Raw genomic sequence first — 57,671 nt, 5'->3', positions numbered from 1 at the left:
GAAACGGTCACGACCACACCGATTGGCTGACCGGAACTATCATAAAGAGCAGCCCCTACATAACCGGCAACCATGATTTCAGTGACAGGGGGAACATCGGGCATGACTTCCCTGAAGTTATCTTCGCAGACAAAAACGCCGTCTTTGATCACCCTCTCGCAGGCGGATCCCTCGAATTCGAAATCAAGTCCGCCAATGTTCCGGTCGGGGGAATAATAGGCGACTGATTTGACCCGTCCACCGGTGACTTCCGCGACATGGCAATAGGCCATGCCGAGCGTCTCACACAGTACTTTGGTCAGATTATCGAAGAAACCCGATCCGATCTGATAACGTACACCGCGATAAATGGATTCCAGCGTTTCCTGATAGCGTTCGCGTTCAGTGACATCGAGTGCGAAGCTCGCAATGCAATCAAGCTGACCGTTTGAATCAAAGATCGGGCTTTCATACCATTCGCAAATGATCCTGCCGCCATCCCGCCGAAGGTTGGTGAACCGGTTGTTCACGCTGCTTCTTGTCTGCATGAGTTTGTCGACCAGCGCCCCTAGCCGATGGCGTTCGTTTGCCGGCACCAGCATTTCAAGCCGCCGCCCGACCAGCTCACCTGCGGCATAGCCGAACATCTGGCATGCCGTTTCATTGACTTCGATAATGGTTCGGTCAGGTTTCCAGTAAAACACACCGATCTTTCCATTATCAAAATGCGCACGCAATCTGCGCTGATTGGCTTCAAGGTCACTTTTGGCCCGTTCAAGATCGGATCTGTACCGAATGCGTTCGGTCACATCCCGGCCACTGATACGGATCCCCATATTCGATCCGTCAATATCGACAATCGGTTGCCATGACAGGGCAATACCAACTCTTTGACCGTTTTTGTGCAATCCGGTGAATTCCTGGTCACTGCCAGAGAGTCCCGAAAGCCCTTCTTCGATATAATGGTGCACCCGATCACGATCTTCCGGCGCGACAAAGGGCAGCGGATAATCTTCAATATTCATGCACTCGGCAACGCTATAACCCAGAACACGTTCAATTGCCGGATTGACCCAAAGGAGCTTGCCGTCAGACGAGATCCAGCTTTCCCAGTCATATGTGTAATTCGCCACAGCCTCGAAGCGACGACGCGAGAAGTTCAGTTCTTCATCGGCTTCCATTAACGACTTGATCCCGGTCGCAGCAGCAAGCAACCCACCCGCCATATGAGCAAAAACAATCTCGTCAGAGCGCCATGGACGTGGCCGCCCGATCGTTTCAAAGCACAAAACACCCATCCGCCCGGAAACCGACATCAGTGGCACATCCAGCATCGCGCCGATGTTCAACGGACGCAGATACTGCTCGGAGAATTCGGATGTTCTGGGATCTTCCATCGCGTTTTCAGCATCTATCGCCTGCCCGGTTTCGAGGGCAGCGAAATAACGCGGCAAATCCTTGCGACGCAGTTCAAGACCATCATGTGTCGCCCCGGGATTGGTAACGTCATACAAGCCGACACAGGCAACATCACCATCATCGTTCTGCAACCAAAGACTTGCCCGTTCACAATTCAGAAGTTCGGCAAAACGTTGCAAGGTCGGTCGGAAAGAAACATCCTCGATCCGGTCCAGTGACGAGAAATAGCTTGCGACTTCGCCCGCGCTGACCCGAATTTGTTCGAGAAACTTTTTCCCCGACACCACTTCATTCTGCGATCGCAGCTGATCAACACTGAGCTGCAGCAATGCCTGACGCATCCAGATCACGCCAACGACAATCGAGGAACTCATCCAGGCATACCCAAACAGCGCCGACACCCAGACCGGCAATGTATGGGGAACAGTACCAGCATCGGGAACCAGAAACGCATCGAGCCCGTAAACACGCATGGTCCCGATCGCCATGATGGTGGCAAAACAGAAAAGCGCATATCGCAACGTCGCGCCAAACGGATGGAACACAGCCACCGTCGTAGTCGAGACAATCATCAATGCCATGCCGCTGGCTGGCGAAAACATAACGATATAAAGCAAAGAAAGTGCCGTCATCGTCGTGATGATGACAAGGGCCTTTGTCCTGACTTCAAGCCTGCGCCGTACGACCAGACACGCAACGACCGCCAGAAATACTACAATCTGGATCAGCTCGACCGCCCAGAACTGCTGGCTTGCCTCACGCAGGGAGGAGGCAAGCAGAGCAGGAAAACCGCCAATTGCCATCACCAGAAGCATGAAGTCGGCAATGCGATTGCGGGTTCGGTGCAAAATAACGTCTACGCTCTGGCGCATGGTCTGGACGTCTCCTGGTTTACACCAACTGATCTGGCATGCTGTTAAAAATGCTTTCAAAACGGCTGTGATGCTCGAAAAACAGTCCAAGCAGCGTAGGATCAAACATTTCCGGTACTGTGCGACCATCACCCCTTGTGATGATGTCGACAGCTTCAAGATGACTAAAGGGTGGCTTGTACCGTCGAGAACTGCGCAGCGCATCATAGACATCGGCAAGCGACACAATGCGGGCAACAACCGGAATTTCCTTGCCCGACAATCCGGTGCAATACCCCGTGCCTTCCCATTTTTCATGATGGTGGCGGGCAATGATCGCGGCCTGTTCCAAAATCGGATTGTCTGATGAACTCAGCATCGCATAACCGATTTCCGTGTGACGTTTCATCACGGCAAATTCGCTGTCGGTTAACGGGCCTTCCTTAAGCAACACCTCGTCTGGCACCCCGACCTTGCCGATATCATGCAGAATACCCGCCAGCCGAATGATCCGCTGGGTCTGCTGATCAAGTCCGGACATCTCGGCCAGCAGTTGTGAATAAAGACCGACGCGAACGCAATGTTCTGCTGTTTCGATATCTCGATATTGCGAAATCAGGCTCAGACGATCGACCATTTCCTGTTCGGCACCACCGAGCTTGCGGGTGATGTCATCAAGCGTCTTTGACTGGCTGACATTTTCAAGTTCAAGTTTGCGGATACGTTCACGTTCCCGATCCCGCTCGGACAAACGGTTCTGTGCAGCCTCAATCGCCTCTTCCAGATCGGCCCGTTCAACAGGTTTATCAAGGAACTCGCGTACGCCCATACGCATCGCGCTTACCGCATCGGCCTTTTCACCGTCACCCGTCAAAAGAATGAACTCGAAATCGCGTTTGAACTCACCTGTCGCGCGCCGGATCAATTCGAGTCCGCCACATTCCGGCATCCTCAGATCCGAGATCACAAGTCGGAGTGATGCATCGTGACGAAGCTGATCAAGCGCTTCAATTCCGTTTGCCGCAACCACAACGGAAAAGCCTGCGCGCTCGAGGATGCGGGCAAGAAGTTTACGGATGACCGGTTCATCATCGACAATCAGAACACGATGTTCAGTTTCCGGCATGCACACCCCCTGATTGATTTCGGTATTTTCTAACAGCTCACAAATGAATTTACTATACTTCGGTATGGCATTTCTTCGATTAAAACACTCCCCATACGAGGAGTGTCTCTATACGAACCGCTCAAAACGCACCTAACCTGTTAGAAAATCAGAACATATAAATACAAAGATATAGATGGGACATTTGGGGGACCGATAGCACTTATCCTTTTTGCGGACGGGACAACAGTCACCGGAACGAATCCTGTGAACAGGTACCGGTCATAAACAAAGTGATCGCAAAAACAAAAAAATGGCCGCCCACAAGGGCAGCCATTTCGATGTTCGAATATCCTGTGAACCCGCGGCAAGCACAATGCCGGGATGTTCAGCCTAGCCGACCAGAAGTGTCGTCCAGTTTTCAACCTTGAACCGCTTGATCAGCGACAAGCCGACTTCACGATAGGCAGACAGAACAAACTGTTCCTGATGCGACAGAAGCCCCGAAAGAACGACAACGCCGTCTTCAGACAGGGTATGGGCCAGATCATGGGCCATCGCACGCAGCGGCCGGGCAAGAATATTGGCGCAGATGATGTCGTAGTAACCCGCATCACGCACACGCGTATCCTGAAAACCGTTGGAATGGATTGCCGTCACCAGATCGGCAATCTTGTTGAGCTTGGCATTTTCCTGTGCCACGCGGACCGACGCGGCATCAATATCGGCCATCATGACCGTGCTACGCCACGTTTTGGCACAGGCCATCCCGAGAATGCCCGAACCGCAACCCATATCAAGCGCATTATAGCGCGGACCAAGCTTGGCCACCCAGTCAATCGCAGCAAGGCACCCTTTGGTCGTCTGATGCTCACCGGATCCGAATGCCAGACCGGCATCAACCTGAAGACCGAGCTTCGCCACCGGAAGGTCTTCTTCCCAGTGCGAACCATGAACAAAGAAACGCCCGACCGAGATGGGCTTGAAGCTGCGCAGATTTTCGCTAACCCAGTCCTTGGGCTCATATCTTCCGAAAGTGACAACCGGCGCTTCAATGCCAACCGCAGATGCAATGATCGACACCGCCGTTTCAATACCGGCCTTGTCAAACTGCTCGCCAGCAAAGCCTTCAACTTTCCAGGGCGCGCTCGGATCACCGGGACGTTCAAAATGCGAAAGCGCATCGCAATATTCATAAAGCGCTTCGGCAAAGGCTTCGGCATATGCGCCATCAACTTCAAACTGGAAGTTATAGCAAAGAACGGGTTCGGTCATATCGCTTCTCGCTTGTCGGGGCTGCTTGCGGTTGCCGCCCGGTTAGTTCGGTATTCTGTGAATATTTGCACCGGGGCTTACCCCGGCAGAATGAAGCTGTCGACCACTTTCTTTGTGCCAACACCCTCAAAATGAATTTCCAGCTTGTTGCCATCCACCGCACGAACCGTTCCCGGTCCGAACTTCCGGTGACGCACTGCATCACCAACCTTGTATTTCGATGACTTAGAATTGGTCGAATAGCTTGTTTCACCATCCGGCTTAACATCTATCACGTTCTTGCGCACGCGATCCTGCCATCCACTCGATGCAAATTTTCGCTCCGAAGCACCCGAGACCGGATTGCGGTTGGCAGAATTGTCGCTTGCCCAGCTTGGCATCTTCATCCAGTCGTCAGCACCCCACGCACCGGGCGAATGATTGCCACCATGCCCGCCAAGACCGGTATCACTGATCCGTTCGATATGCTCGTCAGGCAATTCATCGACAAAACGCGATGGCAGGGCCGATTGCCACTGATTGTAAATGCGCCGATTGGCGGCATAGGAAACGGTTGCACGTTTACGTGCACGCGTGATCCCCACATAGGCCAGCCGGCGTTCTTCCTCGAGCCCCTTGACCCCGCTTTCGTCCATCGCACGCTGATGGGGGAAAACGCCCTCTTCCCAGCCGGGCAGGAAAACATAATCGAACTCAAGCCCCTTGGCGGCATGCAGGGTCATGATCGTGACTTTTTCCTGCGCGTCATTCTGTTCGTTTTCCATGACCAGCGAGACATGCTCAAGGAAACTGGTCAGGTTTTCGAATTCGCCAACTGCTGAAACAAGTTCCTTGAGGTTTTCCAGACGGCCGGGCGCATCAATCTCCTTGGATGTGCGCCACATATCGGTATAGCCGCTTTCATCAAGGACAGTTTCAATCACCTCGACATGTGAACTTCCTGCCAGCATTTCACGCCAGCGTTTGAAATCGCCCAGAAGCCCGCCGATTGCCTGACGCATCTTGGGTTTGAGTTCTTCGGTATCAATCAGATCACGCGCCGCCGCAGGCAGCGATATTGCCTGATCACGGGAATATTGATGCAGGGTCTGAAGCGTTGCCTTGCCAACACCGCGCTTGGGCACATTCACAATGCGCTCAAAGGCAAGGCTGTCATCGGGTTGGGCAACAATCCGGATATAAGCCAGTGCGTCACGGATTTCCTGACGCTCGTAAAAACGCGGACCGCCAATAACGCGATAGGGAATGCCAAGCGTGATCAGACGTTCTTCAAATTCGCGGGTCTGGAAACCGGCACGAACCAGAATGGCCATCTGCGATGCCCCGATGCCCTTTGCTTGCAGGGCTTCAATATCTTCCCCCACAAGACGAGCTTCGGCTTCGCCATCCCACACACCTTTGACAAAGACCTTTTCGCCGGTGTCGATTTCAGTCCAAAGCTGTTTACCAAGACGACCATCGTTAAAGGTAATCAGTTTGGAAGCGGCGGCCAGAATATGCGGGGTCGAGCGATAATTCTGCTCAAGACGCACCACCTTGGCACCGGGGAAATCGGATTCAAAACGCAGGATGTTGCCAACCTCGGCCCCGCGCCAGCTATAGATCGCCTGATCATCATCACCGACACAGCAGATGTTGCGATGAACCATCGCCATCGCGCGCAGCCAAAGGTACTGGGCAACGTTGGTATCCTGATATTCATCAACCAGAATATAGCGGAACGTATTCTGATACTGTTTCAGAACTTCGGGATGTTGCTGGAACAGCGTCAGGCAATGCAGCAGCAAGTCACCAAAGTCACAGGCATTCAGGACCTTGAGACGTTCCTGATAAAGCCTGTAAAGATGCTTTGCGCCGCCATTGGCAAATTCAACGCTTTCATTGACCCGTTCCGGTGTAAGGCCCTTGTCCTTCCAGCGCTGAATGATCCCCATCAGCTGCTTGGCCGGCCATTTTTTCGGATCTATCTGTTCGGCATCCATGATCTGCTTAAGCAGACGGACCTGATCGTCGCTATCAAGGATCGTGAAGTTTGATTGCAGCCCGATCAGCTCGGCATGACGGCGTAACAAACGTGCCGACAATGAATGGAAAGTCCCCAGCCACCATCCCTCGACCGGACGACCAAGGGCCTGGGCCACACGTTCCTGCATTTCCTTTGCCGCGCGATTGGTAAAGGTCACGGCAAGGATTTGCTGGGGATGCAGACGTTCAGTCTGGGCCTTGGTTTCAAGCAAGTGCGCCAGTCGCGTAGTCAGAACCCGGGTTTTCCCGGTTCCGGCACCGGCCAATACCAGCAACGGCCCATCCAGCGTTTCCACTGCATCGCGCTGCTCGACATTCAGATTGTCGAGATATGCCGGAGCCGGTGCATCACCAAGACGCATTTCCGGGCTGGCAGCGAATTCATCAATTTCGAAGGGATCATCCATCATGGCGGCATATATATCACGCTGTGTTCCAAGGACCAGCCTTGCATCCGATGCGGCCGGTATTTTTTATATTCTGCAACAAAACAGGAACATCGACCAACTGTTTCCCGAACATTGAAAACTTTTTGCGCCAGTTTTCCCGTTCTTCCCCGTGTGTCCAGACAACAACGCAATTCTGAACGAAAGCAGGAAAATGAGCGGTATCAGCGGTATGAGCGGCAGCATCGCCCAAATACTTGGTCAGAACAGCCAAGCTGCGAACTCTTCGAAAAACAGTGAGGGTTCATCAGATATCGAGGCCTTTGGCGGCTTCACACTTTTTGACCTGCAAAGCAGTGCATCAAGCAGTTCCAATGCAATGTCGGAGTTTACATCCCAAAGCGAAGCCGTCACGGGACAATTATCTGACTCGATCATGTCGATGCTTCTTGAATTGCAAGAAACCAGCACGACAACCGATGGCAATAGCAGCTTTGACGCCCAGCGCCTTTTCTCTGACATGGACTCAGATGGCGACGGTACGCTGACCAAGGATGAATTCATGGCAGCCCGCCCCGATGATGTAAGCGAAGACATGTCGGAGAACCTCTGGAATGTCATGGCAGGATCGGATGCCGAAAGCATCTCCGAGGAAGATTATCTTGCATCCATGGCGCCCCCATCCGGTTCGGTGACGGCAAACGATGATGACACCGAAACCACGGCCGATAGCATGATCAACGGGATGTTTGCGGCAATGGGCGAAGATGGCACATTTGATCCACTTGATACCAACGAGGATGGCACCGTCAGCCTGTCTGAAATCATGGCCGCCGCCCCGCAGGACCCCACCCCGTCACAAAGCAGCCTGCCAGATAATAGCAGCGAAACAGAAAGCGAAACCGGCAACATTGAACAGGATGAGACCTCAGACGAGACCATATCAACCATCGACGGCTTTGATCTTCGCAACGAAACATTTGGCAGCAAACTGATGGCGCAGGTTATTTCGTAACCTGCGCAGCAAGACAGAACCGTTCCAGTTCGATGATAACGCGGGCTGTTGTTGCTCCGTCCCATAACGGGATTTGGCAACTTTGATGCTTTGTGTCCCGATGATCACGAACAAGATCGATTACAGCTGCCGTCAAGTCATCAGGACAGACAAGACGGTTTGTTCCATGGGTTACTGTCATCGGCCTCTCTGTTGACGGCCTGAGGGTCAGACAGGGAATTCCGAGCCAGCTGGTTTCTTCCTGAACGCCACCAGAGTCCGTTATCACCAATCGCGCATCCTGAACGAGACTTCCGAAGCGCACATATCCCATCGGCGGCAAACACTTTACCCCTGCCTGCTCAAGCTTCGTGATGCCGCCAAGCCGGATCAATTGCTGTTCCGTTCTTGGATGCAAGGGCAGACAGACCGGCAATATCGATGCAATTTCGCAAAGGGCTTTAACGATACGGCTCAGGGTGCCGGAGTTGTCGACATTACTTGGACGATGAAATGTCGCAACGACATAGGGTCCGCTATCAAGGCCAAACTTATTGGCGATCTGTTCCCTGTTGACCGCCTCTTTCATCATAACAACCGTATCGATCATGATGTTACCCACACGCGTGATCCGGTCAGGCGAAATGCCCTCGTTCAAAAGGTTCGTATCTGCATCCGGCGAAGGTGTCAGAAGCAAATTCGCAATATGGTCGATCCTGATCCTGTTCGCTTCTTCGGGAACCTTCTGATCAAAACAGCGCAAACCGGCTTCAAGATGGATCAGGGGAATATGCATTTCAGATGCAATCATGGCCGCCGCCAGCGATGCATTCACGTCCCCCACAACCAGAACAGCATCGGGACGATCTATACGGCACAAGCTTTCATAGCCCGCCATCATCGCAGCAACCGGATCTTGCCCGGCTGCCGCGCCCCATTCAAGAATGTGATCAGGGTCTGGCAAGCCCAAATCCCGCCAGATGTCCGATGACATACCCTGATCGCGATGCTGTGCCATATGAATGAAAGACGTATGGATCATGTGATGCCCCCGCAATCCATGCCACAGGGGTGCGATCTTCATGAAATTCGGGCGCGCACCCGCAATCAGGTGAAGTTTCATCGCCATCCCACCATCACCATGGGAAATTCAGGTCATCTGACATACCCTAACGGATATGGAGAATTGCACATAACCTTCTTTGGTATCGGTATTTTTTGCCTGAGGCCACGTCAAACAGTGCCCGTAAAGCCGATCAATCCGCAATCTTTAATTTATGCTTTTCTCATGAAAATTGAGAATGCTTGGATGGTCTGAAAATTGCTTTGTTTTCTGATGGTAAGCATCCGTTGATGGTCACTCATACGTGGTTTGGGTCCTGTCAGCGGTGCTTTGTGCATCCCACAAGAAGGGTTCTCGACATGAGTACAATTTTTGGATTGGGCAACGGGTTGCCAATGTCTTCCCGGGTCAGTTCATCTGACCGTTCAGGTGCACACGAAGGTATCGAAGGTTTTAGCGCAGGTAGCGCTGCACCTGTTCTGACGACGGGCAAAACAAATTCGGAAACCGGCACATCGAAAAGCCAGCTTTCCGATGCGATGCAGTCCGTCATGCTCGAATTTCAGAATATCGGGTCCGGATCATCAAGTTTTGCTGCTGCCATGGCAGACGCGCAAGGCAATGATAACAGGTCCGGGCAAAATTCGGTTGGTGATGGCGTTTCATCATCGCAATCTGACTCAACCGACGCTGACTCGCTGAATGCAGAAAAGGACGCTGAGGAAGAGTTCAGAACCGCACTGCGCGATGCCAATTCCATTCCTGTCAAAGACGATGAAAATGCCAAGAAGGCCGAGCTCGAAAAACAAAAGCAACGTCAGGAATATGAACAGGTGCAACAGACCGCAACTGACATCCCCGAGGATATTTCAGGGGTGGACAGTCGCGTTACAGCCCAAGTGCTTGGCGGACAGTTTACAATAAAGCCCGCAACTCCTGACACTCTGGCCGCATGATCTGATCACGGCAACAACATTACAAAAGAGCAGCACCATCTGGTGCTGCTCTTTTGCTTATGTCCCAAGTTCTCGAAACATCAGAACAGTTTTGGCGGCGCATCACCGCGCTCTTCGCTTTGCAGTTCAAGAAGTGCGTTGTTATAGGCCATCATCGCGTCCTTTTCATGGACAAAGCCGATCATTTCTCGGTCTTCATCATTGTTAAGCACCGGCAGATGTTCCTCGCCGGTTTGCTCCATCAAACGAATGGCCTTTTCGATACTGTCGGTTCTAAACAGCACAGGCGGCTTTGATCGTGCAACGTCACCCGCCGTCGCATTCTCGGCAGATGCAGGATCAAACGTCGCATTGCGCAAGTCGGTCAATGTGATCGTGCCATGCAGTTTTCCGTTTTCATCCACCACAAACAACTCGGAATAGGGTGCGTTGAAAAGTGCGGTACGCACCGCTGGCAAGTCTTCTGACAGTGGAACCGTGACATATTCGCGCTTCATGATATCTGCGACCTTGATCATCCGCAGCAGATTGACCTCGCGCCCCCAGCGGGTTGAAAGCCCACGCATCTTTAGCTGCAACTGGAAGAACGACCCGCCATTGGACTGATCCATGATCACCGACGCCAGAACGGATGCCAGCATCACTGCAATGGTCAGCTGATAGTCACCCGTAAGCTCAAACACGATCAGGGTTGTTGAAATCGGTGCGCCCAAAACGGCCGCTGCCACCGCCCCCATCCCGACAAGGGTGTAGGCACCATGGCCCGAAGAAAAACTCGGCAAGGCATGGGTTGCGATAATCCCGAATGCACCGCCCAGCATCGCACCAAGGAACAGAGCCGGACTGAACATGCCACCGGCAAAACCAAGTCCCATGCAAATCGCCACAACGAACGCCTTGGCAAACAGCAACCCGATCAGAAAGGCCAGACTGTAAGCTTCATAAAGTGCATCATTCATCGCACCATAACCCACACCGATCACCTGCGGGAAGCCCAGCCCGACCAGACCGACCACCAGCCCGGCAATTGCCGGTCGCCCCCAAAGCGGGGCCTTTGCGATGTCTGCAACCTTCTGGACAATCGGGATCGCACGTACGGTCAACATCGCCGTTACCCCGGCCAAGATGCCAAGCAGCGCAAATGCCGGGAACTCCCAGAATGACTGGATGTTGTGCAGCGGGATCAAAAAAGCGACATCCGAGCCATAATAAAGCCGCGTAATCACCGTGCCCATTACAGAGGACATGACAATTGGCGCAAATGCCGTCCGCGCATAATGCCCCAGCACGACTTCGTGGGCGAAAAACATGCCAGCCAGCGGTGCGTTGAATGATGCAGCAACCGCCGATGCGACACCGCATCCCAAAAGAGTTCGGGCAGCACTCCGGCGCAAATGCAATATCCGCGCAAGCCACGCGCCGAAAGATGCCCCCATATGAACGACCGGACCTTCCCGGCCAAGGGACGCACCACTTCCAAGCGACACGGCACTGGCGATTGCACTTTTGATGCCACAACGTGTCGACATCCGCGCATCATTAAAGGATGCCGAGTCAATCACATCAGCAACCCCGTGCGGGCGCTGTCCGGGCAAGAATTTGTAGATGAAAATACCGACCACAAGCCCGCCGACAGTCGGACCAAGGACAAGATGCAGGCTCGACAAGCCTTTTAGATGTTCATGCAGGGATTCTTCGCCCCAGCCATAGACCAGTGACTGCACCAACAGAATGCCATCGCGAAACAGGATCGTACCACCACCGGCCATGGCTCCCACAACCAGTGCCAGCAAAGAAAGAACCAGTTGCTCGCTTTTGACCAAGCGGCGCATACGGTTTAGCAAGATATTGGATTTGATCAGTTTTTCGGCCATTACCGCAACACCGCAGGGCAAATATTTCTGAATTAGAGATCATAGGATCGGTGATTGCTGCGAATAAAGGGTAAAGACCCGAAACACCAAGGATAATTTCGCAAAACCACACCTTTCATCGACACATCCTAATAATATGGACAAACCACCCTTTCGGAACTGTTGCCATAAGTGATTGTCCGGTCGAACCCAGCATTCAAAAAACGATCATTGCCAATCACCGGAAAAATGCAGCATTCTGCGCGGTCTGTTCAAAAATATAACGCCACCCGAACCGTGTTGATACGGAACCCGAAAAAATGAATGATCCCCGCCCTACGGGTAGTGCTGCGGCAAGACCGCTACCCGGCTTTGCTGAATTTGTCTGTCTGATGGCAATCACCATCGGACTTGTCGCCCTTTCAATTGACAACCTGTTGCCTGCTTTCGGGCCGATTGCCGAAGATTTCGGTATCCAGGACGGCAATCGCATGCAGATGCTGATTTACGTCTTCATGATCGCCTTTGGACTGATGCAGATCGTCTATGGTCCGCTTGCTGACAGTTTTGGTCGTCGTCCCGTCCTGATTGGCGGTCTTGGCATTTATGCAATCGGGACCATCATGGCAATCTTTGCTGATAGCTATGAGCATCTGCTTGTTGCGCGTTTTGTGCAGGGATTGGGAGCCGCCGCTCCACGCGTTCTGACCATGGCCATAACGCGCGACTGCTTTGAAGGCCGCGAGATGGCACGCGTGATGTCCTTTGTCATGATGGTCTTTATTATCCTGCCGGTCTTTGCACCCGCATCGGGTAGCCTGATCCTGGCACTGGCAAACTGGCATATGATCTTTGTCAGCACGCTTGTTCTCGCGATTGCAATTGTCTGCTGGTATTTGCTTCGGATGCCCGAAACCCTGCATCCCGAATACCGGCACAAATTGTCTGTTCGCCGGATCGCACGCGATATCAAAACCACGGTGACCAACCGTCAGACCCTTGGCTATTCCACCGTAATGGGCATGATGTTTGGCTGCCTGATGGCCTATATCGGGTCTGCCCAGCAAATCTTTGAAACCGAAGTCTACGGCCTTGGTGCCTGGTTCCCGCTGGTATTCGGGATGATCGCCGCTTGTATGAGTTTCTCGTCCTTCATCAATGCGCGTCTCGTACGAAAATTGGGAATGCACAAGATTTCCCATGTGGCCCTGTTCATCATGACCATCAGCAGCCTGATCAACGTTCTGATCGCACTTGGCTTTGATGGTCATCCGCCGCTTCCTGTCTTTGGTATCGGGCTGACAGCAACATTATTCTGTTTCTCGCTGACCATGCCAAATTTCAACTCGCTGGCCATGGAGCCTGTGGGGGCAATCGCAGGTACAGCCTCTTCGATGATTGGCGTTTACAGCACGCTTATCGGCGTGATCGCCGGAGGCATCATCGGGCTGCAATTCAACGGCACCGTCACCCCGCTTCTGGTCGGCTACTTCTTCCTTGGCCTGATCGGTATCGTCATTGTCGGCATTACCGAACGTGGTAAATTCTGTCGAGCCACACATTAATCGCCGAACAGAATAGCCAACGAAAAAAGCCCCGCAGAGTGCAGTCTGCGGGGCTTTTCATTGCGACCAGCCAGATCAGGATGCCTGACGTGGATCGTAATTCAGGTTTGGCGCCAACCAGCGTTCCGCCTCGGCCATGGTCATGCCCTTGCGCTCGGCATAACTTTCGACCTGATCACGCTCGATCTTGCCAAGGCCGAAATATTTGGCTTCGGGATGAGCAAAATAGAAACCACTGACCGACGATGCCGGGGTCATTGCGCAGCTTTCAGTCAAAGACACGCCGACATTCTTTTCCGCATCAAGCAGCGACCAGAGAGTACGTTTTTCAGTATGTTCCGGGCAGGCCGGATAACCCGGTGCCGGACGAATCCCGCGATAACCCTCTGCGATCAGTTCGTCATTGCCAAGGCTTTCATCCTTGGCATAGGCCCAAAGTTCCTTGCGGACTTTTTCATGCATACGCTCGGCAAAGGCTTCGGCGAACCGGTCGCCAAGCGCCTTGACGAGGATCGCGTTATAATCGTCATGCTCGGCTTCAAGCTTGGATGCAATTTCTTCAACCTGCGGACCGGCTGTAACGACAAAGCCGCCAATATAGTCGGTCTTGCCACTTTCTTTTGGCGCGATGTAATCGGCCAATGCACGGTTCGGACGTTTGTTGTTTTCACGATACATCTGCTGACGCAGGGTCCGCAGCATCACAGGTTCGTTCTGATCCGGGGCCGGGGTGACTTCGATATCGTCGCCAACCGAGTTTGCCGGCCAGATACCAACGACTGCCCTTGGCTTGAACCATTTTTCGGCCACGATGCGCTTGAGCATTGCCTGCGCATCTTCATAAAGGCTGCGCGCCGTTTCTCCGACCTTTTCGTCCTTCAGAATATCGGGGAAACGACCATGCAATTCCCAGGTCTCAAAGAACGGTTTCCAGTCAAAACGTGACACCAGTTCTTCAAGATCGAATTCCTCAAACACCGTGACACCCGGCTTGGCCGGTGCCGGAACATCGTAGGCATCCCAATCAAGCTGAACCTTGTTGGCGCGCGCATCCGCAAGCGCAAACCGCTTTTTCTGCAGTTGCTGTGCTGCGTGCTTTTCGGCCATCGCGATATATTCGCTGCGAATTTCCGCAGCAAAGCGTTCGCGATGGGTCTCGGACACCAGCTGACTTGCAACACCAACTGCGCGCGACGCATCAATCACATAGACAACCGACCTGTTATAGTTCGGTGCGATCTTGACCGCTGTATGAACTTTCGAGGTGGTCGCCCCACCGATCAGAAGCGGGATATCAAGCCCCTCGCGTTCCATCTCGGCGGCAACATAGGTCATTTCTTCAAGCGATGGCGTGATCAGACCGGAAAGACCGATCATGTCGACATTTTCGGCCTTGGCAGTTTCGATGATTTTCTGTGTTGGCACCATCACGCCAAGATCAAGGACCTCGAAATTGTTACATTGCAGAACCACACCCACGATGTTTTTGCCGATGTCATGAACATCGCCCTTAACTGTCGCAAGCAGTATCTTGCCGTTGGTTTCACGCACACCGTCCTTTTCTTCTTCGATGAACGGAATGAGGTAAGCGACGGCCTTTTTCATCACGCGGGCAGATTTGACCACCTGCGGCAGGAACATCTTACCGGCACCAAACAGGTCACCGACAATGTTCATGCCATCCATCAGCGGACCTTCAATCACATGAAGGGGCTTGTCTGCCTGCTGACGGGCTTCCTCGGTGTCTTCTTCGACAAACTCTGCAATGCCGTTAACCAGTGCGTGGGCCAGACGTTCATTGACCGGCTTTTTACGCCATTCAAGATCGATTTTCTTTTCCGGCCCGCCGGTCCCTTTGTACTTCTCGGCCACTTCAAGCAAACGGTCCGTCGCATCTGAACGACGGTTCAGGATGACGTCCTCGACACGTTCGCGCAATTCAGCCGGAATTTCTTCATAGACAACAAGCTGACCGGCATTAACGATCCCCATATCCAGACCGGCCTTGACCGCGTGATACAGGAACACCGAATGCATGGCTTCGCGGACCGGGTTATTGCCCCGGAACGAGAAGGACACGTTCGAAACACCGCCGGAAATCTTTGCATAAGGCAGGTTGGCCTTGATCAGCTTGCAGGCCTCGATGAAATCGACAGCATAGTTGTCATGGTCTTCGATACCGGTCGCGACGGCAAAGATGTTTGGATCGAAGATGATGTCTTCTGGCGGGAAGCCGACCTTCTGAACCAGAACATCGTAGCTGCGTTTGCAAATCTCGAACTTGCGATCGACCGTATCGGCCTGACCTTTTTCGTCAAAGGCCATGACGACGACGGCCGCACCATAGCGGCGCAGTTTCTTGGCCTGTGCGATAAAGGGCTCGTCGCCCTCTTTCAGACTGATCGAGTTGACGATGCCTTTGCCCTGAAGACATTTAAGGCCAGCTTCGATCACATTCCATTTGGAACTGTCGACCATGATCGGTACGCGGGCAATGTCGGGTTCGGCTGCGATCAGGTTGATGAATTTCACCATCGCCGTTTCGGCATCAAGCATCGCATCATCCATATTGATGTCGATGATCTGTGCGCCGTTTTCGACCTGCTGGCGGGCAATTTCAACGGCTGCATCGTAATCTTCGTCAACGATCAGCTTCTTGAATTTGATCGAGCCTGCAACGTTGGTACGTTCACCAATATTGATAAATCTGGAAATGTCGGTCATGGGTCTGTTCGATCTCTTTTCAGCAATCAATATCGGGTTCAGGCAGCGTCAAACGGCTCAAGGCCGGACAACCGCATTCTTGGTTCAATCTTCGGAAGCGTACGCGGCTTGGCATTGGCAACTGCATCGGCAATGGCCTTGATATGCGGCGGCGTCGTGCCACAGCATCCACCAAGCAGGTTAACCATACCGGTTTCCGCCCATTCCTTAACCAGCGCTGCCATTTCGGCATCGGTCTGATCATATTCACCAAATTCGTTCGGCAAACCGGCATTGGGATAAACCGACACACGGCATTCGGCAATACGCGAGAGTTCCTGTACATAGGGGCGCAACTGCGCGGCACCAAGTGCACAGTTCAGACCGATCGAGAACGGCTTGGCATGACGGACCGAGTTATAGAACGCTTCGGTCGTTTGCCCCGAAAGGGTACGACCCGACGCATCCGTGATGGTGCCTGAAATCAGGACCGGCACGTCTTCGCCGCGTTCTTCAAGCACCTCGTCAATCGCATAAAGTGCCGCCTTGGCGTTCAGCGTATCAAAAATGGTTTCGACCAGAAGCGCATCTGCCCCGCCATCAAGCAAACCCTTGGCGGCTTCCTTGTAGGCGTCTTTGAGCTGATCAAAGGTAATTGCACGGAAGCCGGGATTGTTCACATCCGGTGAGATCGAAGCGGTACGGTTGGTCGGGCCGATGGCACCATTTACAAAGCGCACATCGCCGGGATGGGCGGCTTCCCACTCATCGCACGCCTGTCGCGCAATCTTGGCACTTTCGAAATTGATCTCGTAAGCCAGATGTTCCATGCCGTAATCGGCCTGGGCAATCGTCGTCGCACTAAAGGTATTGGTCCCCTGAAGGTCCGCTCCGGCTGCGATATATTGCAGATGGATGTCCTTGATGATGTCCGGCCGGGTCAGTGACAACAAATCATTGTTACCTTTGACATCCTGCTTCCAGTCGGCAAACCGTTCCCCGCGGTAATCTTCCTCGGTCAGTTTGTGTTTCTGGATCATGGTTCCCATGGCGCCATCAAGGATCAGTATCTTTTCCTCGGCCCGTTTGCGTAACAGGGCGACGCGTTCCTTGCGATCATTCATCTTTTTCATCCAGTCTTTCAGTCATGCATTGCAAAGTGGGTGTTCGGAGCTCAGGCAGCAGCCTTGTCCGTCCCGCGAATACCCAGCGCATGACAGATGGCATAGGTCAGTTCGGCGCGGTTGAGGGTATAGAAATGGAAGTCGCTAACGCCTTCCTTCATCAAACCTTCAACCTGCGAGATGGCTTCGTGGAATGCAACCATGCGGCGCGTTTCCGGGTCTTCATCCAGACCATCAAAACGCCAATGCAACCGTTCGGGAACAGAAGCACCACACATATCGGCGAATTTCAACAAAGATGCGAAATTTGTAACCGGCAAGATACCCGGAACAATCGGCGCATTGATGCCAGCCGCATCACATTTATCACGAAACCGAAGATAGGTTTCGTTATCAAAGAAAAACTGCGTAATGGCGCGATTGGCACCGGCATCAATCTTGCGTTTCAGATAATCAATCTCGAAATCGGCACTTGGTGCATCGGGATGCATTTCCGGATAGGCCGAAACCGAAATATCAAAATCGGCAATTGCCTTAAGCCCCGCAACCAGATCAACCGCATATGGATAACCGCCCGGGGTAGGCGTATAGACACCACCGGCATCGGGCAAGTCACCGCGAAGCGCCACAATCGAACGAATGCCTTCGTCCCAGTATTTGCGAGCGATTTCTTCGATCTCTTCTTTGGTATGACCAACACAGGTCAGATGGGCGGCCGCCGGAATACCGGTTTCGCCCTGAATGCGGGTGACGCTGCCATGGGTGCGATCACGTGTCGTGCCACCAGCCCCATAGGTTACAGATACGAATGACGGGTTCAGCGGCGCGAGCCGATGGATCGAGCGCCACATGGTTTCTTCCATCTTCTCCGTTTTAGGGGGGAAGAATTCGAACGAAACCCGCAGATCGTTGTGTGCTGCCTGTTTTTCTTGAACCGTCATCATATCAATCCTGTCTTCACTTTCCCGTGTATCGGGATGTTCTTATTTAGGTCGGGTAACGCGGACTATTCCGCCGCCTTGTCTGTGCTATTCTTTGGTACCTGTTCGGTCACACGTGCCGCAGCATGTGCAACCCAGATTCTGACAGTCAGTGGTTTGCCGGGCAGGTTTATGACATCGTCAAAGACAAGTTCACATGCGCGAAACCACGTACTGATCGACGAATCCTCAAAACCAAGGCGACGATGGGCATGTTCCTCGCGCAGCTCGTCACGGTCATGAGGCGCAAAGTCGACCACTACAAGCTTTCCATTTGGCGCAAGAACGCGCGCAGCCTCGGCAATTGCCGCATCCGGCTTTTCTGCGAAATGCAGAACCTGATGCAGGGTCACGACATCAAACATGCCGCCCGGATAGGGCAGTTGATACATATCAGCCTGCCGCACCAGACAATTTGAAAGATCGGCCCGTTGCAAACGCGCACGCGCAACGGCCAGCATCTCGCGCGACATATCAACGCCAACACCTTCTTCGGCATTCTTGCCAAGAAGTTCAAGGATACGTCCGGTACCGGTACCTATATCAAGTATCCGCCCGCCACCCAGATCACCGACGGCATCAAGCAATGCCTGTTCGACAACTGCCTCGTCGATATGCAGGGAACGGATTTGATCCCAATCTTCGGCATTGGCGCGGAAATATTCAGTGGCGATTTTTTCGCGCTGGGCTTTGACCTGTTCAAGGCGAGCACGATCAAGCGACAGAATCTCGTCATCAACTGGCAACAACGCCAGAACCGGCTGCACCAGATCGGCCCCAGGACCGGAATGTGGCGTCCGATAGAAAACCCAAGTCCCTTCGCGAAAACGGACCAGAAGGCCTGCTTCGCACAATAACTTCAGATGGCGGGAAACGCGGGGCTGGCTTTGACCAATGATCTGGGTGATCTCGCTGACGGTCAGTTCGCACTCGGCACAAATGGCAAGCAGGCGAAGCCGTGTCGCTTCAGCCGCCGCGCGCAATCTTGCCAGAACCTGTTCCATGTCGATATCTCCCGTCCGATAAAAACAGACATAAAGATATGTTTATATTTAATCAATATCTATTTTCCTACCCAAAGGGGGTATGGTAAAAACATCACACGACAAAACAGCTTGATCCCTTTCAACTTTTTGTATGCTGGCGTTTAATTTCACCCTATGCTAACCACATAAATATTCGAGACGTACACGATACATGATCGGACTTCGCGAGCAGGAAGTTGATCGGTAACGTTTTTTGGTGTTCCCGCACGAGAAACGTCTTGGGTCAAGGAAGTCTATGTATCGAACATCGGTTGGCTGAAAATAATGAAGTTTCGAGCTCTACTTTCACTCTGTGCTGCTGGTTCGCTGTCCTTGTTGACGGCTTGTGCATCAACAGAACCTGCACAGGACATGAGTGATTTTGACCCGATTGAACCGGTAAACCGTGTTGTTCACGGCGTGAACGGCGCAGTCGATTTCATGGTTCTTTACCCTGCTGCCATGTGGTACCGGGACATTGCACCGGAACCTGTAAAAACCTCGGTCGCAAGCTTTGTGCGCAACATCAATGAGCCGTTGAACTCTCTCAACGCGTTGCTGCAGGGCGACCCGGATCAGGCAGCTGCCTCTTTCCAGCGTTTCATCATGAATACGACGCTGGGCTTCCTCGGATTTAACGACGTCGCTGCCGATTTCGGCATTCCGTATCGTCGTGAAGATTTCGGTCAGACTCTGGCGCATTATGGCGTTGGCGCCGGTCCGTATATCGTGCTTCCGCTGTTGGGCCCGTCCAACCTGCGTGATGGCATCGGTCTTGGTGTAGATTATGTTGCCAACCCGCTGACCTGGGGTTCGCAAAACAGTGACACAGCCGAGGCACTTTACCTTGGCTCGATCGGTCTGAGTGCACTTCACTATCGCTATTCAACGGTCAATCAGCTGAACGAATTGCAGAAGTCGTCCATCGACTACTATGCCGCACTGCGCAGCCTCTATCGTCAGCAGCGTAACACCCTGATCCGCAACGGCGCCCCGGCACCAGCATCCGAGATCGAGGGTGAAAGCGCCGAGTTCAGCTTTGACGATGCCGTTGAAGCTGCCAGCCAGTAAGAGTACGTCATGACCAAGCGTAAGATCATCATCCCCGCAGCAGCCGCTTTCATTGCCGTTGCTGCGGCGTGGTCGGGTCCGGCCGTTGCGACAGGTGCTTCTGCGCCTGTGCTGGCGGAAGTTGCCGTTGATCAAAGTGCCGCAAACGTCATTCAGGCCCTTGCCGATCAGGCGATGACCGAATTGACGGACCAGACTCTTGCAGACGATGTCCGTCGTCAGAAATTCGTTGCCCTGATGGATCGCTATTTCGAGATGGACGTTGTGTCGCGTTTTGTGCTCGGCCGCTACTGGCGCTCCATCTCCAAGGAGGAGATCGGGGAGTTTTCCAAACTTCTCCAGAATTACCTGGCTCTGAACTATGCCAACCAGTTCAAGGCCTTTAACGGTGAACAGTTCGTCGTCGGTAACGAAACCGAGAAGAACAAGGACACATTCGTCAATTCGCAGTTTGTTCGCCCGGATGGCCCGCCTGTGAATATTGTCTGGCGGATGCGCGTCTTTGACGGCCATTACAAGATCATTGATGTCTCCATCGAAGGTCTGAGCATGGGCATCACACAGCGTGACGAATTCACCGCCGTGATCCAGCAGAACAATGATGATGTCGGCGCACTGACCGCTGCCCTTAAGGCAAAAACCGGTCTCTGATCATTCGATCATCGCAATCGCCTTCAAAAGCCACCACCCCAAGGGCCGGTGGCTTTTTCTTTGTTCGAACACACCCCATCCAAAACAAAAAGGCCACCCGAAGGTGGCCTTTTGCATTTCAAAGCAACGAATCCCCGGATTAACGGGTAAGCGGCTTGTACTTGATGCGATGCGGACGGCTGGCTTCTTCGCCATAGCGACGCTTATAATCCGCTTCATATTCCTGATAGTTACCTTCGAACCATTCGACGTGCGAATTGCCTTCGTAAGCCAGAATATGGGTCGCAATACGGTCAAGGAAGAAGCGATCGTGCGAGATAACCACAGCACAACCGGCAAATTCCAGAAGACCTTCTTCCAGTGCGCGAAGCGTATCAACGTCAAGATCGTTGGTCGGTTCGTCAAGCAGCAGGACGTTCGCGCCGGATTTCAGCATCTTTGCAAGGTGAACGCGGTTACGTTCACCACCTGACAGCTGACCGACTTTCTTCTGTTGATCAGCACCTTTGAAAGCAAATTGCGATACATAGGCACGCGAGCTCATCGGGCGTTTGCCCAGCAGGATTTCGTCAAGGCCGTCGGAAACTTCCTGCCAGACAGTCTTGTTCGGATCAAGCGAGTCACGCGACTGATCGACATAGCCCATCTTGACCGTTTCACCGATCTTGAGCGTTCCGGAATCCGGAGTGTCGCTACCGGTCAGCATTTTAAACAGCGTGGTTTTACCTGCGCCGTTCGGGCCGATAACACCAACGATACCACCCGGCGGCAGACGGAAGTGCAGATCATCAAACAGAAGTTTGTCACCAAATGCCTTGGTCAAACCTTCAGCGGTGATGACTTCGTTCCCGAGACGCTCGGCAATCGGAATAACGATCTTGGTCGAATCCGGTACGGCCTTTGCTGCTTCGGCAACGAGATCGTCATAGGCACGAACACGGGCCTTGGATTTTGCCTGACGACCTTTCGGGTTCTGACGAATCCATTCCAGTTCGGATGCCAGCTGTTTCTGACGGCTACCTTCCTGACGGGCTTCCTGATCCAGACGCTTCTGCTTCTGTTCAAGCCAGGACGAGTAGTTACCTTCATACGGGATGCCCTGACCACGGTCGAGTTCAAGGATCCAGCCCGTAACGTTATCGAGGAAGTAACGATCGTGGGTAACCAGAATAACGGTACCCTGATAATCTTCGAGGTGACGTTCAAGCCAGGCAACCGATTCAGCGTCAAGATGGTTGGTCGGTTCGTCAAGCAGCAGAATGTCGGGCTTCGCCAGAAGCAGACGGCAAAGTGCGACACGGCGGCGCTCACCACCCGAAAGCTTGGTGACGTCCGAATCTTTCGGCGGGCAACGCAGCGCATCCATGGCGATTTCAAGCGTGCGCTCAAGATCCCAGCCATTGGCGGCATCGATTGCTTCCTGAAGTTCACCCTGCTCGGCAAGGAGATCATTCATTTCGTCATCGGTCATCGGTTCGGCAAACTTGGCGCTGATTTCATTGAAGCGCGCCAGATCGTCCACAACCTTGCCACACCCTTCCATGACGTTGCCAAGAACATCCTTTTCCGGGTTCAGCTGTGGTTCCTGTTCAAGGTAACCGACACGAACGCCTTCTGCGGGCCATGCTTCACCGGCGAAATCCTTTTCAATGCCGGCCATGATTTTCAGCAGGGTCGATTTACCTGCGCCGTTGTTCCCGAGAACACCGATCTTCACACCCGGCAGGAAGGACAAGGTGATGCCCTTGAAAAGTTCGCGACCGCCCGGAAGGATCTTGGTCAGGTCCTTCATGACGTAAATATACTGGTAGGATGCCATTAAATTCCCCATCCAAAAATGTCGTTGGGTCCGCCCTGCTTGAGGACGGATCACTACGGCATGCAAGAAACCATGCCTGAAATACTGTGCCCGTTTGTAACCGACGTGCTTACGGTTAACAACTTCAAACCGCACATGGCGCCATGCAGAGCTGTTACTTGCCTCAGACCGTCGAAAACAACTGCAATATCAATCCGTATCCTGCCAGCTGTTTTGGACAGCTTTGATTTTTCCGCCCCGGAGTTAATGCGTGGATCTCATGACTGCAAAAGCTTTATTCTTACGTATAAAATCGATTCAAATCACAACAGAGACATCAAAAACAGAAACTTTGACGATTTTATTGATATCAATCTTCAACTCAAAATACCGCAGCGCACACATGAAAAAGTGGCGGAAATCTTCGATATTTCATGCCTTAAGTTCAAACAAGCCTCTCCTAAGGCCCTGTTTCATACGACTAATGATTAGCTTCTGGGGAATCTCGAAAACTGGTATCGAGCTTAGAAGACAAAAAGTGTGTCATCGCACTCTGTTGTCTTTCATACATGCGGCCGACTGACAAAAACACAACAAGTGGTCGGCAGGGGAAGTTATCAATTCTAGGAAGGAGACGCGCGATGGATGAACAAAGCGCAGCCTACTGGAAGAGAAACGTGAAACTGGTCGCAAGTCTGATTGTGATCTGGTTCATCGTTTCCTACGGTTTCGGCATTTTGTTTGTCGATGCCCTCAACAGTATCGAAATAGCGGGCTTCCAGCTTGGTTTCTGGTTTGCTCAACAAGGGTCCATCTATGTCTTTGTCGCACTGATTTTCGTCTATGTGTCAAAGATGAACAAACTGGACCGCGAGTTCGACGTTCACGAAGACGACGATTGACGCAGGATCTGGGGAGACAGACAAAATGGATCTTACTACCCTTACATATATCGTCGTTGGCTTGAGCTTCGCGCTGTATATCGGCATCGCGATCTGGGCCAAGGCGAGCACCACCGGCGAATTCTATGTCGCTGGCAAAGGTGTTAACCCGGTCGTCAACGGTATGGCGACCGCAGCAGACTGGATGTCTGCTGCTTCCTTCATCTCTATGGCTGGCCTCATTGCCTTCCTTGGCTATGGCGGCTCGGTTTACCTGATGGGCTGGACCGGCGGCTACTGCCTGCTGGCAATGCTTCTGGCACCTTACCTGCGCAAATACGGTAAGTTCACCGTGCCGGAATTCATCGGTGACCGCTATTATTCCAAAGCAGCCCGTATCGTTGCTGTTATCTGCCTGATCTTTATCTCGTTCACTTATGTGGCAGGCCAGATGCGCGGCGTTGGTATCGTGTTCTCGCGCTTCCTTGAAGTCGAAATCCTCACCGGCCTTATCGTTGGCATGGGCATCGTCTTCATCTACGCCGTTCTTGGCGGCATGAAGGGCATTACCTATACCCAGGTTGCTCAGTACTGCGTTCTGATTGTTGCCTATACCATTCCGGCGATCTTCATTGCCTTCCAGCTGACCGGCAATCCGCTGCCGCAGCTGGCATTCGGCTCGACCGTCAATGGTACCGGCGAATATATGCTTGAACGCCTCAATACCGTGGTTACGGAACTCGGCTTCCTCGAATATACCACCACCAACAAATCCACGATTGATGTCTTTGCTATCACCGCGGCTCTGATGGTTGGTACTGCCGGTCTTCCGCACGTTATCGTTCGCTTCTTCACCGTGCCGAAAGTGCGTGACGCACGTTCCTCGGCTGGTTGGGCTCTGGTCTTCATCGCGCTTCTTTACACCACTGCTCCGGCAGTTGGTGCAATGGCACGTCTGAACCTGACCGAAACCATCCAGACCGGCGAAGTTGGTGCCGAAGATGGCAACCTGTCCTTTGAAGAACGTCCAGACTGGATGAAGCGCTGGGAAGCTACCGGCCTTCTGAAGTTCGAAGACAAGAACGGTGATGGTCGCATCCAGTACTATAACGATGCGAACAAGGACTTTGCTGCCAAGGCCACTGAATATGGCTGGGCTGGTAACGAACTGACCGTTGACCGTGACATCATGGTTTTGGCCAACCCGGAAATTGCACAGCTTCCGAACTGGGTCATTGCACTGGTTGCAGCAGGCGGCATTGCTGCTGCGCTGTCGACCGCTGCCGGCCTGTTGCTTGTGATTTCCTCTGGTGTGTCGCATGACCTTCTCAAAGGTACTTTCACACCGGACATGACAGAAGGTCAGGAACTTATGGCCGGTCGTATCGCAGCAGCTGTTGCGATCCTGATCGCAGGCTATCTGGGGTACAACCCGCCAGGCTTTGTGGCACAGGTTGTGGCCTTTGCGTTCGGCCTTGCTGCGTCGTCTCTGTTCCCGGTAATCATCATGGGGATCTTCTCCAAGAAGGTTAACCGCGAAGGTGCGATTGCTGGCATGTTGACCGGCCTGATCTTCACCATGGGCTATATCCTTGCCTATAAAGGTGTGTTCTTTGATCCGATCATTGCCAATACGCCCGACAACTGGCTGTTCGGCATTTCGCCGGAAGGTATTGGTACCGTTGGTATGGTTCTGAACTTCATCGTTGCTTTCGCCGTGTCGAAAGTCACCGCTGAACCGCCAGAGCATATCCAGCACATGGTCGAAGATATCCGCGTTCCGAAAGGGGCCAGCGGCGCGGTTGACCACTAATCGGTCAATCGGTTTACCAAATCTGTTGCAGGCCCCCGGATCATTGATCCGGGGGCTTTTCTTTTTGCGCATTGTCAGGCAACAATGGCCGAGCGGAGGAAATAGGAATGAGCATCGAACTCGAAGAAATTGCTGAATTTTTAAAACAGCATCACCCTTTTGACCTGTTACCCGACGATGAAATCAATACCCTGCCCAAACGGCTGACGGCGCGTTATTTCCGGGCCGGCACCAAGGTCCTTTCCCCCGAACAGCAATGCCTTCACCTGTATATTATCCGAACGGGCGGCACAGAAACCCGCGATCCGGATGGACTGCTGCTTGCCCGCCTGTCCGAGGGCGAATGCTTTGGCGTGCGTGCGATGTTCCGTAACGGCAAGGCCGCCAACAATATCACGACGCTTGAAGACAGCCTGTGTTACCTGCTACCCGAGAAGGATTTTCACGATCTGGCCGGGAAATATCCCCAGTTTAACTACTTCTTTGCCCAGATGGGTGGGGAGCGGCTGCGCAGTGGTATGCAGCTGATTGAAAGCCGTGATGACGACCAGCTCAAACTGATGAGTGTCAGGGTTGCTGATCTGATTGCACGCAATCTGGTCAGTATCGACAAATCTGCGACCATTCTGGATGCAGGCAAACTGATGAGCAAGGAACGGGTTTCCTGCCTTCTGATCACCGAGGGTGACGCCGAAGTCGTCGGCATCATGACCGATCGCGACTTGCGAAACCGTGTCGTTGCACAAGGTCGAAGCTATGACGATCCGGTTACCGAAATCATGACCGCAAACCCGATATCCATTCACCCCGACGAATATGCATTTGATGCGCTTTTGACCATGACGCGCCACAATGTACGTCATCTGCCGGTGATGAAGGATGGCAAGGCTGTCGGCGTAATCACCACCAACAACCTGCTTGCCCGTCAGTCATTGTCGGCTGTCTATATGGCCGGGCGGATTGGCAAGCTGACCGATCCGGCGGATATGGCCAAGGTCATCAAACAGGTTCCTGAACTGCTCAGTCATCTGATCGAAGCCGGAGCAACATCACAAAATGCCGGACATATCGTAACCACCCTTTCGGATGCCGCGACGGTCCGTCTGTTGCAACTGGCCGAAGAAAAGCTTGGCCCGCCACCGGTTCCCTATGTCTGGATGGCAGGAGGATCACAAGGCCGTCAGGAACAAACAGCCCTGTCTGATCAGGATAACTGCCTGATCATTGATGACGCCTATGATCCGGAACAACACGGAGAATGGTTCAGGGCGCTGGCAGATTTTGTCTGTGATGGTCTCAACACGGTTGGTTATGTTTATTGCCCCGGCGATATGATGGCAAAAACCGACCAGTGGCGCCAACCAGTGCGTGTCTGGCAGCAATATTTCAACAAATGGATCGAACAGCCCGAACCCAAATCTCTGATGCTCTGTTCTGTGTGGTTCGACTTGCGCCCCATCCACGGCACCAAAAGCCTGTTTGACAATCTCCATCGCCTGATTGTCTCCAAGGCGCGCGACAACCGCATTTTCCAGGCCTATATGGTTGGCAATGCCCTGAGCCATCATGTGCCGCTTGGCTTCTTCAAGAACTTTGTGATGATCCGGGGCGGCGAACATGACAGCACCCTTGATCTGAAACATAACGGGGTTGTGCCGATTGTTGATCTGGCCCGTATTCACGCCTTGGCCAACGGGGTTGACGCGGTCAATACATTTGAACGACTTCATGCCGTCAAATCACTGCCCTCGATCAGCAAACAGGGGGCGTCGGATCTTCTTGATGCCTTTGAATTTATTAGCATCACGCGCCTGAAACATCAGGTTCGGCAAATCCGGCGCGGGGATGCCCCGGACAACTTCCTGCATCCCGAAAGCCTGTCTGCCTTTGAACGCAGCCATCTGAAAGACGCCTTTTCAGTGATCAAGAACCTTCAAAATGCGCTCGAAAATGCCTTTGGCAAAAGCGGGACCTGATCAGTATGGGATTGCGTCAAAAAATCGTCGACAGTCGCCTTTACCGGGATTTCATCCAGCGCAAGGCAACGGGTCCCTTGCGGGCCTATTATGATATCCCGCCAGCGGATCCACATCGCCCGGTCGGTGAAACCGAGTTCATCGCCCTTGATCTGGAAACCACCGGTCTTGATCCCAAGCGCGACGAGATCGTCAGTCTGGGCTGGGTGATCATCCGGCAGCTAGGCGTTGATTTCTCAAGCTGTGAACATATTCTGGTCCGCCCGACGCAGGAACTTAGTGAAAGCTCGGTCGTGGTCCATCGCATATTTGATAGCGACGTCGCCAATGCACCCGATATCAAAACCGCACTTGAACATCTGTTACCCCAGATGGCAGGTCGGGTTCTGATATCCCATCACGCCCCGATTGAACTGGGTTTTCTGGGGCAGGCATGCAAACAGTGTTTTGGTGCCCCTTTGCAAATTCCGACGGTCGACACCCTGGTTCTTGCCCTTCGCGATCTGCATCGCAGTGGACAGCCGATGAAATCTGGGGCACTGAAACTTGATAGCTTGCGGCGCAGCCACAACCTGCCGCCGTTCCGCGCACATAACGCATTATCGGATGCGATTGCCGCATCGGGGCTGTTTCTGGCCCAGATTGCCAAGCGTGATCCAAAAGGTGAACTTGAGCTCAACCGGATACTGCGCTAATCGGATTACAGGGTATCAGAAGCCCAAACAAATATAACAGGGAACCGGGGGTCACGGCCGCATGTATGTCTTTATTTTCACAACGGTAGTTGTCGGCTTTGCTGCGGCCGGGGTAGTGATGCTGCTGTTCCGTCTTTGGGGCCGCAAAGCACCGAAATATGTCGTTCCCTTTGTCGCCGCCGTTGCGATGTTTGGCTATATGATCTGGGATGAATATAGCTGGTTTGATCGCTATGATGCGCGGCTTCCGCAAAATATCGACGTGATCCAGATCTTTACCGACGAAAACCCGTTTGCGCCCTGGACCCTGATTTCAGCGCCAATCAACCGGTTTACAGCCATTGATCGTGACAAGCTCGTACCCAATCCGGCAAATCCGGATGAAAGGCGCGTTACAACGCTGCTTCTGAAAAAGGGGGCTGAAACATTGGCGCTGACCCATCTGGTTGATTGCACCACTGGCAAGCGTGGCTACATCACACCCGACAACAATCTTGATGATAACGGTTTTCCGACCGACATGAAGGAATGGTTCGACATGGATGCGGACGATCCGCTGCGCGCTGCTGTGTGCCGGTAAGTATACACACCCTGTCACCAGTCTTGCTCTCTCCACAGCCCGCCATTGGCGGGCTGTTGTTGTTTGAGCTTGGCCAATGTTACGACCCGAAATTCCCTTCGTCTCGAAATTGCATGGCATCAATTACTTGACCTATCGTTATATCCATTAGAATATAGCGATAGGTCAACGCCACAAGGATCCCACCATGCGCCGCCTTGCCAGATATCTTGCCCTGTCTGTTTTCCTGTTCACCGCCATCAATGCTCATGCCGAAGACATCACTGTTTTTGCCGCTGCCAGCCTGACCAACGCCGTTACTGCCGCCGCAAAGGCCTATGAACAGCAATCCGGTGATCGCATCGAGATATCATTTGCCAGTTCATCAACCCTTGCCCGCCAGATTGCGGCCGGTGCACCAGCAGACATGTTCATCTCCGCCAATCAGAAATGGATGGACTGGTTATCTGAGCAGGACATGATCGAAGCTGACACCCGCAACAATATGGTCGCCAACGGACTTGTCGTGATTGCCCCCAACGACAGTGCCATTAACGCCATTTCATTGACCAAAGATACCGACATCACAGCACTTCTGGGTAATGATGATCGCATCGCAGTCGGCGATCCGGACCACGTTCCAGCCGGTATCTATGCCCAACAGGCACTGAGTTATCTCGGCCAATGGGAAACGCTTGCTCCCCGTCTTGCCCGTGCCGACAATGTGCGCGCAGCACTTGCACTGGTCGAACGCGGTGAGGCCCCGCTTGGCATCGTCTATCGTACGGATGCCGCGATTACACAGGGTGTCAAAATCATTGGCACGTTCCCTGATGACAGCCATCCGCCAATCACCTATCCAGTCGCCCTGATCAAGGATGCCGGTAACGACAGCAATGCCAATTTCCTCGCCTGGCTTTTGGGGGATGACGCAGGCAAGATTTTTACCGATTATGGATTTGATCAGATACAGGCAACCAATACAGGCACATCAAAGTAATGATCAGTTTGACGCCAGCAGAGATCGAAGCCCTGTTGCTGAGTTTGCGCATTTCAGGCGTCGCTGTTGCCTGTGCCCTGCCCTTTGCCATTCTGGTCGCAACCGCATTGGCACTTGGGCAGTTTCCCGGACGCTTCATTCTTGATGCCATCGTGCATCTGCCGCTGATCTTGCCGCCGGTCGTGATGGGCTATTTGCTACTGATCGGCTTTGGCACCCGCGCCCCGCTTGGCGCTTGGCTTTATGAAACCTTTGACGTTCGCTTTGTCTTTAGCTGGACGGGGGCGGCACTGGCGTCAGCCATTGTCAGCTTCCCGTTTCAGGTCCGCGCCATCCGGCTCAGCCTTGAAAACGTCAATAGCGGCTTGTATCAGGCAGCTGAAACGCTTGGCGCCGGGCCGATTGACCGGTTCTTTTCGCTAACCTTGCCCTTGGCTTTGCCCGGTATCATTGCCGGTGCGATTACTGCCTTTGCTGCAAGTCTCGGGGAATTCGGGGCCATCATTACCTTTGTTTCAAACATTCCGGGTGAAACGCGGACATTACCCCTTGCGATCTATACCGCAATCCAGACCCCCGGTGGCGAACTTGCCGCAGCACGACTTGCCGCACTCTCCATCGGGCTTGCCTTTGGCGGACTGCTCCTGTCCGAGATTGCCATGCGCCATATCCGCAAAAGGGCCACGGCATGAGCATCCATCTTTCGATCCGACACAAGATTGGCAAGCTTGATCTTGATGCGGATTTCCACATCAAGGAACCCGGTATCACGGCCCTGTTCGGCCCGTCAGGAAGTGGCAAAACCAGTCTGATCAATATCATCGCCGGACTGGAACGCCCCGACACGGGGCGCATCGAGATAAGCGAACATGTTGTTTTCGATCATGCCCGGCAAATCAACCTGCCTGCACGACACCGGCGCGTTGGTTATGTATTTCAGGATGCCCGCCTGTTTCCCCACAAGACCGTCAGCGAAAACCTTTATTTCGGGGCACGTCGGAATGCCGACAAACTGAACCGCGAAGAACAGACTGCCATTCTCGAGATGCTCGGCATTTCTCCCTTGATGGGGCGCCGTCCCGCGGCCCTTTCCGGTGGTGAAAAGCAGCGTGTGGCACTTGGCCGCGCCTTGCTTGCAAACCCCGATATCCTGCTTCTGGATGAGCCGTTATCGGCCCTTGATCACGCCCGCAAACAGGAAATCCTTCCCTATTTCGAGTGGCTGCGTGACCACCGCAGAATCCCGATCCTGTATGTCACCCATGCGATCGACGAAGTCGCCCGCCTTGCCGACCATTTGGTGGTGATTGATCAAGGGAAAACACTGGCCAGCGGTTCGGTGTTTGACATGCTGGGCCGTAGCGACCTGCCCCCGCTTGCCGGACAGTTCGACGCCGGAACGGTTCTGCCTGCCCGGATTGTCAGTCGCGATCCCAAGGCCGAGGTAAGCTTCCTTGAATGCGCCGGACAGCGCATTGTCGTCCCGTATCTTGGACGCCCGGCCAGCCATCAGGTCCGCCTGCATATCCGCGCCCGTGATGTCATGATTGCGCGGACGGCACCATCGGGAATCAGTGCCAATAACATTATCCCGGTGACCATTACCGACATCAGCGATCTGGACGGGGATACGGTCGATATCAGCCTGTGCTTTGGCCATGATGCCGATGCATCACTTTTCGCCGCCACCAGCGGACGACCGACCTTGCATGCGCGTATCACGCGATGGTCTGCCGGGCGGCTCAATCTTGAACGTCATCAAAAGGTCTTTGCGGTGATAAAATCTGTGACAGTGGATGGTCAGCTGTCTGACCATTCGCTTTGACAGAATTCCGACCACAATCCCCGATCCGTCAGTCAGCTTGGGGGTTCTCTGCCAATGACGCAGCCAATTGATCCAGTTCGTCCTTGATGGCGTCCTGCACCTTGTCACGGGCTGTTTGATAAATCTCGATGATCCGCATGCCGGTTGGCGTCAGGGTCGCGCCACCATGCGCACGTCCGCCGATACTGGTTTCGATTACAGGCTCGCTGAAACACTTGTTTAGGTCGTCAATCAGCAGCCATGCCCGGCGATAGGACATCCCCATCGACCGTGCTGCGGCCGAAATCGAACGATGCTCTTCGACCGCACGCAACAGATCGACCTTGCCATAGCCAAGGCGGACTGCGCCGGGCAGTTCAATTTTCAGTCGGACTTTAAGATCATCACCAGTCATTGCGACACAATATCCCGACCGGCATTTGACCGCCAAGATCAAAGATCGCCTTGGACCGCACCAAATGGTGAAAGTATGTCGTCAGGCAACCGGTGTGATCAGTTCACCGCGATCATCCCAGGCGTTGAGATTATCGACAACAAGCTGCGCCATTGCGTCGCGTGTTTCAACCGTGCCGCTGGCGTGATGCGGATAGAGGACAACATTATCAAGGGTGGCAAAGGCGCGGTCCATATGCGGTTCGTTGTAAAACACATCCAAACCCGCCCCTGCGATCACTTTATTCTGCAAGGCATCTATCAGTGCCGGCTCATCGACAACCGAACCGCGTGCAATATTAATTACAAAGCCATCTGCCCCCAATGCAGACAAAACATCGGCATTGATGATGCCCTGTGTCGCAGCCCCGCCCGGGCAGGACAACATCAGAATATCTGCCCAACGCGCCAGTTCGACAAGATCGTCGAAGAATTGGTAATCGACCGGCTTGGGGTTGCGGCCAAAATAACCGATCTCAAGCCCGCTTGGTTCAGCCCGCGATGCAATCGCTTGCCCGATCCGGCCAAGCCCGACGATGCCGAGCTTCTTACCCCGCACAGACCGGGTTAGTGCCATCGGCCCGTTGGCAGACCATTTGCCACTGCGTGCCCAATCGTCACCGGCCACCAGATTGCGCAAAGCCGCGTGCATCAGCATGATTGCGGTATCGGCCACATCATCGGTCAGGATATCGGGGGTGGTTGAAACCCGAATACCGCGCGCACGGCAGGCTTCAAGATCAATCAGATCATGTCCAACACCGAAACTTGTGATGACTTCGAGATTGGGAAGCCGGTCCATCAATTCGACAGACAATCCAAACCGCGCCGAAGTCACCACCGCCGTGATCTTGTCCCCCGTCTCATTCAGAAAAGCCTCGGTATCTTTGATCAGATCAAAACGATGCAGATCATACCGCCCGGCAAGCAGGGCGGTATAGGCCGGACGAATGTCGGTGATAGCAAGCACGGATCGGATCATGGTCAGGCTTTCGTTGGGGCAACCAGAGTTCGAAGCTATCCAAATCAGCCTTCTGAAACAAGTTGATAAGGAAAACAACAGCACCCCGAAAATGCGTTTAACAATTCTCTCTTAACAAGAAAGTTAACGCCATCTGATATTCGCCATGACGCGACAGGTTTCTGGCATCCTGATGAAAAGAAGGTTTTCACCTATGGCCATCCTGCACCTTTACGAGTTTGCGAAAGCCCCGACGACCATAGATCAAACATAAAGAAGCCCGACCACCGGACGAAACGGGTGATCGGGCGAGGAATAAGGGAAACTTTTATTGTGGTTTCTTGGGGAGGTTAACCTTGCTGGCGCACGGCATCGGCGATTGCCTTGCCGCAGGTTACGGTATTTGCCGTACCGCCAAGGTCGCCGGTGCGCAGTTCCTTGGACAACAGAACCTGTTCAATTGCCCGCATGATCCCGTCATGGGCATCGGTATGACCAAGATGATCAAGCATCATTGCCCCGGACCAGATCTGGCCAATCGGGTTGGCAATGCCTTTGCCCGCAATATCCGGTGCCGAACCATGGACCGGCTCGAACAGGGACGGGAATTTGCGTTCCGGGTTGATATTGCCCGACGGGGCGATACCAATCGTTCCGGTACAAGCCGGACCAAGGTCAGACAGGATATCGCCAAACAGGTTGGACGCGACAACAACGTCAAAGCGATCCGGATTCATGACAAACTGTGCGGTCAGAATATCGATATGATATTTGTCCCAGCTTACATCCGGATAGGACTTTGCCATTTTGATAACGCGCTCGTCCCAATATGGCATGGTGATCGAGATGCCATTGGACTTGGTCGCCGATGTCAAATGCTTGCGCGGGCGTTTCTGGGCCAGTTCGAACGCGTATTTCAGGATGCGATCAACACCGACACGCGACATGACGGTTTCCTGAATGACAATCTCGCGATCTGTCCCCGGATACATTTTCCCGCCGACCGAAGAATATTCACCTTCGGTGTTTTCGCGAACCACATAGAAATCAATATCACCCGGCTTGCGACCGGCAAGTGGTGAAGGCACACCGGGCATCAATTTGGCCGGACGCAAATTGACATACTGATCAAAATCACGCCGGAACTGGATTAGCGACCCCCACAGTGAAATGTGATCGGGAACCGTATCAGGCCAGCCCACTGCACCAAAGAAGATGGCGTCATGATTGCCAATCTGACTTTTCCAGTCATCAGGCATCATCTGGCCATGTTTAAGATAGTAGTCACAGGACCCGAATTCGAACGTATCAAACGTCAGATCAATCCCGTAGACCTCGGCAGCGGCTTCAAGAACGCGCACGCCTTCGGGCATGACTTCCGTGCCGATACCATCACCGGCAATCACCGCGATCTTATGTTTGTTACCAGCCATTTGAACTTTTCCTCCTCTGAATATCGTCAGGTCGTCGGCACGCTTTGACAGGCGGAAACCAGCCTTATTCGTTGGGGCTACCCTGCTGCGCAGTTGTCACCACATCCGAACCTGCGATGTTTTTCCGAACAATATGTGCAGTGTAGATTTTTTAATTATTCAGTATAATTTCTGATTATTTATTTCATTCTGTCGTGTAGGTTAATAATGTCATCAGATAGTGATCTCGGGTTTTTCGTCCTTCTGGTTCGCAAGGGAAGCCTGAGTGCCGCAGCCCAGGAGCTTAATCTGTCTCCGCCTGCTGTCAGCAAACGGCTGGCAAAGCTTGAAGACCGGCTGGGCGTGCGATTGCTGAACCGCACGACACGACGGATCAGCATGACCAGCGAGGGCGAAGCCTATTATCAAAGCGCCATCCGGATCATGCACGACATCGAGGAACTCGAAGAACGGGTTTCGCATGCAAGCGAAAACCCCAGCGGTCTTTTGCGCATTAATGCCACCTTCGGCTTTGGTCGCAAATATGTCGCCCCGGTAATCGCCGAGTTTTCCCACCTGTACCCCAATGTCGAAGTACAGCTTCTTTTGACAGACGCCCCGATGAATATGGTCGAAGAAGGCATTGATCTTGGCATCCGTATCGGTGGCTTGCCCAATTCACGTATCCGGGCCCGCAAGCTTCTGGATAACCGGCGCTTTCTATGTGCGGCACCGGCCTATATCGAAAAGCACGGCATGCCGCGCAATCTGACCGATCTGATCAACCACAATTGCATCATCCTGCGTCAGGACAATGATGTTTATGATGTCTGGAAATTACAGCGTGGTCAGCATTCCGAAACCGTCAAGGTTCACGGCACGCTCAGCAGCAATGATGGCGAGATCGCGCTTGGCTGGGTGATGGACGGGCTGGGCATCATGCTGCGTTCCGAATGGGATATTGCGCGTCACGTCAATGCCGGTCGCCTGCAACTGGTCTTGCCGCACTATGCTCATGTCGATGCCGATATTTACGCGGTCTATCCGGAACGTCATAACCTGTCGGCAAAGGTCCGTATTTTCATCGACTTCCTGCACCGGAACTTGCGCAGGAATGCGACAGCATCCATTCAATAGATGTGACGCCAAATGGCAGATACCGAACAAAAAAATGGGCACCGGCAGACGAAGCTGACGATGCCCGGAGAGTGGGAAGAATGAAAAATCCGACGATTACTTGCTGAGATCCTCAAATAGGCGGGCGACGGCTTCTGCTCCCGGGTCGATGTGACCTTCCAGCTGTTGGGCATTGATATAGGACGCACGCCCTGCCTTGGCCTTCACGATGGTCGAGGTATGAACAGCCCCTTTGCGCGCAGCATCGGCCGCAGCCCCCATGCCCTTGGCCTCAAGTGCATCGAGGGCAGGTTTCAGGGCATCGACCATGGTGCGATCCCCCAACTGCGCACCGCCGATTTGCTGCATGCGTTCCAACCCGTCCTTCAGGGCTGAGACCATCGAACGGCCGCTTGATGCCGCATCACCGGCAGCGGTAAAGAAAATCGCCAGAAGTACGCCCGATGATCCGCCCATTGTCTGGCTCAACTCCTGCCCGATGGCGCGCAGAAGCTGGGTGTGATCTGCCAGCGGCAAACGATCCAGCGCCCCCATCAGAGCCCTCGCCGCACCGGCCAATGTCGATCCGGTATCGCCATCCCCGGATTTGGCATCAAGAGCATTCAGATCGCTTTCTGCATCAATCAGCACGTGACAGCATTGCGTCAGAAACGCTGCGGTCTGGCGATGTTCCGACGGGATCGGCTGGATCGGCGTAAGACCATCAGGCAGTTCGACAATACTCACCGGCTTGATCGGATGGCATCCGGGCCAGGCCGCAGGCGCGCAGGGGGCAGAAAGCCACGCATGATCCTCGGCACTCAGCGGATAGACCGAAACCGAAAAACCGCGCATATCAAGTGACGTCATCATTGCCGCCGGACCGACAATGAATTTCAGGTTCTTGGCAATGGACGAATTGGCCAGATCATTGGCAAGGATCGCCATTTCAAGCACCGAAGTTCCGCCAAGATTATTGAGCAACACCACATGCGGCTTGTTTTCCACCACTGCCGCAAGTTTCGCCGTGACGGCCGCCATAGCCTGTTCGGCATTGTGATAATCAATCTGCTGAACACCCGCCTCGCCGTGAATGCCAAGACCAAGTTCGGCCTTACCGGCCTCGATCCGGTTTTCCTTGGGAGACCCCGGCACCGTACATGTATCAAGCGACATACCGATCGACTTTGTTCCCGCGATAACCCGCTCCGCAGCTGCGGTTACATCCTCAAGGGATGCACCACTTTCGGCCATCGCACCGGCGATCTTGTGCACGAACAATGTGCCCGCAACGCCGCGCGGCTGTGGAAGATCGGGCAAGGCAATATCATCATCGACAATGACAATATTGACCTTAAGCCCAAAGGCCCGCGCCCGTTCAGCCGCTAGACCAAAATTAAGCCGGTCACCGGTATAGTTTTTGACAATCAACAGACATCCGGCCGGGCCCGTTACTGACAGAATACCGGCAAGGACGGCGTCAACGGACGGGGATGCAAATACATCACCACACACAGCAGCTGTTAGCATACCCGCACCGACAAAACCGGCATGGGCGGGTTCATGACCGGAACCACCCCCTGAAACCAGTGCAACCTTGGACTTGTCCCAGTCATTGCGCACCACCACGCGAATATGCGGATAGCCGTCAATTCGGGCCAGTCTGCCACCTGATGCCTTGATTACACCGTCGATGGCCTCGGTTACGATTGCGTCTTTATTGTTTATGAATTGGGCCATATTGAACTCCTTCAGGCCACCCGAGCGCCGTCGGCGCCGAAGTAGAATGGTTTGCTCGGACGAATTTTAACGATGTCACCGTTTTTAAGTTCGGTATGCGCATCTGTGACCGTAATCAGGTCATGCGACTTGAATGTCAGATGAAGCCGGGTCTGATCCCCCAGATGCTCCACCCTTTGAACAAAGCTGTCCTCACCCTCGCCCTGAATGATCTGTTCGGGGCGCAGGCCGATATTGACGGCGCCGCTGGGCGCACCGGCAAAAACGTCAGCTGGCAGAACGTTGATGCGCGGCTGGCCAAGACGACTGGCCGCATAGATGCTGACCGGGTCTTCATAAATCTCGCGCGGGGAGCCGAACTGCACCAGCCGCCCGTGATCTAGCACCCCGACATGGGTTGCCATGGTCATGGCTTCGATCTGATCGTGAGTAACATAAAGCAATGTTGCCCCTGAATCCGCCTGAATGGATTTAAGCTCCACCCTGAGGTCCGCACGCAATTTTGCATCCAGAGAACTCAGTGGTTCATCCATCAGATAGACCGAAGGTTTACGGACCAGTGCACGACCGATTGAGACGCGCTGCATTTCACCACCTGAAAGCTCGGTCGCCTTATTATCAAGCTTGTGCCTGATCTGAAGGATGTCGGCGATTTCATCGACCTTGCGCCTGATCTGATCTTGCGGGGTTTTCAGGATCGGGGATTTCAGCGGGAATTCCAGATTTTCACGCACCGTCATATGCGGATACAGCGAATATTGCTGGAACACCATGGCGACATCGCGTTGGGCGGGTGTCAGCCCGGTCATGTCACGCCCGTCGATCATGATGTGGCCGGCATCAGGTACATCAAGCCCCGACACCATTCGAAGTGTCGTTGTCTTGCCCGCGCCGGTCGGCCCAAGAAGAACCACAAACGACCCGTCGGGAATTGTCATTGTGACATTATCAAGTGCCACATCAGCACCAAAACGCTTGGTGACACCGCTTAAACTTACCTCAGCCATGACGAAGTACTCCTTCGTTTCCTTCTGATCGCAATGCTCGTCCCTGCCGGGCGTCAAACAAGGTGATCGTTCTTGGATCAAACCCAAGGCCTATCAATTGTCCGTCATTGACAGCTTCATGACTTGCGACCCGTGCCTTGAGCAGCCCGTTGGGCGTATCAAAAGTCACGATCTGGGTCGTTCCAAGATATTCGGTTGCGATCACGCGCCCCCGATATTCCGCCGTGTCATCAAACTTCACATGTTCTGGCCGCACACCAAATGTCAGTTTGCCATTGGCACCTTCGCGACTTGCGGGCACCTGGATGGCAACATCATTAAGCCGGACTTCCGTACCACCGGTGCCAATCATGCCCTCGAACTCAAGAAAATTCATCGGAGGCGATCCGATAAACTGGGCGACAAACTTGGTTGCGGGCCAGTCATAAATGTCCTGAGGAACACCAAACTGCTCAACAACACCGTGATTCATCACGACAATCTTGTCGCCCATCTGCATCGCTTCAAGCTGGTCATGGGTGACATAAACGGTGGTCGCCCCCATCCGGTCATGCAAGGCACGCAACTCTTCTGCCATATGTTCACGGAATTCGGCGTCAAGCGCCCCAAGCGGTTCATCCATAAAGAATGCTTTGGGATCACGCACAATCGCACGCCCCAACGCAACACGTTGACGGTCACCGCCCGAAAGACCGCCCACTGGACGATCAAGGATGTCGTTGATGCCAAGAATTTCGGCGACCTCGCCGACTTTCTTGTTCACATCCGCCGACTTCATTCCCTGACTTTTAAGCGGATAGCTGATATTGCCCCGTACATTCATGTGCGGATAAAGTGCGAACATCTGAAAGACAAAGGCAATATCACGCTGACTTGCCGGTTTCTGACCGACTTCCTCGCCATCGATATAGATCTGTCCGCTTGTCGGCAGTTCAAGCCCGGCCATCATACGAAGCGTTGTGGTCTTGCCACAGCCTGACGGGCCAAGAAGCATAAAGAATTCGCCATCTTCAATGGTGAAACTCGAAGACTGAACCGCTGTAAATGCCCCGAATTCCTTGCGCACGTTTTCAATTCTTATCTGTGCCATGGGTCACTCCGGGAAGTGGCTGACGACGATGAACATTACAGTTCCCGTCAGCGTGATAATGAAAGAATAGGTATATAGCGTGATCGCAACAGGCTGCATCAGCATGATCACGCCGAGTGCGATCAAAACCGATGCCACCATTTCCCAGGGCCCGCGGCGCAATCTGAATAATCCGTTGATGAAATCATTCATTTGCGTACCGCTCCGAAGGTGATCCCGCGCAACAAATGTTTGCGCAGCAAAATGGTAAAGACCATGACCGGCACAAGGAAGATGGTGGCACCCGCCGCCACCGCGGGCCAATCCTTGCCGCCAACACCAATGATTGTTGGAATAAAGGGAGGCGCGGTCTGTGCTGTGCCTGAGGTCAGAAGAACAGCAAAGGCATATTCGTTCCAGGCAAAGATCAGACAGAAGATTGCCGTTGATGCGATACCGGTTGCCGCCTGTGGCAACACCACCTTGTAGAAGGCCTGAAACCGGGTATAGCCATCAATCAGCGCTGCTTCTTCGTATTCGATGGGGATTTCGTCAATGAAGCCCTTCAACAGCCACACCGACAATGAAAGGTTCACCCCGGTATAAAGCAGGATCATGCCCAGATGGGTGTCATTCAGACCAAGGTTCCTGAACATCAGAAAGATCGGAATAGCGACTGCAATTGGCGGCATCATGCGGGTCGACAGGATAAAGAACAGAAGATCATCCTTGAGCGGCACCCGGAACCGGCTGAACGCATAGGCCGCAGCCGTCCCGAGGATCATGCAAAGTGCAGTAGAGCCAAATCCGATGATGACCGAGTTCAGAAACCGTTCGCCATAGCGCGACGGACCACTAATGACAGTCCCCTGATCACGCGCAATCTGTTCGTACCAGTTTTTTGGTTCGCCCTGCGCTTCAAGCATGTCGGGCGTTGCACGGGTCCGCTCGGTAAAGAGGTTCACATAGCCTTCCAGTGATGGCTCGAACACAACTTTGGGCGGATAGGCAATGGAATCAGCGGGGGATTTGAACCCGGTCGCAATGATCCAGAGTAACGGGGCGATCGTGATCAAGGCATAGCCGACAACAAGCACCCCGGCGAACCACTTGGTTCCCTTGTTTGGTTCTGTAACAGAAAAACTCATCTTTCTTTTACCTTGTTCAGCGCTTTGACATAGATCGATGCAAGGCCAAACACGGTCACAAACAGGATCACGGCATAGGCCGACGAATATCCCGTGCGCCACTTTTCAAAGGCTTCGCGTTTCAGATCAATTGAGGTCAAGGTTGTCGTATTGCCCGGTCCGCCACCAGTCAGCTGCACCACAAGATCAAACATCTTGAAGTTCTCAATCCCGCGGAACAGGACTGCCAGCATCAGGAATGGCAATACCATCGGAATGGTAATGGTCCAGAACTGACGCCATTTCGAGGCACGGTCGCATTCGGCGGCTTCATAGATGCTGTTGGGGATGGATCGAAGACCGGCAAGACAGATCAGCATCACAAACGGTGTCCACATCCATGTATCGGCAATAATGATCGCCCAAGGGGCAAGATCGACATCCCCGATCATGGAAAAGCTTGCCGGGTCGGCACCGCTAAAGAAGGCGATGACATAGTTGAACAGGCCAATTTGCGGCTGATACAGGAATGTCCAGAAATTGCCGACAACCGCGGGCGACAGCATCATCGGGAAGACGATGATCGTCGTCCAAAGGTCATTCCCCCTGAATTTCTTGTTGATCAGAAATGCCAGCATGAAGCCGATCAGGACCTGCAACACGATGGTCCAGATCAGGAAATGCGCTGTTGCCTGCATCGTGTGCCAGATGTCGCTATCCGTCAGGATACGTTCATAGTTGCGCAGACCAACCCATTCGACAGCTCGATTGGGGCGGTTCACCCGGCTGTTAGTAAAACTGAGCCATACGGTCCAGATCAGCGGAAAGATATTGATCGCCAGCAAAAGGAAAATCGTCGGTGCGACGAATATCCAGGCAATGCTTCGATCTGACAGGCCACGAATATGGCGCGCCACGCTGTCTGGCGTTGCCTTGGCGATCTTCTCGATCGGAATATTGTTCATTATTGATGCCCTTAGCCGCGCGGTTATCCCACACAGTCTCTACTTGGTCGCAGGAATGGTCCCGGCGTGATCACGCCGCGCCGGGACCGGTCCAGATCCAATCGTCCTGGAAAACCGGGACTTAGAGCTTGCCTTCGTCTTCAAAGACTTCGGTCCAGTCCTTGACCAGACCGTCAAGCGCTTCCTTGGCCGTGCCCTCGCCGGCAACGACATAGTTGTGGACGCGCTCCTGCATTGACAAAAGCAGATCGGCATAGGCAGGTTCAGCCCAGAAATCCTTCACGATCGCCATGCTATCAAGGAAGGTCTGCGCATAGGGCTGGCTGCTTGCAAATCCAGGGTCCTCGACCACAGCACGCAGGGCAGAATAGCCACCAAGTTCCCACCAGCGCGCCTGAATTTCAGGCTGGGCGAACCATTTGATATATTCAAGTGCGGCATCCTGCTTGTCGGAATAAGCAACGACAGAAATCCCCTGACCGCCAAGCTGGGCGAACTGACCTGCCGGTCCTGCAGGGTTGGGGAAATAGCCGGACTTGCCATGGCCCACATTCGGGTCGGCCTCGACGCCCGGCCAGATGAAGGCGAAGTTCATCTGAAGAGCAACCTGACCTGATTTATAAGCATCGATATCTTCGCTCATATACCAGTTCGACGATCCCGGAGGGGTCGCGGTGTCATAGAGGTCCTTGTAATACTCAAGACCGGCAACCGCACCGTCGGAATTCACAAAGCCGTCAAGGTCATAGGGCTTGTTGGGGTTTTCGTACTGGAAACCGTAGTTATAAAGGGCGTTGGTGACGCCCATTGTGATCCCTTCCGAACCGCGTTCGGTATAGATCGCGGCACCGTAAACAGTGGTGCCATCAATTTCGCGCCCCTGGAAGAACTGCGCAATGTCCTTAAGCTCTTCAAGGGTTACCGGAACACCAAGGTCACGACCGTACTTGGCCTTGAACTCTTTCTGGATTTCCGGACGCTCGAACCAGTCCTTGCGATAGGTCCAGCCAACCACATCACCAAAGGCCGGAAGCGCATAGTAGTTCGGGGTATTTTTCGGCCATTCGGCGTAACCGGTAACTGTGGCCGGAATAAAATCGGCCATGTCGATATTGTTGGCGGCAAAGAAGTCATTAAGTTTGACGTAGTGACCGTTTTCGGCGCCACCGCCAATCCACTGGCTATCCCCGATCATCAGATCACACAGCTTGCCGCCGGAATTAAGCTCGTTGAGCATGCGATCCGCAAACGACGTCCAAGGCACGAATTCGAAATGCATGGTATTGCCGCTTTTGGCTTCGAAGTCTTTGGACAACTCGACCAAGGCGTTTGCCGGATCCCACGCCGCCCAGCACAGGGTCAGATCTTCTGCCGATGCTACACCCGGTAGCGAACCGGCAACGATTGCCGTTGCGGCAAGCGTCTTCAAACCTACTGATTTCATTTTATTTTTCCTCCCGTTGGAATGTCGCGGCTTTTTAGCGACTGACGCACTTCTACCACAAGTTTTTGAGGTACGCACCTCAAAATGAGCATTTTTTGAGTTACGCACCTCAAATTTCTTGCGGAGACGTGCTCAATGGTTGAGGGTAAGATAAGAAAAACAGAGCGATTTGGGCCTGCAAAATAAATGAGACCAACAACTAAAGACCTCGCCAAAGCGGCCGGTGTGAGCCTTGCAACCATTGATCGCGTACTCAATGGTCGATCCGGCGTTCGGCAAAAGACGATCGATGCCGTTAACGAAGCAATTGCGCGTATTGGTTTCGAACGCAATCAGGTCGCTGCAACGCTGGCCCGCCAAAAGGGATATCGCTTCGGCTTTGTCGTTCCGCGCTCTGGCGACGAATTTCTTGATGTGATTCTCAAGCATATTTCCGAATTTGACCAAGCCAGTCGCGCTGAAATGATCCAGACCAAAATTGTGCGCATAGACGAACACGATCCGCACCGTGCTGCCAAAACCCTGTCGCGCCTGTCTGCTGATGATTATGATGGCATTGCGATCATGGCACCTGAAACCCCGCAGATTCGTGATGCCCTGCATCGTATGCGCGAACGCGGGATCGAGACCGTCGCAATCATTTCCAATCAACAGGAAGAAGACAGCCAGTCATTCGTCGGAATTGATAACGTTGCCGCCGGGGCAACGGCAGGTCGACTGATGGCCCGCTTCCTGGGCAATGTCAGCGGATCAATTCTGGTGCTGGCCGAGACCATGCAGGCACGTGACAGCCTCGAGCGTCGACTGGGCTTTGATCGCGTGTTGACGCCGAACTATCCGCATCTTCACGCCTTGCCTACACTTGAAACACACGGCTATCAGGAGCGGACAGGCGTTGTTCTGAAGAACGCTTTTGCCGCCCATGATGATATTGTCGGGCTTTACATCATGGGATCGGAAGCCCGCGTTGCAATCGATTTTGCCCAACAACTGCGTGGTGGCAGCAATCTGATCACCATTGCTCATGAACGCACCCCCTCGACCGAACAGGCATTGCGTGACAACAGACTGGATGCTCTGATCAATCAAGACCCGGGACATATCGTTCGCAGCGCTGTTCGGACCTTGCGGGCCAAATGCGAAAATCGCGAAACCCTCGCATCACAGGAACGCATTCGTGTAGAAATCCTGCTTGCCGAAAACCTCTAGTCCGATGGCCGTCCTGTTTCCGATAACCACTCAATAGCACTCTGGGCAAGGTGCGCACACCGGCACAGAGAACACTTGGTGATGCGAACAAATTGCTTGAAACCGGCTGGTAAGACCCAAAAAAACAAATAAAGCGCGGCATCCTTGCGGGCCGCGCTTCTTTATTTGTCATACAATTAGGATCAGTCGTCGTTCACACAGACCTGACGCTGTGTCCCCAGACCATCAATGCCCAGTTCAACCACGTCACCGGCCTTCAGATAGCGCGGCGGGGTGAAGCCAAGACCAACACCCGGGGGCGTACCAGTCGAAATGATATCGCCCGGATGCAGGGTGAAGAACTGCGACAGATAGGAAATCAGGTGCGGCACACGATAGACCATGGTCGCGGTCGAGCCATCCTGAACGCGTTCGCCATTCACTTCCAGCCACATGCCAAGATTGTCGAAATCGCCCACTTCATCCGGCGTCACAAGCCACGGACCGGTCGGACCGAAATTGTCTGATGATTTGCCCTTGGACCACTGACCGGCACGCTCGATCTGATAGGCGCGTTCGGAAACATCGTTGATCAGGCAGAAACCGGCAACGTGATCAAGTGCGTCTGCTTCGGAAACATACTTGGCCTTTTTGCCGATCACGAAGCCAAGTTCGACTTCCCAGTCGGTCTTTTCCGAGCCACGCGGGATGATGATCGGATCGTTCGGGCCGCAAATTGCCGAGGTATATTTGGCAAAGATGATCGGCTCTGGCGGCACTTCCAGACCCGATTCTGCGGCGTGATCGGCATAGTTCAGACCGATGCAGATGAATTTGCCGGTCTGGCCAACACAGGCACCAAGGCGCTGTTCGCCTTCAACCAGCGGCAGACTTTCCGGATCGATTGACTTCAGATCATCAAGGCGGGTCAGAACATCGCCTGCGATATCATCGACGTGGGCCGAAAGGTCGCGCAGATTGCCTTTGGCATCAACCAGTGCGGGTTTTTCTGCACCGCGTTCTCCGTAACGTGCGAACTTCATATTTCGTCCAATCCTTTGTTCAAATTCCGATCAGGCGGTCCCGCCACCATCAACAACATGCCCGGCCCCTGCAACCGAGGCGATATTGATAATTGATCCCTCACCTTTTTCAAGCATTCCCGGCAGGACCGCACGGATCATTCTGAACTGGGATTTGACATTTATTTCAAAGGCCAAAGCCCATTCTTACTCCGTGACTTCAAGGATTGTCCCGTTGTCAACAATCCCTGCACAGTTAACAGGCCATCGACAGCACCAATATCGTCAATCAACGCCGTAATGGCATTCTTGTTGGTCACATCAAATCTGTGGACCTCAATACCGTCAAGAGCCCCCAGCTCCGCAAGCGCTTCGGACCGGGAATTCCGACCGCAGGATCATTGAAAGACAAGTGTATTGTTCGCCCCGCCGAGCGAGAAGGCCTATGCTGGCTGAAGTCGCCTCTTGAACCTCCAGTCCGGTAAGAGAGTTCACACAACCTGATCAGCCAGAACTTGATGCCATCCAACAGGAAAGAACGAACCGGGCCTGAAGCCTGAAACCAGGCCCGGTTATAATTTCACAGCCCCATTTCACAGGACAGAAGCTGTTTTCCTATTTCGACAGTTTTTCAGTAATTTGACGAAACAGCTCCAGGTTTTCCTCGTCATGACCGACAGGATCAGGAGTGTGGCTTGCCTTGACGATCACCAGATTGTTTTCCGGGTCGACATAGATGAACTGGTGGAACAAACCGATCGCGGAATATGCATCTGATCCAGGAATCGTCCACCACTGGTACTGGTAACCAAAGGGCTCACCCTCAGCAGTTGGCTCAAACCCTTCATCGGGGATCGTAGCTTCGTCAACCCAGTCGACGGGAACAATCTGTTTGCCGTTTGCCTGCCCCTTGTTCAGGAACATCAGGCCAAACCGTGCATGATCACGCGCCGTAGCGTTAAGCCCGGCACCAAAAAACTCGCGCCCGACATCTTCCGGACCATCCATGACCCAATAAGCGTCATTCTCCATACCCGCCGGCTTCCACAACTTCTCCGACATATATTCGGCACCGGTCTTGCCAACAGCGCGTTCAAGAACACATCCCAAAACACTGGTATCAAGTGTGGCGTAATTGAACACCTCGCCGGGCTTGTTCTGACTTGCCACAGAGTCATTGGCTGCGTAGTCGCACCAGCGGTATTTGTAGGCGACCAGAGAATTGTCATGAACCTGGGTTAACTGGGTATCGCTGCCAAACTGATAGATTTCCTGCCATTCCACGCCAGAGCGCATATGCAGAAGGTTGCGGATCGTCGGACCGTCATAGCCAGACCCCGCCATTTCGGGCAGATAATCAGTAACCTTGTCATCCAGACTTTTGATGAAACCATCGTCAAGAGCCAAGCCGATCAACGTCGAAACATAAGACTTCGCCACGGAAAAGGTCATGAAGCGCGTGTTGGCATCACTGCCGTTTCGGTAGCTTTCATGGACAATTGCCCCGTCCTTGACCACCACCAATGCATTGGTGGATGTGGCTTCAAGATACGCTGCGAGGGAAACCGTCTCACCATCCAGCGTATAGCCATCATCAAGCGAAGCCGGTTTCTCGGGAAGCACCCAGACATTATTGCCAGCCTCAACTGTCCGGGTCGCAAAGATCTGGTCCATATGCTGAAAAGTTAGAACATTCAGTGCGGGTGAAAACATATGAGCACGAGCATTGATCATGGTTGGTGTCAACCAACGTGACGTTTCTTCCTTAGCAAGAGCAGGCGCCGTAATAGTAACGATGCCCGTAGCCACCAACGCGGCAGTCAAAAAACGATTTCGCGACAGCATTAAACAACCTCCCGTTTTCATCTTGATCTTGTTTTAATTCGTTCTGGCGTTTGCCGCCGTCGAACCAATTTCAAGCGCGGGCACTCAGCCCAGTTCGGCGCGTTCGATCAGAACAGCAATGCCCTGACCACCGCCGATGCAGGCGGAGGCGATGCCATAGCGACTGCCCGACCTGGTCAGTTCGCGTGCAAGCGTGTTGGTAATGCGCACACCGGTTGCGCCAAGCGGATGACCAATCGCGATTGCACCACCATTGACGTTGACCTTGTCCTCGTCCAAGCCAAGTTCGCGAATACATGCAATGATCTGTGCACCAAAGGCCTCGTTGATTTCGATCCGGTCAATCTGATCAAGAGTCAGACCGGTTTGATCAAGAACGGCCTGAATGGCTGGTACCGGGCCGATCCCCATGATTTCCGGCGGAACACCAACAGCCGCACCCGCAATAATTCGCGCATGCGGTGTCAGACCGTTCCGCCTGGCATATTCGGAACTCCCCAAAACCACACCGGCAGCACCGTCAACCACGGCAGATGAATTACCGCCGGTCTGGACACCACCGAATGCCGGGCGCAACTTGGACAGGATTTCATACGGAGACGGGCGAATGTGACTGTCAGCGTCAACAGCTTCGACCTTGCGCGGGAGTTTGATGGTGCGCGGATTGCCGTTTTCCATTTCAAAGGTTTCGTTAGTCACGGCAACAATTTCACCACCGAGGAAACCGTTCTGCTGCGCACTGACCGCACGCGCAAAACTGCGTTCGGCAAACCGGTCGACTTCTTCGCGAGTAATTGAATATTTCTTTGCCAGATTTTCCGCCGTGTCGCCCATGGTGCAACTGACGGCAGGATCAAGAAGCGCTTCCCACAAGAAGTCCTTGAACTCAACCTGCCCCATCCGGAAACCGCTGCGATGGGTATAGGCAGCAATCGGATTGCGGCTCATGGATTCCGCTCCGACACACAACGCCAGATCGCCGCGCCCAAGAGAAATATGGTCGGCCGCCTGCAAGATGACTTCGATGCCGGTCCCGCAGATACGCTGTACAAGATGTGCTGGCCGGTCATACGGCACACCCGCATACAACCCGATATGACGTGGCGTCATATAGGCATCGTACGAAGCCTGTGCCATCGAACCGGCAACCGTGAAATCGATATCAGCGGGGTTTACACCGGCATCGGCAATTGCAGCACGTGCAGCCTTGATCCCGAGATCAATCGGGGAAATCAAACCGAATGCGCCGGTATAGTCGACAAAGGGTGTGCGTTTGCCGCCAAGCAACCAAACATCTTCAAACTCGGTCCGCAGACCTTTGGAAATTGTAGCCATCTCAGTTCCCTTTTCTCGCGACCATGACGCTTTCCGGAATTGGTTCCCGGTACAAGTCCGCAACCTTGTCAGCACGCCTGACCTGAACAGCACGTTGATTGATGGAGCCCTTGTCCGTCACTTCATGAGCATCAAGATCCGGAGAACTTTCGAGAAGAATGGCGCGCGCCACAAACTGCGCACTTCCTGTCGCCTTGGCGCCGAGCGCATTAAGACGCTCCTGGAATACAGACCGCACAAGCGGGTGGGACGCGATGTCACGTTCGGATGCATCAGCGGGAAGGTCGCGGCACAACTTTCGGCATGCCGTAAAATCGGCGAACAAAAGAGCCCCTATATGGTTTTCATTCAGTCCTGTCAGGACCGCATCACGCACATAAGGCGCAAAGGTCTCGGCAATCGCGGTACGGATGGAGCCGACATGAACCCACGTACCTGTCGAAAGTTTGAAATCTTCGCTGACGCGGCCGTCAAAGAGGAAGCCGCGCTCAATATCATCGGGGTCAACAAATTTCAGCGCGTCGCCGATCATGTAATAGCCTTCTTCATCGAAGGACTCGCGGGTCTTGTCAGGCTGGCGCCAGTAACCCGGCGTGATGCTTGGGCCACGCAGGCGCAGTTCCTGCTTTTCAGCATTGGGGACAAGTTTGACTTCAAGACCCACTGCCGGAAGACCGACACTTCCGGCCTGATCGACAGGCCATGTGGTTGTGAAAGCAAATGGTGCCGTTTCCGTCGAGCCGTAACCGGTCACGATCATGACCTTTTCGCCAACGGTATCAACAGCCACTTCCTCAAGACTGTCCCAAACATACTGTGACAGCCCCGCACCCGCATACTGCATCAGTTTCAATCTGGCAAAGAAGCTCGTGCACAGTCGCTGATTATCCCTGAGGTGGTGGACAAGTGCCTCGTACCCCTTGGGAACATTGAAATACAATGTCGGGGAAACTTCACAAAGGTTCCGAACGGTTTCGACAATCCCATCGGGGGTCGGCTTGCCCTGATCAATATAAAAACTGCCACCGTTATAAAGGGCGATCCCGAAATTATGGTTTCCGCCCGCTGTATGGTTCCAAGGCAACCAGTCAACAAGAACAGGCGGCTCATCCTGAAGAAATGCAAGCGTATGGCGCAGCATCATCTGGTTGAAGCACAGCATGCGCTGGGTATTGATCACCGCCTTTGGCATTCCGGTGGAGCCGGAGGTGAACAGAAACTTTGCAATTGTGTCTTCTGTAATCTTTGCATTGGCGCCATCGACAATGTCGGTTGCAACGGTTTTCACGACATCTTCAAACCGGTCACAAGCATATGCGCTCAGCGGGCTCTCGCAGACAACAAGACGCGCATCTGCGTACATTACCGCCGCAAGGGCCTTGCTGTATTTTGCACCATTATCAACAAATATCAGGCCCGGCTGAAGCAGCTCGACGATGTGACGTAACTTGGCATAATCTGTTGAAACCAGCGAATAAGCCGGTGATACCGGCGCATAGGGAATACCGGCATACATCGCCCCCAGCGCCAGCAGACCGTGCTCAAGACTATTGCCCGACAAAATAAGAACCGGGCGTTCTTCAGACAGGTTTTGCGTCAGCAGATACTGCGCGATACTGCGCACCTGATCACGGGTTTCCTGATAGGTTCGGGATTGCCAGACACCTTTTGCATCCCGATCAGCAAGAAACAGCCGATCCGGCGCCTGTTCCGCCCAATGATCCAACCGGTCCGTGATGGCCCGTGGATATTCATCGGGCTCCTCGCACGAACGAATATAGATCGCGCCGTTTTCTCCCTTTGATACAGCAACACGTGTATCACCCATGCGAACCGGACGAAGTCCGGGTTCAGCGACCATCGCCATGAGACGAAACCTCCAGTTATCTTTTCTTATTTGTTATAATTCATAACAATCATAAATCATTACATCAAGCGGAATATCGCAAGGGGCGTTCATGCGTTGCATATACTCGCGTATCGAATGATATAGATCGCGCGCGTGTAGAGATAATTTTTCCCTGATTTTCATCATATTAAACACAATTGACGGCGCTTTTTTGATGTGCAAATATAATTGTTATAAATCATAACAAACCTAGGTGAGGAAATGCTGCTTAATCAGGTTCCAGCAATCATTACCGGTGGCGGAAGCGGCCTTGGCGCAGCAACTGCACGTACATTTGCGGTTGCCGGGGCGCGGGTTGCGATTTTTGATCGCGACCTGAGCGCAGCCAAGCGCATCGCAAGCGAAACGGGTGGCATTGGTCTGGAAGTCGATGTTTCGGATCCGGAGTCGGTAGCCCAAGCCTTCAAAAAGGTTAAGCAAAACTTCGGCATCCCGCGCGCCCTGGTCAATTGTGCAGGTATCGGAACAGCAAGCCGGATCTTGCCGCGCGACGGGACATTACCGATCAGTGATTTTATCCGGACGCTCAATGTGAACCTGACAGGCAGCTACATCACCATGAGCCATGCAGCGCAACTGATGTCCGAAGCGACACCGCTTAACGACGACGAGGAACGTGGCGTTATCATCAACACATCTTCGGTCGGCTATGAAGATGGACAGATTGGCCAATGCGCCTATGCCGCATCCAAAGGCGGGATAGCGTCAATGACCCTGCCAGCCGCCCGCGAACTTGCCCGGATCGGTGTCCGGGTGATGGCCATTGCGCCCGGACTGTTTGCGACTGCAATGACAGACACCCTGCCCGATGCAGCACGCGAAGCGATTGCCGCGAACATTCCATTTCCGAAGCGGCTGGGCAAAGCACAGGAATTTGCCGATCTTGCCCGCCATATTGTTGAAAACACAATGCTCAACGGCACTGTTATTCGCCTTGACGGCGCAGTTCGCCTGCAGGCCCGATAAAGACTGACTGATTGCTTAAATTAAGGAACAAGAATATGACGAATGGCGCGAATGACGTATTGGACGTTGCGGTCGATGGTTCGATTGCACGTTTGACCATCACGCGGCCTGACAAGCGTAACGCGGTTAGCGATACGCTCATGGAGGCACTCGAAGCCTTTTTCTCCAATCCGCCAAAGGATGTCAGGGTCGTCATTCTGGCTGGCGAAGGGGGGCATTTTTCGGCAGGCCTTGATCTTGCCGAGCATGTTGCACGAAATGCAGCAGAAACGATGCGGCATTCACGTAACTGGCACCGGATCATGGATATGATCCAGTTCGGCGGCTTGCCTGTCATTTCGCTTCTGAAGGGTGCGGTGATCGGGGGGGGGCTTGAACTGGCCAGCGCCACCCATATCCGCATAGCAGACAAGACGGCATTTTATCAGCTTCCCGAAGGCCGCCGCGGCATATTTGTGGGTGGCGGGGCTTCTGTTCGTATTGGCCGGATCCTTGGCGCGGATCGCATGATCGAGATGATGCTGACCGGCCGCAAATATGATGCCGAAGAAGGTTTACGTCTTGGGTTTTCACATTACGTGTGCGACTCAGAAGACGATGCAAAGGAAAAAGCCGCAGAACTGGCGACCACCGTCGCCGAGAATGCTCAGCTTTCCAACTATGTCATGATTCAGGCATTGGCTCGGATCGAAGACATGTCAAAGGCCGATGGATTGTTTACCGAAAGCCTTTGTGCTGCACTGACCCAAACAAGTGAAGATGCCCAGGAAGGTCTTCGCGCCTTTCTGGAAAAGCGTGCCCCAAGCTTCAAGTAATCCTTGAATTTGAGGCACATGAACTTTTCTGCACCTAAAACATCAGGCAAGAAGCCGCGCCAAAGCGGTCGCCAGAACACTCAGGTAGGAACAGGAACACCGGAAAAAAGGTGTATCCAATTTTTGAGGAGACGTTCGATGTCAGGACTTTTATTTAACCGCCGACAAATGCTCGGTTTCATGGGCGGCGCCCTTGCCGCTCCGGCCATCATCGGCAAAGCGCGCGCAGCCGAAGTCACACTTCGCCTGCATCACATGCTTCCGCCCGTGGCTCCGATGCACAAGGCGTTCTTTGAGCCATGGACAAAAGCCATCCGCGAACAGTCAGATGGTCGCATTGATATTCAGATTTTCCCGGCCATGCAGCTTGGCGGCAAACCACCACAACTTGCAGAACAGGTGGCAAACAATGTCGTTGATATCGCCTGGACATTGACGGTTTACACACCTGGCCGCTATCCGATTTCGGAAACGCCGAGCCTGCCTTTCATGGTAACAACGGCCGAAGCAACATCGGTTGCAATGCATAAATTCATGGACGAATTCGGCCAGGACGAATATCGCGGCATGAAGCCTCTGGCCTTCCATGTCCATGCAGGCGGCAAGTTCCACATGCGCGACAAACCGATCCAGAATCAGGCCGATCTTAAAGGTTTGCAGATCCGCGCCCCGAACCAGAGCGTCGGCAAAGCCTTGTCCATTCTCGGCGCAGAACCGGTTTTCTTCCCGGTTACCGAGATGGCCGTAGGTCTCGCCAATGGTGTCATTGACGGCACCTGCCTGCCATATGAAGTTGTTCCGGCATTCAAGCTGCATGAACTTACATCAGTCCATTGCGCACCGGCAGAAGGCGGGCGTGGTCTTTATGCAAACTCGTTTGCCTTGCTGATGGCGGGGTCCGCCTATGACCGCTTGCCTGATGATCTCAAGGCCGTGATTGACGCCAATTCCGGCATCGACCTTTCGCGCCAGATCGGCAAGCAGTTCGACAGCTTTGAGTCCGTCGGTTACAAGATGTGCGCTGATCGTGGCAACAAATTCGTTGAAATTCCCAAAGACGAAATTGAACGCTGGCAGGCCGCCACCCAGCCCGTGATTGATGACTGGATCGAGACCCTCAATGACGCCGGTCATGACGGCAAGGTGATGATTGATCGCCTTAATCAGCTGATCGACGCAGAGACCGCCTGACATGTCAGGATCCACCCGTGATCACAATGGGCGCGGCAATCGCGCTGCGCCCATTCATTTCCTTGCCCGGTTTGTTGATCGTGCCTGTATGGCGTCTGCGGCAATTGCCGGGGCCGTCATTGTTGCGGTCGCCCTTACCGTAACTCTTTCGGTTTCGATGCGATATGTCGGCTTTGGCGGCATTCGTGGTGACTTTGAAATTGTCGAAATGGGATGCGGCATCGCGGCATTTCTGTTTTTGCCGTTGTGCCAGCGCAAGGGCAACCATGTCATGGTCGATATTTTCAGCATGGCTTTACCTCAGCGGACCCGCAATTTTCTTGATCAGCTGTGGGAAACCCTGTTCTGTCTTGCCTGGGTCATCGTCTCGTGGCGCGTCGCATACGGTCTGATCGATATGTATGAATATAGTGACCGCAGTATGCTTCTGAGAATGCCTACCTGGATCGTCTACGGGTTTGCACTGTTCGGACTTGGACTTTCAGCCCTGACTGCGTTGTCGAACGCAATTGAACAGTTTGTGCGACCCGATCCCAATAATTCCCGAACGGAAGCCCCGCAATGAGTCCGGTTGAAATCAGCATTATCATGGTCATCGTCCTGATGATCTTTATCTTCCTGCGCATGCCAATTGCATTGGCGATGGCGATTGTCGGGGCCGGTGGATATGTGGTTCTGTCCGGATGGTTGCCATTATCGGCCTATCTGAAGACCGCCATTGTCGACAAATACGTTTCCTATGATCTCGCCGTCATCCCGCTCTTTATCCTGATGGGGCAAATTGCGACGCGCACAGGCATCAGCAGAGCCATCTTCACAGCGTCCAACGCATGGCTTGGGCATTGGAAGGGTGGTCTGGCAATGGCCTCGGTTGCGGGCTGCGCCGCATTCGGGTCGATCTGCGGATCCTCGATTGCCACCGCAACCACCATGGGCAAAGTTGCCCTTCCGGAAATGCGCCGCCATGGCTATTCCGGAGCATTGGGTGCGGGCACCCTTGCGGCGGGCGGAACGCTTGGCATTCTGATCCCGCCATCGGTTGTCCTGATTATCTATGCTCTTCTGACCGAGCAGAATATCGTCAAACTGTTCCTCGCAGCGACCATTCCGGGAATTCTTGCGGTATTGGGCTTTATTCTGGCTATCGGGGTTTATGTACGCCTGTTTCCGGAGGAAGGCCCGGCCCATGCCGGAATTCCGATGCGTGAAAGGATCAAGTCACTTGGTGGTATCTGGCACGTTGCGCTGGTTTTCATCGCTGTTCTTGGCGGCATTTATGGTGGCGTCTTCACCCCCGCCGAAGGCGCATCCGTTGGTGTTGTACTGATTGCGCTGACCGGATTTCTAATGCGAAGCCTGACATTAAAGGGCCTGTTTGATTGCGTGATTGAAACTGCCGGGTCCACGGCGATGATCTTTGCCATCATCTTTGGCGCGGACCTTTTCAATGTGGCGCTTGCCCTGACCCGCGTTCCGACCATGGCCGCCGAATGGGTTGGCACCGCAGGCATCGCCCCGATGACAGTTTTGCTGACGGTCATTCTGTTTTACATCGTCATGGGCTGCATCATGGACAGCCTTTCGATGATCCTTTTGACTGTTCCGGTTTTCTTCCCGGCATTTATGGCGATGGATTTTGGTATGGATCCGACCCATCAGGCCATCTGGTTCGGGATCATTTCCCTGATCGTTGTCGAACTGGGTATGATTACGCCGCCAGTGGGCTTGAACCTGTTCATGATATCGGCAATGGCACCAGATATTCCGACGCGAAAGATCTTCCGCGGGGCCGTACCGTTCCTGATTGTTGAGTGCTTGCGCATCGCAGTAATTGTGGCGTTTCCTGCTCTGACATTCTGGCTCGTAGATATCGTTACCGGTTAGCAGCCCGACCAAAAGATGGAGACACCCTTGCACGCAAACAAGAAGAAGACTGCAACTCAGGATTCGCAACTTGCCGGCTTGTCAACAGACAGCCCGTTGCGCGGGTTTGTCGGCTATAACCTCAAGCGCGCCTATATGTCGCTCCATAGCGATTTCGTCGCGAGCCTGACTCATCTTGATCTCAAACCGACCACCTTCAGTGCTCTTGCCATCATCAACGAGAACCCTGACATCAGTCAGACGGACCTGGCCCGCGCCCTTGCAATGGAGCGGTCCAATATTGTTGTGATGGTCGACGAGTTACAGTCGCGCGAGTTGATCGTGCGCAACAAGGTTCCGACCGACCGTCGGGTATATGCACTGCGCACAACACCCAAGGGCATCAGCCTGTTTCACGAGGCAAGCCTGGCGGTTCAACGTCACGAAGAAAAACTCCTCGAAGATTTCAGCCCCGAAGAACGCGACCTGCTGGTGCGGATGCTGATCCGTATTCAACAGGTCAGGTAACTCCAGGATCAGGTAAGGTTACATGCTGCGACTGTCTCGTGAAATTCGCATTGAATGGGGTCACTGCGACCCGGCCCGCATTGTCTATAACCCGAACTATTATGACTGGATGGAAGGCGGCCTTCTTGCCTTGCTGTCAGCCGCCGGGTTCGACCTTGCCACAATGATTGCAAAGGATGCGGACTTTCGCGGTACTCCGCTTGTGCGCGGCGATGCCAGCTTCATGGCACCGGCGCGGGTGGGCGACCTGATAGTTCATCATGTCGAAGTATCGCGCTGGGGCACCAAGTCTTTTGACCTGAAGCATCAGTTCACATTGGGCGACATCACGCTGCTTGAAGGATCGCAGACCCGTGTCTGGGCCCGTGCCAACCCGGATATTCCTTCAAGTCTGGCCGCCGTTCCTGTGCCCGATGCCGTCAAGGAAGCCCTGTCAGAAAACAGGACCATCCGACTGACCATCCATCAGGAAACCCGGCCCCAAGAGACACAGTCGTGACCCTGTTCAAAGCTCCGATTGACGATATTCTGTTTGCCCTGTCAGTGACTGGCGACCAAAGCACGATTGTCCGACACGACTTTGACGCCGAAATCACCAGCGAAATCCTGAACCACTTTGCCCGCTTTGCCGAAGACGTAATCGCCCCGATTGACGAGCCGGGTGATCAGGAAGGCTGCAAGATCGAAAATGGCCGGGTCAAAATGCCCTCAGGTTTTCGCGAAGCCTATGAAGCCTATGTCGAACAAGGCTGGCCGTCGATTTCACTTCCCGAAGAATTTGGCGGGCAGAACGCGCCGGAATCGGTCTGTGGCGCAATCAGTGAAATTCTGGCCGGTGCGTGCCATTCGTTTCAGATGGTGACCGGACTGGCACCTGCGGCGGCAAGACTGATTGCCCAATTCGGCACGGACAACCAGCGCCTGAACTGGTTGCCAAAACTGGCATCCGGCAGCCACCTTGCAACGATGTGCCTGACCGAACCGCAGGCCGGGTCGGACCTTTCTGATATCCGCACGGTTGCAACAGAGAACACCGATGGAACCTGGACCCTCCATGGTGAGAAAATCTTCATCTCCGGCGGGGATCAGGACCTTAGTCAGGGTATCTTGCATCTTGTTCTGGCCCGGACCGGCATACGTGAAGAAGGTGTGCGGGGCCTGACCCTTTTCCTTTGCCCATCGCATGACGAAAATACAGGGCGCAACAAGGTTCATGTAACCCGGATAGAAGAAAAGATGGGCCTGCATGCATCCCCGACCTGTCAGCTGACATTCGATGGCGCGCACGCCGTACCGGTCGGTGAGATTGGCAAAGGATTGATGTGCATGTTCACCATGATGAATCATGCACGCCTTGATGTCGCCTTGCAGGGGGTGGCCCATGCCAGTCGCGCGCACCACATCGCAAGAAGCTACGCCACTGAACGTAAACAGGGGCGCGACCGCCGGACAGGACAACTGGTCAGTATCGACCAGCATTACGATGTCGCACGGATGCTCGGTCGTCAGGACATGCTGGCAATGACCGGCCGGATGATGGTCTACAAGACATTCGCCCTGATGCAGGCAGACACCCATGCAGATCTCGTCGAATTCCTGACACCGATCTGCAAATCGTTCTGTACCGATGCCGGGGTCGAAGCCGCCCAGATTGGTATTCAGGTCCTGGGTGGATACGGATATTTGCGCGAGTACCGTGTAGAACAAACGCTACGCGATGCGCGTATCTGTCAGATATATGAAGGCACGAACGGCATACAAGCCCTTACCCTTGCCAGCAGATTGACCCGCCACAAGGATTGCGCAAGTACCAAGGCATTTGCGGAGTTCATTAGGGGACTGATCGCCTCATCCGATAACGGCACCGGTACCGCCGCAGACCTTCTGGATTACTGGTTGCAGATGACCTCGCAAATTATCGCAAGCGATACTCCCCAGCAGTTTGCTCATGACTATATGCAAATCAGCGCCGCAACATACGGGATGGCACTTTGGACGCATCTGATCAATCAGTCGTCATCACCCCGATCTGCCCGCTTTGAGAAGTGTTTTGATCTGGCACGGGAATGGGGACAAAGTACGCTGGCTTGTTGCAAGGCACGCGAGACATTTGCCTGAACTGTCCAACCAGATGCAGACCCGGACAAGTTCAGTCAACATCGAG

51 protein-coding genes (2 of these 51 only partly in view) are annotated in these 57,671 nt (G+C 53.6%); 25 read left to right on the top strand and 26 right to left on the bottom strand.

Annotated elements, in window-relative coordinates:
* The 4 genes from WA318_RS05970 to WA318_RS05955 form a co-directional block, all read right to left on the bottom strand.
* Positions 1-2,270 carry the 5' portion of a PAS domain S-box protein gene (locus tag WA318_RS05970; protein ID WP_336080279.1) on the bottom strand. The gene continues 1,309 nt to the left of window position 1, outside the view, so the window shows 2,270 of its 3,579 coding nt (coding positions 1-2,270); it begins with the start codon at positions 2,268-2,270; its stop codon lies off the left edge, out of view.
* 19 nt (positions 2,271-2,289) lie between these two features.
* Entirely contained in the window at positions 2,290-3,375 is a 1,086-nt protein-coding gene (locus tag WA318_RS05965; protein WP_114099589.1) for an HD domain-containing phosphohydrolase, read from the bottom strand.
* Between the two features lie 372 nt (positions 3,376-3,747).
* A complete protein-coding gene (locus tag WA318_RS05960) occupies positions 3,748-4,629 on the bottom strand; it encodes a 50S ribosomal protein L11 methyltransferase (protein WP_336080278.1) in 882 nt (293 codons plus the stop codon).
* Positions 4,630-4,706: 77 nt separating this feature from the next.
* The gene (locus WA318_RS05955; protein ID WP_336080440.1) at positions 4,707-7,061 is read right to left on the bottom strand and encodes an ATP-dependent helicase; all 2,355 of its coding nucleotides are present in this window, start codon (positions 7,059-7,061) and stop codon (positions 4,707-4,709) included.
* A 193-nt stretch (positions 7,062-7,254) separates the two neighbouring features.
* On the opposite strand from WA318_RS05955, the gene WA318_RS05950 reads away from it, so the two are divergent.
* Positions 7,255-8,055 carry a hypothetical protein gene (locus WA318_RS05950; RefSeq protein WP_336080277.1) on the top strand — a complete coding sequence of 267 codons (801 nt, stop codon included), beginning with the start codon at positions 7,255-7,257 and terminating at the stop codon, positions 8,053-8,055.
* Here WA318_RS05950 and wecB read toward each other — a convergent pair.
* Positions 8,045-9,163 (bottom strand): non-hydrolyzing UDP-N-acetylglucosamine 2-epimerase, encoded by a 1,119-nt coding sequence (gene wecB, locus WA318_RS05945; protein WP_336080276.1) that lies wholly within the window; start codon positions 9,161-9,163, stop codon positions 8,045-8,047. The genes WA318_RS05950 and wecB overlap by 11 nt on opposite strands.
* Positions 9,164-9,456: 293 nt before the next feature.
* On the opposite strand from wecB, the gene WA318_RS05940 reads away from it, so the two are divergent.
* Entirely contained in the window at positions 9,457-10,053 is a 597-nt protein-coding gene (locus WA318_RS05940; protein ID WP_336080275.1) for a hypothetical protein, read from the top strand.
* A gap of 80 nt (positions 10,054-10,133) precedes the next feature.
* Here WA318_RS05940 and WA318_RS05935 read toward each other — a convergent pair whose 3' ends face one another.
* Positions 10,134-11,927: a chloride channel protein gene (locus WA318_RS05935; RefSeq protein WP_336080274.1), complete on the bottom strand. Its 1,794-nt coding sequence runs from the start codon at positions 11,925-11,927 to the stop codon at positions 10,134-10,136.
* Positions 11,928-12,226: 299 nt separating this feature from the next.
* Here WA318_RS05935 and WA318_RS05930 point away from each other — a divergent pair, with 299 nt between their 5' ends.
* The gene (locus tag WA318_RS05930; RefSeq protein WP_114099596.1) at positions 12,227-13,471 is read left to right on the top strand and encodes a multidrug effflux MFS transporter; all 1,245 of its coding nucleotides are present in this window, start codon (positions 12,227-12,229) and stop codon (positions 13,469-13,471) included.
* Positions 13,472-13,546: 75 nt separating this feature from the next.
* Here the strand turns inward: WA318_RS05930 and metH are convergent, their stop codons facing one another.
* From metH to WA318_RS05910, 4 genes are all read right to left on the bottom strand, one after another.
* Positions 13,547-16,195: a methionine synthase gene (gene metH / locus WA318_RS05925; protein WP_336080273.1), complete on the bottom strand. Its 2,649-nt coding sequence runs from the start codon at positions 16,193-16,195 to the stop codon at positions 13,547-13,549.
* Between the two features lie 38 nt (positions 16,196-16,233).
* On the bottom strand, positions 16,234-17,298 hold the full coding sequence (locus tag WA318_RS05920) for a homocysteine S-methyltransferase family protein (protein ID WP_258548791.1): 1,065 nt from the start codon (positions 17,296-17,298) through the stop codon (positions 16,234-16,236).
* A 50-nt stretch (positions 17,299-17,348) separates the two neighbouring features.
* Positions 17,349-18,242 carry a methylenetetrahydrofolate reductase gene (gene metF / locus WA318_RS05915; RefSeq protein ID WP_404969466.1) on the bottom strand — a complete coding sequence of 298 codons (894 nt, stop codon included), beginning with the start codon at positions 18,240-18,242 and terminating at the stop codon, positions 17,349-17,351.
* Between the two features lie 62 nt (positions 18,243-18,304).
* Positions 18,305-19,282, bottom strand: coding sequence for an ArsR/SmtB family transcription factor (locus tag WA318_RS05910; RefSeq protein WP_114099599.1), 978 nt, complete (start codon positions 19,280-19,282; stop codon positions 18,305-18,307).
* Positions 19,283-19,675: 393 nt separating this feature from the next.
* On the opposite strand from WA318_RS05910, the gene WA318_RS05905 reads away from it, so the two are divergent.
* Positions 19,676-20,374, top strand: a complete 699-nt coding sequence (locus WA318_RS05905) for an MlaA family lipoprotein (RefSeq protein ID WP_258548792.1) — start codon at positions 19,676-19,678, stop codon at positions 20,372-20,374.
* A 9-nt stretch (positions 20,375-20,383) separates the two neighbouring features.
* Positions 20,384-21,025 (top strand): MlaC/ttg2D family ABC transporter substrate-binding protein, encoded by a 642-nt coding sequence (locus WA318_RS05900; RefSeq protein WP_114099601.1) that lies wholly within the window; start codon positions 20,384-20,386, stop codon positions 21,023-21,025.
* 139 nt (positions 21,026-21,164) lie between these two features.
* Here WA318_RS05900 and ettA read toward each other — a convergent pair whose 3' ends face one another.
* Complete coding sequence (ettA, locus tag WA318_RS05895) at positions 21,165-22,844, bottom strand: energy-dependent translational throttle protein EttA (protein ID WP_114099602.1); 1,680 nt, start codon at positions 22,842-22,844, stop codon at positions 21,165-21,167.
* A gap of 60 nt (positions 22,845-22,904) precedes the next feature.
* On the opposite strand from ettA, the gene WA318_RS05890 reads away from it, so the two are divergent.
* The 9 genes from WA318_RS05890 to modC all read left to right on the top strand — a co-directional run bounded on the left by WA318_RS05890 (position 22,905) and on the right by modC (position 31,572).
* Positions 22,905-23,315, top strand: a complete 411-nt coding sequence (locus tag WA318_RS05890) for a hypothetical protein (RefSeq protein WP_147252055.1) — start codon at positions 22,905-22,907, stop codon at positions 23,313-23,315.
* A 149-nt stretch (positions 23,316-23,464) separates the two neighbouring features.
* Positions 23,465-23,725, top strand: a complete 261-nt coding sequence (locus WA318_RS05885; RefSeq protein WP_114099604.1) for a DUF4212 domain-containing protein — start codon at positions 23,465-23,467, stop codon at positions 23,723-23,725.
* Positions 23,726-23,750: 25 nt separating this feature from the next.
* Complete coding sequence (locus WA318_RS05880; protein WP_114099605.1) at positions 23,751-25,517, top strand: sodium:solute symporter family protein; 1,767 nt, start codon at positions 23,751-23,753, stop codon at positions 25,515-25,517.
* A gap of 107 nt (positions 25,518-25,624) precedes the next feature.
* Positions 25,625-27,493: a DUF294 nucleotidyltransferase-like domain-containing protein gene (locus tag WA318_RS05875; RefSeq protein WP_336080272.1), complete on the top strand. Its 1,869-nt coding sequence runs from the start codon at positions 25,625-25,627 to the stop codon at positions 27,491-27,493.
* 5 nt (positions 27,494-27,498) lie between these two features.
* On the top strand, positions 27,499-28,188 hold the full coding sequence (locus WA318_RS05870) for an exonuclease domain-containing protein (protein ID WP_114099607.1): 690 nt from the start codon (positions 27,499-27,501) through the stop codon (positions 28,186-28,188).
* Positions 28,189-28,249: 61 nt separating this feature from the next.
* The gene (locus WA318_RS05865; RefSeq protein ID WP_336080271.1) at positions 28,250-28,768 is read left to right on the top strand and encodes a hypothetical protein; all 519 of its coding nucleotides are present in this window, start codon (positions 28,250-28,252) and stop codon (positions 28,766-28,768) included.
* A 187-nt stretch (positions 28,769-28,955) separates the two neighbouring features.
* Positions 28,956-29,747 (top strand): molybdate ABC transporter substrate-binding protein, encoded by a 792-nt coding sequence (gene modA, locus WA318_RS05860; RefSeq protein ID WP_336080270.1) that lies wholly within the window; start codon positions 28,956-28,958, stop codon positions 29,745-29,747.
* On the top strand, positions 29,747-30,439 hold the full coding sequence (gene modB / locus WA318_RS05855; protein WP_336080269.1) for a molybdate ABC transporter permease subunit: 693 nt from the start codon (positions 29,747-29,749) through the stop codon (positions 30,437-30,439). Before modA ends, modB begins: the two co-directional genes overlap by 1 nt.
* Complete coding sequence (modC, locus tag WA318_RS05850; protein ID WP_336080268.1) at positions 30,436-31,572, top strand: molybdenum ABC transporter ATP-binding protein; 1,137 nt, start codon at positions 30,436-30,438, stop codon at positions 31,570-31,572. The genes modB and modC overlap by 4 nt, the downstream gene beginning before the upstream one ends.
* A gap of 28 nt (positions 31,573-31,600) precedes the next feature.
* Here modC and WA318_RS05845 read toward each other — a convergent pair whose 3' ends face one another.
* The 3 genes from WA318_RS05845 to WA318_RS05835 form a co-directional block, all read right to left on the bottom strand.
* Positions 31,601-31,966: a winged helix-turn-helix domain-containing protein gene (locus tag WA318_RS05845; RefSeq protein WP_336080267.1), complete on the bottom strand. Its 366-nt coding sequence runs from the start codon at positions 31,964-31,966 to the stop codon at positions 31,601-31,603.
* An 81-nt stretch (positions 31,967-32,047) separates the two neighbouring features.
* Positions 32,048-32,986: a 2-hydroxyacid dehydrogenase gene (locus WA318_RS05840; protein WP_336080266.1), complete on the bottom strand. Its 939-nt coding sequence runs from the start codon at positions 32,984-32,986 to the stop codon at positions 32,048-32,050.
* Positions 32,987-33,315: 329 nt separating this feature from the next.
* Positions 33,316-34,398 carry a tartrate dehydrogenase gene (locus WA318_RS05835; protein ID WP_336080265.1) on the bottom strand — a complete coding sequence of 361 codons (1,083 nt, stop codon included), beginning with the start codon at positions 34,396-34,398 and terminating at the stop codon, positions 33,316-33,318.
* 207 nt (positions 34,399-34,605) lie between these two features.
* On the opposite strand from WA318_RS05835, the gene WA318_RS05830 reads away from it, so the two are divergent.
* Positions 34,606-35,514: a LysR family transcriptional regulator gene (locus WA318_RS05830; RefSeq protein ID WP_114099614.1), complete on the top strand. Its 909-nt coding sequence runs from the start codon at positions 34,606-34,608 to the stop codon at positions 35,512-35,514.
* Positions 35,515-35,610: 96 nt separating this feature from the next.
* Here the strand turns inward: WA318_RS05830 and WA318_RS05825 are convergent, their stop codons facing one another.
* The 7 genes from WA318_RS05825 to WA318_RS05795 form a co-directional block, all read right to left on the bottom strand.
* A complete protein-coding gene (locus tag WA318_RS05825; protein WP_336080264.1) occupies positions 35,611-37,233 on the bottom strand; it encodes a dihydroxyacetone kinase subunit DhaK in 1,623 nt (540 codons plus the stop codon).
* An 11-nt stretch (positions 37,234-37,244) separates the two neighbouring features.
* On the bottom strand, positions 37,245-38,240 hold the full coding sequence (locus WA318_RS05820; protein ID WP_114099616.1) for an ABC transporter ATP-binding protein: 996 nt from the start codon (positions 38,238-38,240) through the stop codon (positions 37,245-37,247).
* Positions 38,233-39,330 carry an ABC transporter ATP-binding protein gene (locus WA318_RS05815; RefSeq protein WP_114099617.1) on the bottom strand — a complete coding sequence of 366 codons (1,098 nt, stop codon included), beginning with the start codon at positions 39,328-39,330 and terminating at the stop codon, positions 38,233-38,235. The genes WA318_RS05820 and WA318_RS05815 overlap by 8 nt, the downstream gene beginning before the upstream one ends.
* Before the next feature lie 3 nt (positions 39,331-39,333).
* Entirely contained in the window at positions 39,334-39,522 is a 189-nt protein-coding gene (locus WA318_RS05810) for a hypothetical protein (protein WP_114099618.1), read from the bottom strand.
* On the bottom strand, positions 39,519-40,457 hold the full coding sequence (locus tag WA318_RS05805) for a carbohydrate ABC transporter permease (RefSeq protein WP_114099619.1): 939 nt from the start codon (positions 40,455-40,457) through the stop codon (positions 39,519-39,521). Before WA318_RS05805 ends, WA318_RS05810 begins: the two co-directional genes overlap by 4 nt.
* Positions 40,454-41,401 (bottom strand): carbohydrate ABC transporter permease, encoded by a 948-nt coding sequence (locus tag WA318_RS05800; RefSeq protein WP_336080263.1) that lies wholly within the window; start codon positions 41,399-41,401, stop codon positions 40,454-40,456. The genes WA318_RS05805 and WA318_RS05800 overlap by 4 nt, the downstream gene beginning before the upstream one ends.
* Before the next feature lie 121 nt (positions 41,402-41,522).
* A complete protein-coding gene (locus WA318_RS05795; RefSeq protein WP_114099621.1) occupies positions 41,523-42,845 on the bottom strand; it encodes an ABC transporter substrate-binding protein in 1,323 nt (440 codons plus the stop codon).
* 186 nt (positions 42,846-43,031) lie between these two features.
* Here WA318_RS05795 and WA318_RS05790 point away from each other — a divergent pair, with 186 nt between their 5' ends.
* A complete protein-coding gene (locus tag WA318_RS05790; RefSeq protein ID WP_336080262.1) occupies positions 43,032-44,054 on the top strand; it encodes a LacI family DNA-binding transcriptional regulator in 1,023 nt (340 codons plus the stop codon).
* Positions 44,055-44,236: 182 nt separating this feature from the next.
* Here the strand turns inward: WA318_RS05790 and WA318_RS05785 are convergent, their stop codons facing one another.
* From WA318_RS05785 to WA318_RS05765, 5 genes are all read right to left on the bottom strand, one after another.
* Positions 44,237-45,076 carry a fumarylacetoacetate hydrolase family protein gene (locus tag WA318_RS05785; protein ID WP_336080261.1) on the bottom strand — a complete coding sequence of 280 codons (840 nt, stop codon included), beginning with the start codon at positions 45,074-45,076 and terminating at the stop codon, positions 44,237-44,239.
* Between the two features lie 30 nt (positions 45,077-45,106).
* Entirely contained in the window at positions 45,107-45,253 is a 147-nt protein-coding gene (locus WA318_RS05780) for an SDR family NAD(P)-dependent oxidoreductase (protein WP_336080260.1), read from the bottom strand.
* A 417-nt stretch (positions 45,254-45,670) separates the two neighbouring features.
* Positions 45,671-46,789, bottom strand: coding sequence for a serine hydrolase domain-containing protein (locus WA318_RS05775; RefSeq protein WP_336080259.1), 1,119 nt, complete (start codon positions 46,787-46,789; stop codon positions 45,671-45,673).
* Positions 46,790-46,984: 195 nt separating this feature from the next.
* On the bottom strand, positions 46,985-48,235 hold the full coding sequence (locus WA318_RS05770; protein WP_336080258.1) for a thiolase family protein: 1,251 nt from the start codon (positions 48,233-48,235) through the stop codon (positions 46,985-46,987).
* A gap of 1 nt (position 48,236) precedes the next feature.
* On the bottom strand, positions 48,237-50,102 hold the full coding sequence (locus WA318_RS05765) for a feruloyl-CoA synthase (RefSeq protein ID WP_336080257.1): 1,866 nt from the start codon (positions 50,100-50,102) through the stop codon (positions 48,237-48,239).
* 243 nt (positions 50,103-50,345) lie between these two features.
* Between WA318_RS05765 and WA318_RS05760 the strand changes: the two genes are divergently transcribed.
* The 9 genes from WA318_RS05760 to WA318_RS05720 form a co-directional block, all read left to right on the top strand.
* Positions 50,346-51,110 (top strand): SDR family NAD(P)-dependent oxidoreductase, encoded by a 765-nt coding sequence (locus WA318_RS05760; RefSeq protein ID WP_336080256.1) that lies wholly within the window; start codon positions 50,346-50,348, stop codon positions 51,108-51,110.
* Between the two features lie 35 nt (positions 51,111-51,145).
* Positions 51,146-51,925: a crotonase/enoyl-CoA hydratase family protein gene (locus WA318_RS05755; RefSeq protein ID WP_114100083.1), complete on the top strand. Its 780-nt coding sequence runs from the start codon at positions 51,146-51,148 to the stop codon at positions 51,923-51,925.
* A gap of 138 nt (positions 51,926-52,063) precedes the next feature.
* Positions 52,064-53,116 (top strand): TRAP transporter substrate-binding protein, encoded by a 1,053-nt coding sequence (locus WA318_RS05750; RefSeq protein ID WP_336080255.1) that lies wholly within the window; start codon positions 52,064-52,066, stop codon positions 53,114-53,116.
* Between the two features lies 1 nt (position 53,117).
* Positions 53,118-53,681 carry a TRAP transporter small permease gene (locus WA318_RS05745; protein ID WP_336080254.1) on the top strand — a complete coding sequence of 188 codons (564 nt, stop codon included), beginning with the start codon at positions 53,118-53,120 and terminating at the stop codon, positions 53,679-53,681.
* Positions 53,678-55,000, top strand: a complete 1,323-nt coding sequence (locus WA318_RS05740; RefSeq protein WP_336080253.1) for a TRAP transporter large permease — start codon at positions 53,678-53,680, stop codon at positions 54,998-55,000. The genes WA318_RS05745 and WA318_RS05740 overlap by 4 nt, the downstream gene beginning before the upstream one ends.
* Before the next feature lie 27 nt (positions 55,001-55,027).
* Positions 55,028-55,507 (top strand): MarR family winged helix-turn-helix transcriptional regulator, encoded by a 480-nt coding sequence (locus WA318_RS05735; RefSeq protein ID WP_336080252.1) that lies wholly within the window; start codon positions 55,028-55,030, stop codon positions 55,505-55,507.
* Between the two features lie 22 nt (positions 55,508-55,529).
* Positions 55,530-56,006 (top strand): acyl-CoA thioesterase, encoded by a 477-nt coding sequence (locus WA318_RS05730; RefSeq protein WP_336080251.1) that lies wholly within the window; start codon positions 55,530-55,532, stop codon positions 56,004-56,006.
* A complete protein-coding gene (locus WA318_RS05725) occupies positions 56,003-57,625 on the top strand; it encodes an acyl-CoA dehydrogenase family protein (protein WP_336080250.1) in 1,623 nt (540 codons plus the stop codon). The genes WA318_RS05730 and WA318_RS05725 overlap by 4 nt, the downstream gene beginning before the upstream one ends.
* A 13-nt stretch (positions 57,626-57,638) precedes the next feature.
* Positions 57,639-57,671 carry the 5' portion of an ABC transporter ATP-binding protein gene (locus WA318_RS05720; protein ID WP_336080439.1) on the top strand. It continues 771 nt past the right edge of the window, so only the first 33 of its 804 coding nucleotides appear in the window; the start codon lies at positions 57,639-57,641; its stop codon lies beyond the right edge, outside the window.

It is taken from the genome of Thalassospira sp. CH_XMU1448-2 (assembly GCF_037027285.1).
Lineage (GTDB): Bacteria > Pseudomonadota > Alphaproteobacteria > Rhodospirillales > Thalassospiraceae > Thalassospira > Thalassospira profundimaris_C.
Note: the sequence above shows the minus strand (reverse complement) of the source record. Positions and strands in the feature narration are given on the sequence as shown.

What these genes read in the sequence shown, in the direction of transcription:
- WA318_RS05965 (WP_114099589.1), bottom strand. Translation starts at nt 3,375, where the DNA reads ATGCCGGAAACTGAACATCGTGTTCTGATTGTCGATGATGAACCGGTC.
- WA318_RS05960 (WP_336080278.1), bottom strand. Translation starts at nt 4,629, where the DNA reads ATGACCGAACCCGTTCTTTGCTATAACTTCCAGTTTGAAGTTGATGGC.
- WA318_RS05955 (WP_336080440.1), bottom strand. Translation starts at nt 7,061, where the DNA reads ATGGATGATCCCTTCGAAATTGATGAATTCGCTGCCAGCCCGGAAATG.
- WA318_RS05950 (WP_336080277.1), top strand. Translation starts at nt 7,255, where the DNA reads ATGAGCGGTATCAGCGGTATGAGCGGCAGCATCGCCCAAATACTTGGT.
- wecB (WP_336080276.1), bottom strand. Translation starts at nt 9,163, where the DNA reads ATGGCGATGAAACTTCACCTGATTGCGGGTGCGCGCCCGAATTTCATG.
- WA318_RS05940 (WP_336080275.1), top strand. Translation starts at nt 9,457, where the DNA reads ATGAGTACAATTTTTGGATTGGGCAACGGGTTGCCAATGTCTTCCCGG.
- WA318_RS05935 (WP_336080274.1), bottom strand. Translation starts at nt 11,927, where the DNA reads ATGGCCGAAAAACTGATCAAATCCAATATCTTGCTAAACCGTATGCGC.
- WA318_RS05930 (WP_114099596.1), top strand. Translation starts at nt 12,227, where the DNA reads ATGAATGATCCCCGCCCTACGGGTAGTGCTGCGGCAAGACCGCTACCC.
- metH (WP_336080273.1), bottom strand. Translation starts at nt 16,195, where the DNA reads ATGACCGACATTTCCAGATTTATCAATATTGGTGAACGTACCAACGTT.
- WA318_RS05920 (WP_258548791.1), bottom strand. Translation starts at nt 17,298, where the DNA reads ATGAATGATCGCAAGGAACGCGTCGCCCTGTTACGCAAACGGGCCGAG.
- metF (WP_404969466.1), bottom strand. Translation starts at nt 18,242, where the DNA reads ATGATGACGGTTCAAGAAAAACAGGCAGCACACAACGATCTGCGGGTT.
- WA318_RS05910 (WP_114099599.1), bottom strand. Translation starts at nt 19,282, where the DNA reads ATGGAACAGGTTCTGGCAAGATTGCGCGCGGCGGCTGAAGCGACACGG.
- WA318_RS05905 (WP_258548792.1), top strand. Translation starts at nt 19,676, where the DNA reads ATGAGTGATTTTGACCCGATTGAACCGGTAAACCGTGTTGTTCACGGC.
- WA318_RS05900 (WP_114099601.1), top strand. Translation starts at nt 20,384, where the DNA reads ATGACCAAGCGTAAGATCATCATCCCCGCAGCAGCCGCTTTCATTGCC.
- ettA (WP_114099602.1), bottom strand. Translation starts at nt 22,844, where the DNA reads ATGGCATCCTACCAGTATATTTACGTCATGAAGGACCTGACCAAGATC.
- WA318_RS05890 (WP_147252055.1), top strand. Translation starts at nt 22,905, where the DNA reads ATGCAAGAAACCATGCCTGAAATACTGTGCCCGTTTGTAACCGACGTG.
- WA318_RS05885 (WP_114099604.1), top strand. Translation starts at nt 23,465, where the DNA reads ATGGATGAACAAAGCGCAGCCTACTGGAAGAGAAACGTGAAACTGGTC.
- WA318_RS05880 (WP_114099605.1), top strand. Translation starts at nt 23,751, where the DNA reads ATGGATCTTACTACCCTTACATATATCGTCGTTGGCTTGAGCTTCGCG.
- WA318_RS05875 (WP_336080272.1), top strand. Translation starts at nt 25,625, where the DNA reads ATGAGCATCGAACTCGAAGAAATTGCTGAATTTTTAAAACAGCATCAC.
- WA318_RS05870 (WP_114099607.1), top strand. Translation starts at nt 27,499, where the DNA reads ATGGGATTGCGTCAAAAAATCGTCGACAGTCGCCTTTACCGGGATTTC.
- WA318_RS05865 (WP_336080271.1), top strand. Translation starts at nt 28,250, where the DNA reads ATGTATGTCTTTATTTTCACAACGGTAGTTGTCGGCTTTGCTGCGGCC.
- modA (WP_336080270.1), top strand. Translation starts at nt 28,956, where the DNA reads ATGCGCCGCCTTGCCAGATATCTTGCCCTGTCTGTTTTCCTGTTCACC.
- modB (WP_336080269.1), top strand. Translation starts at nt 29,747, where the DNA reads ATGATCAGTTTGACGCCAGCAGAGATCGAAGCCCTGTTGCTGAGTTTG.
- modC (WP_336080268.1), top strand. Translation starts at nt 30,436, where the DNA reads ATGAGCATCCATCTTTCGATCCGACACAAGATTGGCAAGCTTGATCTT.
- WA318_RS05845 (WP_336080267.1), bottom strand. Translation starts at nt 31,966, where the DNA reads ATGACTGGTGATGATCTTAAAGTCCGACTGAAAATTGAACTGCCCGGC.
- WA318_RS05840 (WP_336080266.1), bottom strand. Translation starts at nt 32,986, where the DNA reads ATGATCCGATCCGTGCTTGCTATCACCGACATTCGTCCGGCCTATACC.
- WA318_RS05835 (WP_336080265.1), bottom strand. Translation starts at nt 34,398, where the DNA reads ATGGCTGGTAACAAACATAAGATCGCGGTGATTGCCGGTGATGGTATC.
- WA318_RS05830 (WP_114099614.1), top strand. Translation starts at nt 34,606, where the DNA reads ATGTCATCAGATAGTGATCTCGGGTTTTTCGTCCTTCTGGTTCGCAAG.
- WA318_RS05825 (WP_336080264.1), bottom strand. Translation starts at nt 37,233, where the DNA reads ATGGCCCAATTCATAAACAATAAAGACGCAATCGTAACCGAGGCCATC.
- WA318_RS05820 (WP_114099616.1), bottom strand. Translation starts at nt 38,240, where the DNA reads ATGGCTGAGGTAAGTTTAAGCGGTGTCACCAAGCGTTTTGGTGCTGAT.
- WA318_RS05815 (WP_114099617.1), bottom strand. Translation starts at nt 39,330, where the DNA reads ATGGCACAGATAAGAATTGAAAACGTGCGCAAGGAATTCGGGGCATTT.
- WA318_RS05810 (WP_114099618.1), bottom strand. Translation starts at nt 39,522, where the DNA reads ATGAATGATTTCATCAACGGATTATTCAGATTGCGCCGCGGGCCCTGG.
- WA318_RS05805 (WP_114099619.1), bottom strand. Translation starts at nt 40,457, where the DNA reads ATGAGTTTTTCTGTTACAGAACCAAACAAGGGAACCAAGTGGTTCGCC.
- WA318_RS05800 (WP_336080263.1), bottom strand. Translation starts at nt 41,401, where the DNA reads ATGAACAATATTCCGATCGAGAAGATCGCCAAGGCAACGCCAGACAGC.
- WA318_RS05795 (WP_114099621.1), bottom strand. Translation starts at nt 42,845, where the DNA reads ATGAAATCAGTAGGTTTGAAGACGCTTGCCGCAACGGCAATCGTTGCC.
- WA318_RS05790 (WP_336080262.1), top strand. Translation starts at nt 43,032, where the DNA reads ATGAGACCAACAACTAAAGACCTCGCCAAAGCGGCCGGTGTGAGCCTT.
- WA318_RS05785 (WP_336080261.1), bottom strand. Translation starts at nt 45,076, where the DNA reads ATGAAGTTCGCACGTTACGGAGAACGCGGTGCAGAAAAACCCGCACTG.
- WA318_RS05775 (WP_336080259.1), bottom strand. Translation starts at nt 46,789, where the DNA reads ATGATCAATGCTCGTGCTCATATGTTTTCACCCGCACTGAATGTTCTA.
- WA318_RS05770 (WP_336080258.1), bottom strand. Translation starts at nt 48,235, where the DNA reads ATGGCTACAATTTCCAAAGGTCTGCGGACCGAGTTTGAAGATGTTTGG.
- WA318_RS05765 (WP_336080257.1), bottom strand. Translation starts at nt 50,102, where the DNA reads ATGGCGATGGTCGCTGAACCCGGACTTCGTCCGGTTCGCATGGGTGAT.
- WA318_RS05760 (WP_336080256.1), top strand. Translation starts at nt 50,346, where the DNA reads ATGCTGCTTAATCAGGTTCCAGCAATCATTACCGGTGGCGGAAGCGGC.
- WA318_RS05755 (WP_114100083.1), top strand. Translation starts at nt 51,146, where the DNA reads ATGACGAATGGCGCGAATGACGTATTGGACGTTGCGGTCGATGGTTCG.
- WA318_RS05750 (WP_336080255.1), top strand. Translation starts at nt 52,064, where the DNA reads ATGTCAGGACTTTTATTTAACCGCCGACAAATGCTCGGTTTCATGGGC.
- WA318_RS05745 (WP_336080254.1), top strand. Translation starts at nt 53,118, where the DNA reads ATGTCAGGATCCACCCGTGATCACAATGGGCGCGGCAATCGCGCTGCG.
- WA318_RS05740 (WP_336080253.1), top strand. Translation starts at nt 53,678, where the DNA reads ATGAGTCCGGTTGAAATCAGCATTATCATGGTCATCGTCCTGATGATC.
- WA318_RS05730 (WP_336080251.1), top strand. Translation starts at nt 55,530, where the DNA reads ATGCTGCGACTGTCTCGTGAAATTCGCATTGAATGGGGTCACTGCGAC.